Below are 43,973 nucleotides of genomic sequence, written 5' to 3'. Positions count from 1 at the left end.
CATTCCGCATTCCGCATTCCGCATTCCGCATTCCGCATTCCGCATTCCGCATTCCGCATTCCGCATTCCGCATTCCGCATTCCGCATTCCGCATTCCGCATTCCGCATTCCGCATTCCGCATTTCAGTAAGGCGAATCCACATCCCCCGCCGCCACGTAGACTGTTTTCAAGCGCGTATAGTGCTCGAACGCCCGCCGACTGTTCTCCTTGCCGATACCCGACTGCTTGAAACCGCCGAAGGGCATTTCCACCGGCGTCAGGTTGTAGTGATTGATCCACACTATGCCGGCATCCAGCCTGTCGGCGACCCGGTGCGCGCGCTGGATATCCCGGGTAAACACGCCACCGGCGAGTCCGAATTCGGTATTGTTGGCGCGCTCCAGTACCTCACCCTCTTCGCGGAAACTGAGCAGCGACAGCACCGGGCCGAAAATCTCTTCGCGTACTATGGTCATATCGTCGCGCAGGCCGTCGAATATCGTCGGCTGCACGAAGTTGCCACCCTCACAGCCGGGTACTTCCGCCCGGCCGCCACCGAGCAGCAGCTTGCCTCCCTCGGCCTTGCCCTTGTCGATATAGGCGAGCACATTCTGCAGATGCTCGGCGCTGATCAGCGGCCCCACATCCGTGTCCGGATCCAGCGGGTCGCCGACTTTCATCTTGCCCGCCCGCGCCACCAGCTTCTCGATAAATTTTTCCCTGATGGATTCCTGCACGAATACCCGCGTACTGTTGGTGCATATCTGCCCCTGGGTATAGAAGTTGCCGAGCAGGGCCGCGCCCACGGCGTTGTCCAGGTTGGCGTCGTCGAAAACGATCAGCGGCGACTTGCCACCCAGCTCCAGGGTGACGCCCTTGAGGGTATCGGCCGCCGCGCGCATCACCGCCTTGCCGGTGCCCACCTCACCGGTGAGCGACACCTTGGCGATGCGCGGGTGGGCCGTCAGCGCCTGGCCTGTCTCGGCAAAGCCCTGCACCACATTGAAAACGCCGTCCGGCAGTCCGGCGTCCTTGAACAGCTCCGCCAGGCGCAGCGCCGACAGCGGTGTCAGCTCCGCCGGCTTGAAGATCATCGCATTACCCGCCGCCAGTGCCGGTGCCGATTTCCACGCGGCTATCTGCACCGGATAGTTCCAGGCACCGATGCCGGCGCAGATGCCCAGTGGCTCCGGTCGGGTATAGAAGAAGCCGCCGGGCACCGGCTGGTATTCCCCCTGCAGGGAGGCCGCCTGGCCGGCGAAGAATTCCAGGCAGTCCGCCGCCGAGCCCACATCCGCTTCCGGCGTCTCGGCAATCGGCTTGCCGCCGTCGAGGGATTCCAGCCGCGCTATCTCGTCGCAGTGTTGGCGCAGCAGCTGCGCGGTGCGCAACAGCACGCGGCCGCGCTCGGCGCCACTCATGGCCGCCCACTCCCGCTGCCCCAGTTCGGCGGCCGCCACCGCCTTGTCCACGTCCTCGGCACCGGCCCTGGCCACGCGGCAGATAACCTCTCCGGTGGCCGGGTTCAGGGTATCGAAGAAGCTGTCGTCGCTGGCGGCGACATACTGGCCGCCGATCCAGAGCAGGCGGTCGTCCAACAGGGCCATGGTGCTCTCCTCAGAGTCCGGGTGAGAGCTACAAGTCTAGATGGCCGCAAACCCGCGAGGGCGCACCTTTCCACGCAATAGTGTGTCGCGACGCGCATTTCCTCCAGGGATAGGTGCATCCGCAAGGATTACTCCCACCAACAGGCTTTACAAAAAATAGCAGACTGGCTAACCTCTTTTTCACTTTTGGTCTTGCCAAATCAAAAACAGGTAGACCAAAAGCCCCGCAGTTTGGGATAGCAGTTCAGCGATGATGATCAGCCGGCTGTCCCTTTCCGGGGCACTCCCAGCCGAAGTGACTGATTATCGAATCTTTCAAACTCCAATAATAAATTCGGAAAGTCACATGAAAACCAAAACGAAAGTCCCGGCAGTGCTCGGCGCACTGCTCGGCGGTCTATTGAGCTCCACCTCTCTATCGGCGCAGCCGGTAGGCTACGCACCGCAAACCGGCGGCCCCCCGGGTGGCGCCGGGGGCCAGGTTATCTACGCCACCACCGGCACGGAGATTCACGCGGCACTGTGCAACCGCGCCTCCAGTGACACCCCCATCATCATTCACGTCGAAGGAACGATAAATCACGGCAATACCAGCAAGGTCTCTGGTGACAGCTGCAATACTGCCGACGACAAGATCGAGATCAAGGATGTCAGCAACATTTCGCTGATCGGTGTCGGCAGCGGCGCCCTCTTTGACGAACTGGGCATCCACCTGCGCAACGCTTCCAATATCATTTTGCAGAACCTGCACGTGCGCAATGTGAAGAAATCCGGCTCGCCCACTTCAAACGGCGGCGACGCCATCGGTATGGAGAGCAATGTCTTCAACGTGTGGGCGGACCACCTGACCCTGGAAGCCTCAGGCGGTGAGAGCGACGGCTACGATGCGCTCTTCGATATGAAGGCCACCACCAAGTACGTCACCCTCTCCTACAGCATTCTGACGGGCTCGGACCGCGGCGGACTGGTCGGCTCCAGCGACAGCGATGACACCAACGGGCCTGTGACCTATCACCACAATCTGTTCGACAACCTGAAGTCGCGGGTGCCGCTGCTGCGCCACGCTACGGCACACGCCTTCAACAACCACTACCGCGGTATCTGGGGTTCCGGCATGAACCCGCGCATCGGCGGCCGCATCCGCGCGGACAACAACTATTTCGAGAACTCCAAGGATGTGCTGGGCACCTTCTACACCAACGACATGGGTTACTGGCATGTGAACGGAAATATCTATTCCAATATCACCTGGACCGCGGACGACGACGACAACCATCCGGCGGGCCCGAACCCGGTGTCGACCACCTCCATCAGCATCCCCTACTCCTACCCGCTGGATGACGCCGGCTGTGTGCCGCAGATAGTGCTGGCCACCGCCGGTGCCAACAAAGGCCTGCTGGTCTCCGATGGCAACTGCCAGAGCCAGGGCGGTTCCTCGTCGGGCGGCTCTGGCAGTTCCGGCGGTGGCTCTTCGAGCAGTTCCAGCTCTTCCAGCAGCTCCTCGAGCAGCTCCGGCGGCGGTTCATCCTCCGGCGGTTCCGGCGGCGAACCCGGCGAACTGGGCCCCAACCTGGCCATCGGCGCCGGCTCCGACGGCAGCAGCAAAGGTGGTGGCAGCAGCTATGGCAATGTGCGCGACGGCGACCTGCAGAGCTACTGGCAGCCCGGTTCGTCCAGCGGCGAACGCATTTCGGTGAAGGACTTCGGCGGCAGCCTCAATACGGTGATCATCCGCGAGATCGGCAGCGCGGTGCAGAACTGGCGCCTGGTGAACCATGACAACGGCCAGGAGCTGGCCTCCGGTAACGGCATTGGCTCAGCCATGCAGATCCATATCGGCGACCAGAACATGGACAAGATCAACCTGATGATCGACAGCGCTTCCAGCGCGCCGCAGATCGCCGAGTTTGAAATCTACAATGCGACTGGCGGTGGCTCCTCTTCAGGCGGCTCCTCTTCCGGCGGTTCCAGCAGCTCCAGCAGTTCCGGCGGTTCCAGTGGCGGTGGCAGCGCCACCATCACCATTGAGGAAAATGCCAGCGGCTTCTGTAACGTGGACGGCGCGGTGGAGAGCGAGCACGCCGGCTACACCGGCAGCGGCTACGCCAACACCGACAACGCCTCCGGCGAGGGCGTGGATTGGGCGGTATCCGCACCCTCGGCCGGCGTCTATACCCTGCTGTGGCGCTTCGCCAACGGTACCAGCGACAGGCCGGCAAATGTGCTGGTAAACGGTGGCCAGGTGGCCAGTATCAATATGGACGGCACCGGCGCCTGGACCAGCTACGTCGACAGCGGCAGTGTCGAAGTGGGCCTGAACGCGGGCAGCAACCAGCTGCGCCTGCAGGCCACCGGCAGCGGCGGACTCGCCAATATCGACCACCTGGAAGTCACCGGCAGCAGCCCGCAGGCGGGCAGCTGTAACTGATCTATTTTCCCCATCCCCCCAGAATGCAGGCGCCCCTCGCGGGCGCCTGCCTTACCGGCAAAGACAAAATCGGACAACTCCATGAAAACCACAGCGAAAATTCCTGCGGCGTTCTGCGCACTGCTGGGAGGCCTGTTGATGTCCGCCTGGACATCGGCCCAGGAGCTGGGCACCAATCTGGCGCTCTCCGGCGGCGCCGACGGCAGCAGCAAGGCCAGCGGCTCCAGCTACGGCAATGTCATCGACGGCGATCTGCAGAGCTATTGGCAGCCGGGCTCCTCCAGTGGCGAGCGTGTTTCTGCAAAAAACTTTGGTAGCACTTTCAATACCGTGATAATTCGCGAGATCGGCAGCGCGGTGCAGAACTGGCGCCTGGTGAACCACGATAACGACGAAGAGCTGGCGTCCGGCAGTGGCATAGGCGCCGAAATGCAGGTCTATCTCGGTGATGTCTCTATGGACAAGATCGACCTGATGATCGACAGCGCCAACGGTGCGCCGCAGATCGCGGAATTTGAAATCTACAACGCGAGCGGCGGCGGCTCCTCCTCCAGCAGCTCTTCGTCCTCTTCTTCCTCTTCCGGTGGGTCCTCCGGGAGCGGCGCCAGCGGCACACTGACACTGCAGGAAAATGCGCCGGGCTTCTGTTCCGTCGACGGCGCCATCGAGAGCGAACACGCGGGTTATACCGGCAGCGGCTACGCCAATACCGATAACGAATCCGGCACCGCCATCGAGTGGTCCGTCGTTGTGCCTGAGGCCGGTCTCTACACACTGCAGTGGCGCTATGCCAACGGTTCCGGCGATCGCCCCGCGGATGTTGTTATCAACAGCGGCCAGGTGACAGGCGTAAGCATGGATGGCACCGGCGGCTGGACCAGTTACGCCAACAGCGACCAGGTAGTGGTGGGACTGAGCGCCGGGTACAACACCATCCGCCTGCAGGCTGGCGGCAGCTCCGGACTGGCGAATATCGACCGTATCGAAATTACCGGTATCGATCCCGTCACTGGCGACTGTGAAGGTGGCTCCGGCAGTTCCTCCAGTTCCAGCAGCAGTTCCTCAGGCGGTTCCTCTTCTGGTGGTTCCTCCTCTGGAGGCTCCAGCAGCAGCTCCTCTTCCAGCGGCGGCGCCTCCAGTTCCGGCTCGTCCGGCGGCAGCTCTTCAGGGGGCTCCAGCGGCGGCAGTAGCGGAGGAGAGATCAGCAACGCCTGCTACCTTCTCGCCACGGATCCGAACGTCAACTGGCGCGATTCCGCCGAGCTGGACAGCGACCAGGAAATCGTCGAGTGCCTGTCCAACACCCTGGGCCGCGCGGTGGGATACGGTGAAAATGCCCTCGGCGGCTACGACCCGGGCGGCAACAGCGTGTTGACGGTGATCACCAAGAACAATCCCCAGGGGCGCTCGGTGGAGCAGCAGATTCTCGATGCCATAACCGGCGATGGCCACAACTGGATAGTGTTCGACAAGTTCGACTTCGCCTCGGTTGGTGGAGAGGAAACCGAGGTCGCCATGTACCGCACCCACTGCGACAACGCGGACGTGCAGGCGGCCATCGGCGGCAGCGAGGCCCAGTGCATCAACTACCGGCAATGGTGCTCCGACAACGGCCACGGCTCCGGCCAGCCCTGCCTGGACGAGTTCTTCAACGAGCGCCTCAATGACAAGGATCTGCCGATCCGCAACCCGGTGATCGGTTCCAATACCACTATCGACGGGCGCCTGAGCAACGCCTACTTCCGCTTCAACGGTTTTGCCATCGGCAGGGACAGTTCCGGCCAACCGACACAGACCGCCAACAGCGTGATCATCACCCACCTGGATTTCCGCGGTGCGGGTCATACCGAGGACCACGGCCTGGATCCGGATATGCTGCGCTCCACCGGCGCCTCCCACGATATCTGGATTCACAAGAACAGCTTCGACACCACCGGCGATTCCGCCTTTGACGTGAAGGTGGGGGCCTACGACATCACCATGTCCTTCAACCGCCTGGTGAATGTGAAGCGCGCCTCCCTGCACGGGTCCAGTGACAGCCGCACCATCAACGAGCAGATCACCACCACCATGCACCACAACGCCTTCATCACCACCGACGACAGCTACTCGACATTGGGTAATACGCTGCGCCGGATACCGCTGATCCGCCGCGGTACCTCGCATATGTTCAACAACCTGTTTATGAACTATCGCAAGGACATTCTCAGTGTGCGCGTGGGTGCCAGTGTACTGTGGGAGGACAACGCCTTTCTGATCAATCGCGATCACCAGGAGAAGGACGATGCTGATCAGGCACTGGACGAACGAGCCGAGGAGCTGGCGCGGGATGTAGATGGCGGCAACTTCCGCGACGACGGCTCCCGACTGTGGTTCGCCGATGCCCAGTGCAACCTGGACCCGGCCTTCGCCCGCGAGATCTCCGACGCCTCCGGCAGTGTCGGCGACCTGAACCAGGACTACAGCCAGGCCTCGCGCGACACCATCCTGACCAACTGGCTGCCCGCCGGCCAGAACCTGGCGGACTATATCGCCGCCACCGCGGGCATAGGTGGCGCAATGCCGTTCAACTCGCCGCTGGCCAGCGATATCAACTATGTACTGGGCCTCGGCAAAGTGCCCTGCCAGTAAAGCCAGGCGCTAACCCTCTCTGATCGTTTTGGGCGCCCGCGGGCGCCCTTTTTTGTTTCACCACTGTCGAGCCGGCAAAAAGATGAAACTGGCGCCGACTTGACTGACCTTTCTGCAGAACCTTCATTACCAATTACATAAACTCATTGAATATGCCTAACCAATTTGTTTAGATTGCCTAGCCAATAATAAGTATACGCCGAGACTCTGGGTACTCGAGCTCGATAACAATAACTAGCGATGACGTAGAGAGGATGCGCCATGAAACCCTGGCCCAAGAGACCTTATGCCGGCACAGCGGTATCCCTATTCCTGTTTTCAAGCCTGAGTGTCCTGACCGCCTGCAGCGGCGGTGGCGCGGATTCCGGCAATGAGGGGGAAGTGATCACCACTCCACCCTCCAGCTCCTCTTCCGGTGGCAGCTCCGGCGGTTCCTCCTCCGGGGGCAGTTCAGGTGGTTCAAGCGGCGGGACCGGAGACGGCGGTCCGATCCTGAGCGAGAACTTCGGCGACAACACCTTCGTCAATATGGACCGCAACGACAATATCACGCTGTTCAGCCCGGACTACAAGGCGGTGGAAGCCAGGAACGGCGACGACTGGCCCTCTTACTACTACCCCACCTGCTGCTATTTCGACGACGCCTCAGCCGCTGGTGACGGTTACATCGATGACCTGGCCGATCGCCTGGGCCTGAAAAACGATAGCGGCAACCCCGCCCTCTTGATCCACAATGCACGCTTCGCCGTTGGCCAGACCAAACCGGACATCAGCGCCTCCGATCCCAAGGTCAATTCCACCACCTCCGACGACGTGGCCACCTGGGGCGAGCTGGACCTGAGCCAGGACTATCGCATTTCTTTCTGTGTGAAAGAGGCGGACGGCAGCGGCCTGGTGCAGATCTACGCGGACAACAACAGCACCGGCGAGGCCAATTCCTACCACGGCGGGGGCAGCCAGGGCTCGCGCATTTTCAATGTCAACGCCAGCCTGCTGGTTCCCGGCGAACGTGTGGAAGTGAATATCCCCGGCGATACTCTGGTGGCCGGCGAGCGCCTGGACGACAGGCCCTCACGAGTGGGCACCGCCAGCTCTTTCCTGCAGTTCCGCGCTGACAGCTCCGCCACAATCATCATCGACGACCTGCTGATCGAGCGCCAGAGCGAGAGCGGCCAGGCGGATCTGCCGGAGTGTAATGTCTTTACCCCGGCCAGCGCCCCCGACAAGCCCGAGGCGCCCGGTGTCTTTGCCGGCGACGGCCAGGTCAGCGTCAGCTGGAACGGCGTAGTGGGCGCCATCGAGTACCAGATCGCCTACGGCAGCGAGAATGACGTGGCTTCCGCGACTGTGGTGGAAGATGTCACGTCCCCACATGTCCTCAGCGAACTGGAAAACGACACCGAGTACTTCGTTTTCCTGCAGGTACGCAATGCCGTCGACTGGAGCGAGTGGAGCGACAGCGCCAGCGCGACCCCTGAAGCGCCGGTGGGTGACAGCTGTACCCCCACCACCCAGGTGGACACCAGCATTCCCTGGAGTGTCTACGATGGCTGCCTCTCCCCCGGGGATGCGGGTTCGCTGGTCTACGACACCTCCGTGCAGGGCACCTTCGACTTCGGTTCTTCCGATCCGTCGCTGTTCGCCGCCGTTACCAATGCCGAAGACGAAAAGCTGGGCACCGCCCTGCTGGATACCACCGCGGATGCCTCTTTCAAGAGCCGCGGCGAGTTCGATGGCATTTTCGCTGCCGGCTATCCCAAGCACCTCACCGCCATCGCGCGCATCAAGGCCGACAACCCGGCCCAGCGCGGCTTCGAAATCCAGACCTACTTCGGCGAGGCCGGCAAGCGCGTGAATATGCAGTTGCGCCCGGACCAGGGGTCGGAACAGGGGCGTATTCACCTGGAGAAATTCACCGACGGCAGCAGCGACGTCAAGGCCGAAGCACCGCTGCAGGACGGCGAATTCCATATCTTCCATATCGCCTTCACCATGACCGACGCCGACACTCTGACGGCCAGAGTTTACGTGGATGGCAACGATACGCCGGTGATCTACGAGACAAGCACCGGTCGTGACAGCGGCGGCGAAAACAAGCTGCGCGTCGGCGAGGATTCCAGCTCCGCCCATCTGGCGGAAGTGGACTGGATCATCTGGACCACTGACAGTGCTACCGCGGCCAAACGGCCCTCGGCGCTGGTCGATGCCTTGCCCGATGGCATTGGGGTACTGGGTGCCTATGGCACTGACGATGGCCTGATCCTCAGTGAAAACTTCGATGCCGCCACCGACGGCGATGGCGACAACAGCAGCCTGTTCACCGCCGGGTACAAGAGCATTTCAAGCGACTCAAGCAAGCCCTTCTTCAATGCCAACAACGGCGCCTCCCGCGTAGTGGTGAGCGGCGGCGCGCTAAGCTTCTACAACGCACGCTTCACCCTGGGCGACCCCACCGGCGGCGACAAAACCACAACCGCGGACGACACCTTAACCCGCGGCGATATCGACCTGAGCCAGCCCTACCGGATCAGCTTCGATGTCATCACCAACGACAATGCCGACGACGGCAGTGGAAAGTGCCAGCTCTACGTGGATAACGATGGCACCAGTTCCGGCAACTCCATCTGGGGCGGGGGATCGCAGGGGTTCCGATCCGCCGGGTTGCTCGAGGGGGGGGGGGGGGCCCCCCCGGCGATTCGAAGATCTTCGAATCGCCGGTTCTCGAGATGGCGGGCGGCGCACCCACCGGCACTGTGATCATCGAGAGCGATCCCGACCCCGAATCTGAAGACTATGTGGGTTCCACCACCTCCTTTATCCAGTTCCGCTGTGACAGCGGTGTGGAAGAGGCCACCCCCATAACCATCGACAACCTGGTCATCGAACGCCAGTAAGGGACCGGCGCGGTCGCTCGCGGCCGCGCCCAGAAAAATAAAGATGGGAGAAAAACGATGAATTACCACAGCAAAAAAATACTGTCCCTGGCCATAGCAGTTGCCAGTGCCCCGGTGTTTGCCCAGCAGGAAGGCGAACGGGACAGCGAATACGATGCGTCGATGGAAGAAGTCTATGTAGAGGGCGTGCGCAGCGCCGACCTCAATGCCCGCGCCGCGGAGAGAGACAAGGACAATTTCAGTTCCATCGTCACCCAGGACGACGCCGGCAACTTCTCCGACCAGAATGCGGCGGAATTGCTGCGGCGTATGCCCGGTGTAACGCTGCAAAAGAGTGAAGGCGAAGGCAAGTTCGTCTCCCTGCGCGGCCTCGGTCCCGGCATGGTAAGCGTGCGTATGGATGGCGGCATACTGGCCAATGCCGGTGGTGGCAGTGGCGGCAGTGACGACGAGAACCGGGCTTTTTCCCTCGACGGTCTTCCCACCGATGTACTGCAGTCTATCGAGATCAATAAATCCCTGACGCCGGATATGGATCTGGATGCCATCGGCGGCTCCATCAATGTAACGACCCTTTCCGCCCTGGATCGCGGCCGCGACACTTTCAAGCTGAGTGCGCAGAACTACTACCACGACCAGGCCGCGGAGAGTTCACCGAAAATTTCCCTGCAGGGAACCAATATCCTGCTGGATGAAAAACTGGGTATCGCCTACACCGGCTCCTGGGAAAGGCGCACCACCCAAGGCTATGAAACCCTGCACCACGAGACCACCCTGCCCAAGTATGTCACTTCCGGTGAAAACCGCATGCTGATTCCTTGGGAATTCCAGACCCGCCAGGAAAATGCCGAGCGCGAACGGGTGGCCGCACTCCTGAATCTGGAGTACCAGCCAGACGACAGCAGCCGCTACCGCCTGAAGCTCAATCACACCAGCTATTCCGACGAGGATATAGCGCTGCGGGAGTACTACCGCTTCAATTATGATTACGACGATGAAGGTATTCCTACCGAGCTGGATTATCTGGACAACGGCAATCAGATCCTCGGTGGTGGCAGTGTAGACCTGCAGCAACAGTTCTTTATCCAGGAGTCAGAGGTCACCACCAACACTCTCTCACTCGGCGGTGAAAACCGCCTTGGTAAAGGGTGGGAGGCAAAATATGAACTGGTATCGTCCCGCAGTGAGAATGAAAAGCCGGATGGACGCCGGGTGCAGTTCCGCCTCCGCGACCTGAATGCGCTGGGGCACTCCGGTGAAGACTTTGTCAACGGACAGATCATTTCCGGCCCACAGCTCGACGAACTTGCAGAGAGTGGCAGCATCGCTACCGGAGCCGTTTCCAACCCCAATGGATATCAGTACGGCAGCGTGGCCCAGCCAAATCTGATTTACGATAACTTGTTCCTGGAGGACAGCCTGCGCGAGGATGCGGTAGATCAGTTTTCTTTCGATTTGCGCAAGGATTTTGACGGAGTCCTGCTGAATTACGTCAAGACCGGGGTGAAAGTCCGCAAGCGGGAGCGCAGCTTCGACAAGAATCGCTCCAGCGTGAACAACCCCGCCGAGAAGAAAATCCTCGGCTGTGCCGGCGATAGCCTCTGCGAAGAACTGGTAGGCGAACGTCTGGGCACCTTCGAAACCTATATCCCGGAAAACAGTAACTTCGACCACGCCCTGATCACCCAGAGCGAAGCGGATCGCCTGATCGCCGCGACCCGAGCAATTGGTGACAATTACGATCCCGACGAACGGGAGGTGGAAAGCAACCGCCTGGACTACGACTTGAGCGAGGACACCGCTGCTGTCTACGCCATGGCGGAGTTCCAGGTACTGCCGGAGGCCACACTGATCGCCGGCGCCCGCTATGAAAGCACCAAATTCAGATCCACCGGCTATCTATCCATCCGCAACGACCGCAACGAGGACAGTTCCGCCCTGGATTCCTTCGATATCGGTCTGCCACTTGCAGATGCGGGAAATGACTACGGAAACTTCCTGCCGGCGCTGCACTACCGTCACGAGCTCTCAGACAAGCTGCTGGCGCGCGCGTCCCTCTGGACCAGCTTCAGCCGTCCGGATTTTGGCGACTCGCGCGCCTTCTTCGAGGTGAAGGATAGGGTCATCTTCTGCAATACGGATCCCGATTACGATCCGGCAGACTACGCGGGAAACACCCAGTGCGGCGACCAACCGGGCAGCATCATTCCCACCGGGGAAGATCTCGACTACCAGGCGCAGTACCTGGCCATGTCACCGGCCAACTCTGTGCGTATCGGCAACCCGTCCCTGGACCCGATGCGAGCCGCCAACCTGGACCTTTCCCTCAGTTACTACGGCGAGGACACTTTCCTCGAGGGTGCCCTCTTTTACAAGGCCATCGATGACTTTATCGTGGATGCCGCCGGAGTCGACATCAATATCTCTGAACTGGGCTTCCATGTGCCGGTGGAACAGGTGGATCTCTTCCACATAGATCCCAACCTCACCCTGACCAATGCCAGCACCTACCTCAACGGTGAAAGTGCCAAGGTCTACGGTGCCGAGCTCAGCTTCAGCCAGTATTTCGACGGCCGCTGGGAGAGCCATAACATCGGCCGCTGGCTGGACAATATTTTCATTCAATCCAATCTCACCGTGCAGCGCAGTGACGGCAAGGTGGGCGACACAGTGCGCGTCAGCACAATCCAGCTTCCGGAGCAGGCCGACATGGCTGCCAACCTGACCCTCGGCTGGGAGAATGACACATTTTCGCTGCGGCTGATCGCAAACTACACCAGTGAAATCCTCAAGCGGATCGGTAGCTGTACCGCCTCGGATATCGAGAAGGATGCGGCGCTCGGATTTGCCCAGAACTGTAACGACTGGGCAGACGTCTACCAGGACGAAGCGGTTGCCTTTGATATCAAGGCCAACTACCGAGTGGCAGATGGAATCAATCTGTACCTGGATGCCATCAACATCACTGACAGTGTCGACCAGTATTACTTCTCCGGCAATCGGGATTCCGGCGGCCCCATATTGTTCAACGTGGAGCAGTACGGACCCGGCTACCAACTGGGCCTGACCGTCGATTTTTAACTCAGCAGTTCCATGCGCATCATCATGCCCTAGCTTGTTGCCCCGCTCCGCGGGGCTTTTTTCCCCTCTTACGCCCAAGCCGGCACTGTTGAGGATTCTTTATGACGTACAGCCCCCGCTTTCTGGCTGCCCTCTTCTGCTCTGCCCTGCTGTCTGCCTGTGGCGGAGGTGGTTCCAGTGAGACCATTCCGCCGCTCAGTGACAGTGGATCTTTCGGATCTTCCTCGTCGAGCTCGTCGTCCTCCAGCTCGTCGTCTTCCGGCGGCTCTTCTTCCAGTGGATCTTCTTCGAGTGGAAGTTCCGGCGCCTCCGGCGGTGCTGTCTCCATCAGCGAGGCCTGCCGCACCCTGGCCACAGTTCCCAATGTCAATTGGCGGGATTCCACGGAACTGGATAGCGACCAGGAGATAGTCCAGTGCCTGTCGCAGACTTTGGGCCACGCCGTCGGTTATGGCGAAGCGGCACTGGGCGGCTACGATCCGGACGGCGGCAGTGTGCTGACCGTAATCGTCGAGCCGACCAGCGACGCCGACGGGCGCAGCGTGGAACGACAGATACTCGATGCCATAGCCGGTGGCGAACACAACTGGATCGTCTTTGACAAGTTCGACTTCGCCGCAGAAACCGAAGTCGCCCTGTACCGCAACTACTGTGACAGGTCCGCAGTACAGAACGCTATCGATGGCAGCGAAGCCCAGTGCATCGACTACCACCAGTGGTGCGCGGACAAGGGTATCGAGGCCGGACAGGCCTGCCTGGAGGAATTCTTCAATGTGCGTCTGAACCTGGACGGCCTGCCGATCGGCAACCCGGTGATCGGCGCCAACAAGACCCTGGACGGTCGCCTCAGCAACGCCTACTTCCGCTTCAACGGCTTTTCCATCGGCACCGACAGCGACGCTTCCGATAATGTGATTCTCACTCACCTGGATTTCCGCGGCGCCGGCCACACCGAGGACCACGAACTGGATCCGGACATGATCCGAGCCACCGGCGGCTCCCGGGACCTCTGGATTCACAAAAACCGCTTCGATCTCACCGGCGACTCCGCCTTCGACGTCAAGCGCGGTGCCCACCACATCACCATGTCCTTCAACCGCCTGATGGATGTGAAGCGCGCGAGCCTGCACGGTTCCAGCGATGACCGCACCGAAAACGCGAATATCCGCACCACCATGCACCACAATGCATTTGTCACCCGTGACCAACGCTACGACAGCTTCGGCAGCACCGGCCGCCGGGTACCGCTGATTCGCCGCGGCAGCTCGCATATGTTCAACAACCTGTTTATGAACTACCGCAGGGACGTGCTCAGTGTGCGCGTCGGCGCCAGTGTGCTGTGGCAGGACAATCTATTCCTGGTCAACACGGAGCACGGTGAAACCCTGGACTATTTGCAAGCCAATCTGGCTCGCGATATCGATGGTGGCAGTTTCGCCGCCGAGGGTTCACTGGTGATGCTGGCCGACGCCGACTGCAACCTGGATACCTCCGTATCGGCGGAGATCAGCAGCGCATCCGGCACAGTTGCCGACCTGTCCACGGACTACTCCCAGGAATCCCGCGATACCATCGGTGCGCAGAAGGTCAGCGCCGGCCAGGAGCTGGCGGACTACATCAGTGCCGCGGCGGGACCGGATGGTGAAATGCCGTTCAACTCGCCGCTGGCCAACAACCAGGCCTATGTGCTGGCTCTGGGCAAGGTCTCCTGCCAGTAAGCTCCCCGCCGTTCCTACAAGGGCAAAATCATTGAGGTGAAATAATGAGAAAATGGCTCTGCATACTGCCACTGTTTATATCAGCCGCCAGTTACGCCGAAACCGTTTATATGGCCGGCGACTCGACCATGGCCATCAAGGAGATCAAGGACTACCCGGAAACCGGCTGGGGCGTCCCCTTCGCAGTCTTCTTCGATGACAGGGTTATGGTGGACAACCGGGCCAGAAACGGCCGCAGCACCCGCACCTTTATCGAGGAGGGTCGCTGGCAAGATATTGAAGCGGCACTGCAACCGGGCGACTTCGTGATCATCCAGTTCGGCCACAATGACGAATCGGAAGAGAAGGCGGACCGCTACACCAAGCCGGAAGCGTACAAGGCCAATCTCAGCCGCTTTATCCGCGAGACCCGCGCCAAGGGCGCCAGGCCGCTGTTGCTGACGCCGGTCACCCGGCGCTATTTCGACGACTCGGGCGAGATAGAACACACTCACCCCTATGCGCCTCTGGCCAGGCAAGTGGCCGCAGCGGAAAAGGTGGACTTTATCGATATGGAGCTCATCTCCCGCGAATACTTCCAGTCACTGGGCGACAGGGACTCCGCGCTGCGCTTTATGCACATTCCGCCGGATACCCACCCCAGCTATCCGCGGGGTGTGCGCGACGATACCCACTTCAATCAGCTGGGCGCGCGGGAAGTTGCGCAGCTGGTACTGAAGGAACTGAAGAAAATGGAGCATCCACTGGTGCAGAAGCTGCGCCAGCCGGACCCCAAGCACCTGGCCCTGGAATACTGACGTTGCTCTTGTAGGAGCGGCCCTTGGCCGCGATCGGTATTCCAGTAAACTCCCGAGACTGATCGCGGCCACCGGCGGATGGCCGCCCCGCCGCTCCTACAGGGCGACATGAGTAGACTAAATGCGATATCTGATTTTTTCGACCCTGGCACTGTTTTTCCATTCCGTCAGCGCCGCGCCCGACTTCCAGGCGGTTGTCGATAGCAGCGGTGGCGAAGCGAGTTACCGCACCATTGGCGCCGCGCTGGCAGCTGCGCCGGCTGCCTCGGAGAAGCCGTATGTGATCTATATCCGCAACGGGCACTACAGGGAAAAACTGACGGTAAACAGATCCAACATCGCCCTGATCGGTGAATCGCAGAAAAGCACCCTGATTACTTACGGCGCCTTCGCCGGCCAGAAGATGCCGGGATCAGACGAAACCTGGGGCACCTTCCACTCCGCCACCCTGACGGTACTGGCACCTGATTTCAGTGCGGGAAATCTCACCATAGAGAACAGCTTCGATTTTCTCGCCAACGACGCTCTGGACAGGGACCATCCACGGAAGATCGGCGGTACCCAGGCGGTGGCCCTGGCTCTCGACGGCGGCAGCGATCGCGTCGCTTTTCGCAATGTCCGGATTTCCGGTTTCCAGGACACCCTCTATGCAAATACCGGTCGCAGCTATTTTGTCGACAGCATCATTGAGGGCAATGTGGATTTTATCTTCGACGCAGGCACTGCGCTGTTCGAAAACAGCGATATCGTCAACCGTCGACGCGCCGGAGGCAGGATGCCCAGCGGCTATATCACAGCGCCCAGCACCAATATCGACAGCCCCTACGGCTTTGTATTCCTGCGCTGCCAGCTGCGGAGGGAGGATGGTGTGCCCGCCCAGTCGGTGCCCCTGGGGCGGCCCTGGCACCCGACCACCGACTTTGACGACGGTCGCTACGCGGATCCGGACGCGATTGGTGCCAGCGTATTTATCGACACTTATATGGACGATCATATCAGCCGCGAAGGCTGGACCTCGATGCGCGGTACCGCTCGCGACGGCACCAAGAGTATGGTTTTCACACCGGAAAGCGCCCGCTTTTTCGAATACCTGAGTCGCGGTCCCGGCGCCGCCGTCAATGCGGCACGGCGACAGTTGAGTACGGAGGAGGCGATGCACTACGCACGGGACAAGGTGCTTCGCGGCTGGATACCGCCATTCGCGGACCCTTGAATACTGCCTATACCGGGGCCAGCATCGGTTGGCCGCGCTTGCACAACTGGATCGCCAGCCCCCAGGGGTCCCGCATCATCACCAGGTGTGAGCCGTCCTCCAGCCGCACTTCTTCCACAAAATCGGCACCGGCCTTTTCCAGTCTGGCTCTGTCAGAATCCGGAGTTTCGCTGACAAAGGCCAGGTGCAACAACAGGGGATCCATTGCGCTGTAGGACGGGACCTGGTCTGCGGGGTTGTTGTATATCTCTATCATCACCGCACCACTGGAATCGGCGAGGAAATGGGTAAATGGCGCCCTGTGCAGACGGCGCGCCACGCGCATTCCAAAATGCTGCTCATACCAGGCGGCCACCGCCATGGGGTCACTCACGTTGAATGCGAAGTGCTCGATTTTCATTGCTTTCCTCTTCACTCCAGTTCGACGGCCAGCTGTTCCAGCCAGGGCTCCACTGCTTTGGGAATCGATAGCGGCCGGTAACTGGGCTCGCTGGCCGGGTAGCCACCCACCTCTTCCTGACTGTCGATAATCCGCCCGCGGCGATTGGCGATATCCCAGATAATCCGGCGATCGACAAGATCCCGGTCTTTCGGCCGCGCACCCGCGTGCGCCAGCAGGTGTTTCTCAACTGCCACTGCCGGCAGCGGCTCCAGACCAGGGGGCCATACCGGTCTCTCTTTCAGCAGATTGATCACGCCCTGGGTGATGGGAACCGGCTCGCCGTCCAGATCGAACGCCCGATTGTCCTCCAGATAGGCATCGCCCTGATGGGCGATCAGGGCGAGATCACTGTTGGAGTCGCGACCGTATAAGAGCAGATTGCCCACCGCCGACACGCGGGCATTGCGCGGTCGGAACCTGGCATCCCGCCACTCGTTGGCCTGGTAGCGCAACTGAATGGCGAAGTTGTCCGCGTTGTAGATCAGATTGTTCACCACCGCCCCGGTAGTGTGGGCCTTGAAATAGGGATTGCGTTCCGCATTGTGCGCGAACAGGTTGCCGATGATTGCCACCTCTCCGGCGAAGTCGTGCACCAGTAGTCCCTTGGAGTGCCGCCCTTTTTTGTGACTGGAAAAATCCAGGGCCTCGGCGATGATGGAATTGCTGATGGTCACCTTGCGCGCAGTGTGCGCAGGCCCAAGAGTGCGCGGCCCCGAAATGGACATATTTTCGTCCACCGCCCAGCTGACGGAACAGTGATCGATATGCACCCGGTAGGCATCGGCGCCAGAAACGCTGATACCATCCGGCGCCCAGCCGCTGCGCGGTGCCTGGCCGGCATCGCCGGGGCGCACGCGGATATGCTGCACGCGCACATCGTGTGTGCGGATCGACAGGCCGCCGCGGATCAGGGTAATACCCGGTGACGGTGCCGTCTGCCCGGCGATTGTCACAAAGGGTTCGGTCAGGGCCAGGCTCGATCGTTGAAGGTCAATGACACCGCCCACTTCGAAGACCACCACCCGCGCGCCCTTTTCCTGCAGCGCCGCGCGCAGGGAACCGGGCCCGTCGGCATTCAGGTTACTGACCCTGACAATACGTCCATCCAGACCACCGCGTGTATCCAGGCCAAAGCCCGACAGCTCCTGGAGGTCAAGTGGTACCGCGACCGCGCGGGAAAATGCCAACAGCAACAACCACAAACAACACCGGCGACACCTGTTCATGGCAACCTGCCTCCCTAAGCGCTATCGATGGATTCAGTCGATAAGCCCCAGCGCGCGCGGCAGGTATTCGCTGATCGCCGGCACATAGGTGACCAGTATCAACACCAGGAACATCATCGCGTACATCGGCAGCAGCGGTTTTATAAGGCTGGTGATGGAGGTCTTGGCAATACTGGCGCCGACGAACAGCACGCTGCCCACCGGCGGAGTGCACAGGCCTATGCACAGGTTCAGGATCATCACTATGCCAAACTGCAGCGGCGACATGCCAAGCTCGGTCACCACCGGCAGGAAAATCGGGGTGAATATCAGTACTGCCGGGGTCATATCCATAAAGGCACCCACGGCCAGTAATATCAGGTTGATGGTCAGCAGTATCAGCAGCGGATTTTCGCTGATGGTGATCAGCGCCTGGCTGATGGTCTGCGGGATATTCTCGTAGGACAGAATCCAGGACATGGCCGAGGAGGCGGCGATCAGGAACATCACTATCGCCGTAGTCTCTACCGCCTTGACGAAAATGCCCGGCAACTGGTGCACCTTCACCTCGCGGTGAATCAGTACCGACAGCAACAGTGAATAGAGCACCGCGATGGCGCTGGCCTCAGTCGCGGTAAATATGCCGCTGATGATGCCACCGATCACCAGTACCACCAAGAAGAGACTCGGGATGGCATCCAGGGTTGTCGCCAGGGCTTCGCGCCAGGGTGTCACTTCACCCACCGGGTAGCCCTTGGCCTTGGCCCAGATGCCGCACACCATCATCAGGCCCAGGGCCAGGATCAACCCCGGCAGGTAGCCGGCGATAAACAGTGCGGCGATGGACACGCCCCCGCTCGCCAGCGAGAAAATAATCAGGATATTGCTCGGCGGAATCAGCAGGCCGGTAGTGGAGGATGCGACGGTAACGGCGGTATTGAAACTTTTGTCGTAGCCTTCTTTGTTCATCGACGGAATCATGAAACCGCCGATGGCTGAAGTGGCCGCCACTGCGGATCCGGAGATGGAACCGAACAGGGTGCAACTGATGATGTTCACAAATGCCAGGCCACCGGGCAGCATGCCCACGAGTACCCGCGCGAAGGCGATAATACGCCGCGCAATACCACCGCTGCCCATCAGCAGACCGGAAAGGATAAAGAAGGGAATCGCCAGCAGCGCAAAGCTGTCGATACCGCTGGCCATACGCTGGGCCATGGTAATCAATGCCGGCAACGGATCTATGGTGACCAGCATGGTCAGCAGTGTGGCCACGCCAATACTGATGGAAATGGGCACATTGAGCGCGAGCAGGACCAGGAAGCTGATCAGCAGTACGGCGATAGAAATTTCCATGATGGTCTCCTGTTACCTAGCCCCGGGCGGACGCCAGTTCCGCAGACTGCTCCACAACGTCTCGCCCGGCGCTGCCCCCAAACACCAACTGCAGCAGTTGGTCGATACAGAACAGGCAGATGAGCCCCCCAGACAGCGGAATCACGCTGTAGACATAGCCCATCGGTACATTCAGCGCGGCGGAGAGCTGGTTGAGTTCGAAGGTCAGCAGTACCAGCTGGACACCGCCAAATACCATCACCGATGCGGCAAAGGCGAAACACAGGCAGATGGTCAGCAGTCGGACCTTGATACGCAGCTTTTCCGGCAGTGCATTGGTCAGCAGGTCGATGCCCAGGTGGGAATGCCTGCGATAGGCATAGGCCGCGCCGAGAATACCGATCCACACCAACAGATAGCGGGCCAGTTCTTCTGTATAGGAGCTGGGGCTCATGGGCAGGAAGCGGGTGAGTATCTGCCAGGTCACATCCAGCACCATCAGCGCCAACAGACTGCCCAGCAGCAGTTCCAGCAGCCGGTCTATTCTTTGCATTAGCATCTCTGCGTTACCTTCTTGTATTTATCGGGTTTCGCCTTGGTTTTTCTGTAGGAGCGGCGGGGCATTTTTTTAACTTTTATTGAACCCGGGCTATCTGCGCCAGCAGTTCACCCACGTCGGTGCCTTCGAAACTCGCGTGCAGTGGCTGCACCGCATCGATAAACGGTTGCTTGTCGGGATAGATCACCTGCACGCCTGCCGCCTCCACTGCCGCCAGCGATTCGCGCGTGGACTCCTGCCACAGGGTGCGCTGGTAGGCGACCGCCTCCTCCACCGCCTGCTGCAGCCAGGCCTGTTGCCGGCGGTCGAGTTTTTTCCACACCTCGGTGCTGATCAACAACATATCCGGCACATAGGTGTGTTCGTCGAGGGTGTAGTACTTGGAGACTTCGTAGTGCTTGGATAGATAGAAACTGGGCGGATTGTTTTCCGCCCCCTCGACCACCCCCTGTTGCAGGGCCGTGTAGAGTTCGCCCCAGCTGACCGGTGTCGCCGCGCCGCCGAGGGTGTTGACCATCTTGATGGCGGTCTGGCTGTTCTGCACGCGGATCTTGAGACCGTTCAGGTCCGCCGGTGTGTGGATGGGCCTGTCGTTGACGTAAAAGCTGCGACTGCCGGCGTCGAAGTAACCGAGGCCGCGCAGGCGCGCGCGCTCACCGGCCACCAGCAGTTCCCGGCCTATGTCGCTCTGCAGGACTTTCCAGAAATGGTCTGAATCGCGGAAAACATAGGGCAGGTTGAAGACTTTCAGTTCCGGCACAAAGCCCTCCATGGGACTGGCGGAGACCTTGGTCATCGCCAGGCTGCCGATCTGCAGCAACTCGATCAGCTCGCGCTCGCTGCCCAGCTGGCCGCCGGGATAGATATCGATACGCATGCTGTCGCCGGACAGCACCCGCAGTCGCCGGTCCATAAACTCCATGGCCCGGTGCACCGAGTGCTGCTGGTCCAGTGTGTGGGCCAGCTTCAACGCCGTCTGCGACGGCTTGAAGCCGCAGCTGCCGATCAAAAGCAGCAGCGCCATAACCGCCACCTTGAGGGGCAGTGTTCTCTTCTTCATCTTCTCTACCTGCTCTCTATTATTATCGCTACAGGCTTATTGTCGGCCGGCTTGTCGCCGGTTCGGCAGACCAAATTGGTCTTACCATTCTATCCGCAGTGGTCGCGGGGTGCAATGCCACAGCGGCAGTCTTCAGGCGCGCACCAGGCGCGGTGCGGTACTGGCGACCTGCAGGCAGAACTGGGCCGCCGGAATAATCGCACCGCGGTGACGGATAACCGCGGCGGCACAGCGGTTGCCGGCACACACCGCCGACTCCGGCTCGGCGCCCTGCAGGCGCGCAGCCAGGTAGCCAGCGTTGAAGGCATCGCCGGCGCCGGTGGTGTCGACCACATCCGCCACCGGGGGAACGTCAATGGCGCTCAGCTCGCCATCGTATTGCAGCAACACCGAGTCCGCGCCGCGCTTCAGCACCAGCTCGGCCAGCCGGTAGCGCCCGTTGCGATCCAGGCAGCGGCCCGCGTTGCGGTCGCCCCAGAGCGACTGCTCGTCCTCGAAGGTCAGCAGGGCGATATCCGTCTGCGGCAGGAAGGCGGTCAGCGTCGCGCGCGCGGCGTCACGGGACTGCCACAGCCGCGACCGATAGTTGCTGTCGAAAGCGACGCGACCGCCCTGGCCGCGGAACGCCACCAGGAAAGCTAGTAAGTGCTCACGAGCCTCGGGAGCCATGATAGCCAGGGTGATACCGGAGAGATACAGGTAGTCCATCGGCAGCAGGCAGGACCTAAGGCGCGCCCGCGCTTCAGAATCGGCAAACAGCTCCCGCGCCGGCGACTCACCGCGCCAGTATGTGAAGTGGCGTTCGCCATCGGCGCTGTTCTGAATCGCGTAGAGACCCGGGCAGCGTCCCGGCAGCTGCTCTATGGCCGAGGTCTCTATGCCCTCCCCGCGCATCCGCTGCAGTATCTGCTCGCTGAAGGGATCGTCGCCCAACAGGGTTACATAGCTGACCTGGACGCCGCTGCGCGCCATATAGACCGCGGTGTTGTAGGTATCGCCAGCATAGGACTGCGCCATCAGTGCAGTTCCTGCCCCCTGAACACTGTGTGGCGCCAACTCGACCATGACTTCCCCCAGGGCGGCAATTTTCACACGTCTCTCCTTATTCTGAACCCAGACCGTTGGATTTAGGCCTTACCATAAACGGTTGACCGGTATAACCAATTTTTGGCACCATGGCAACTCCAGTTCCATTGCTGGGTTTCTCCACGCCTGATGCGGCCGGCCCTGCCTGCCGGGGAGTAATGCCGCATACGCCCCCCGCCCCGACTGGGGCAGGGCCTTTTTCGGCGCGGCTTTTTATCGGAAGCCGCGGGATAGACCCGGGAGGACCTACTTACCGGACATTACCGCGTTAAGCTTAGAAGACGGATTCCATAAGAAGAGCAACTCCTATGACACGCCCTCTGCTACTGCACCCAGATCGCCTGTTTCCATCCGACTCCAGCAGTCGGGATATTGCGCGCAAGCTCTACGAGAGCGTCAAAGACCTGCCGATCATCAGCCCGCACGGGCACACGGACCCGGCCTGGTTTGCGGACAACCAGCCGTTCGGCAACCCGGCCGATCTGCTGATCAAACCGGACCACTATGTCTTCCGCATGCTCTACAGCCAGGGCGTGTCCCTGGAAAGCCTCGGCATTCCCGGCCGCGAAGGCACGCCAGCGGAGACGGACCCACGCGCCATCTGGCAGCGTCTCGCCGAAAACTATCACCTCTTCCGCGGTACGCCATCGCGCATGTGGCTGGACACCGTGTTCCACGATGTATTCGAGCTGGATGTCGCCCTGGACGGCCGCACCGCCGAGCGCTACTACGAGCGTATCGACAGCATGCTGAAAAAGCCGGAATTCCTGCCGCGCGCGCTGTTCGAGCGCTTCAATATCGAAGTGATTGCCACCACCGAGTCGCCGCTGGACGATCTGCACCACCACCAGAAAATTCTCGACAGTGGCTGGAGCGGGCGCGTGATAACCGCCTATCGCCCCGACCCGGTGCTGGACCCGGACTACGAGGGCTTCGCCAACAACCTGAGCAGGCTGGCGGAAATGACCGGTGAGGATACCGGCAGTTACGCCGGTTACCTGGCAGCGCTGCGCAATCGCCGCGAATTCTTCAGGCGCATGGGGGCCACTTCCACCGACCACGGCCACCCGACAGCCAACACCGCCAACCTGAGCCGCGCCGACGCGGAAGCGCTGTTCGGGCGCGTGCGCCACGGCAGCGCCAATGCCGCGGACGCGGAACTTTTCCGCGGCCAGATGCTGACAGAGATGGCGCGCATGAGCCTCGACGACGGGCTGGTGATGCAGATACATCCCGGCTCCGTGCGCAATCACAACCCACTGCTCTTCCAGCGCTACGGTCGCGACAAGGGTGCGGATATTCCGTCGCGCACGGATTATGTACACGCATTGCGCCCGCTGCTGGAAGCGGTGGGCAACGAACCGGAACTGACCATCATCCTGTTCACTCTCGACGAAACCAGCTACAGCCGCGAACTGGCACCGCTGGCCGGGCATTACCCGGCGCTGAAACTGGGCCCGTCCTGGTGGTTCCACGACAGCCCCGAAGGTATGCGCCGCTTCCGCGAGCAGGTGACGGAAACTGCCGGCTTCTACAACACCGTCGGCTTCAACGACGATACCCGCGCTTTCCTGTCCATTCCCGCCCGTCACGATGTGGCGCGACGCATGGACTGTGGCTTCCTCGCCCAGCTGGTGGCCGATCACCGCCTGCAGGAGGACGAGGCCTTTGAGCTGGCACACGACCTGAGTTATGCGCTGGCGAAGCGGGCCTACAAGCTCTAGAAAAAGCGAAAATGGCGGATTGTGCTGCAGGAGCGGCCCATGGCCGCGATCGAAGCAGTAGGAAACCCCGGAAATCGATCGCGGCCGCCGGCTGCTCCTACAAGGGGACTTGGGGAAAGCCTATGAGCGAGAAAATACTGAACAAGAAGACGCTGGAGCTGTTGCCGGACACGGTAACAGTGCCGGCCTACGACCGCAGTGAAGTCACGACCGGTATCGTGCATCTGGGTATCGGCGCCTTCCACCGCGCCCACCAGGCCTGGTACACGGAGCAGGTGCTGGAGCGCGGCGCGCGCGACTGGGGCATAGTCGCCGCCAGCCTGCGCTCGCCGACGGTGCGCGACCAGCTGGCGCCCCAGGATCACCTCTACTCGCTGGTCGAAAAGAGCAACGCCGGGGAAGAGGTGCGAGTGATCGGCTGTGTGCGGGAGGTGCTTGTCGCGCCGGAAAACCCGCGCGCGCTGCTGGATGCCATGACGGCGGAAGAGATTCGCATTGTCTCGCTGACCATTACTGAGAAAGGCTACTGCCACGACCCCGCCAGTGGCGAATTGAATTTCGACCACCCGGATATCCGGCACGACCTCGCCAATCCACATTCGCCCAGGAGCGCGCTGGGATTTATTGTCTATGCGCTGCAACGGCGTAAAGAGAGGGGCCTGCCCGGATTCACACTGCTCTCCTGCGACAACCTCCCCGCCAATGGCAAACTGCTTGAGCGGGTAGTGTTTGCTCTGGCCAGCCGGGTGGATCCGCAACTGGCGGAATGGATGCACGGGAATACTCGCTGCCCCAGTACCATGATCGATCGAATTGTTCCGGCCACTACGGATGCAGACCGCGACCGCCTGGAAGGGATTCTCGGTGTGCGCGACAACGCCGCGGTGATGGCCGAACCTTTCAGCCAATGGGTTATCCAGGACAGTTTCCTGCGCGGCCACCCGGACTGGGGCAGCGTCGGTGCCACATTCGTGGAAGATGTAGAAGCCTACGAACTGATCAAGCTGCGCCTGCTGAACGGCTGCCACTCCATGCTCGCCTACAGCGGCTATCTGGCCGGCTTCGAGACGATTGCCGATGTGATGGCCGAACCGGCCTTCGCCGCATTGGCGCGGCAGTTTCTCGCCAACGAAGCCAGTGACTCCGTTGCAGCCCCGGCGGAATTCGACCTGGAAGAATACCAGCGGCAACTGCTGGAACGTTTCTCCAACCGCGCCCTGCGCCACCGCACCTGGCAGATCGCGATGGACGGCTCGCAGAAAATTCCCCAGCGCTGGCTAGGCACACTGCGCCACCAGCTGCAAAGCGGCGGTTCCATCGATCTGCTGACCTTCGCGCTGGCGTGCTGGATCCGCTATGTCTCCGCGGTGGACGATGCCGGTAATGCCATCGAGGTGTCCGATCCGCTGGCACGACAGCTGAAATCCATTTGCGACAGCTGCGGCGACAATACGTACGAGCTGGCCACGGCATTCCTGCAGTTTGCGCCGGTATTCGGCGACGATCTGCAGCACAGCCAGCGGTTGCACAGCGCACTCACTGCCTGGCTGGCATCGCTTAAAGAGCAAGGTGTCCTGCCGGCACTGCAAACCAGGCTGGAAGAGAGCCTCGCCTGAAAATAAATGCAGGAGGGGCGGGGTGGACGGCCGCCTCGCTGCGCTTACAGTTCTGTTTCTCCGGCCCGCGATTACCTGGCTTATTCGTTGGATGGTTTGCCAATGGTCGCCAGAATACCGCCGTCCACATAGACGATCTGGCCGGTGACAAAATTACTGGCATCGCTGGCGAGGAATATTGCGGTTCCCTGCAGGTCTTCCGGATTACCCCAGCGGCCGGCCGGCGTGCGGCTGATGATAAAGTCGTTGAAGGGATGGCCGTCGACACGGATGGGCGCTGTCTGGCTGGTGGCAAAATAGCCCGGCCCTATGCCGTTGACCTGGATATTGTGTCCGGCCCACTCGGTGGCCATATTGCGGGTCAACATTTTCAGCCCGCCCTTGGCCGCGGCGTAGGCACCAACACTGTTGCGGCCGAGTTCACTCATCATGGAGCAGATATTGATGACCTTGCCGGCACCGCGCTCGATCATGCGCCGCACCACCGGGCGACTCATGGTGAAAACGCCGGTCAGATCTGTATCGATCACCTGCTTCCACTCGGATAGCTCCATCTCCAGCAGGGGTACCCGCTTGATGATACCGGCATTGTTCACCAGTATATCGATGGGTGCGACTTCGCTTTCAATCTGTCCCACGGCATCGGCTACCTGTGCTTCGTCGGTGACGTCGAACAGGTAGCCGTGAGCGTCGAAGCCTTTTTCCTGCAGCTGCGCCACGGCACTGTCGAGCTTTTCCCGGGAGGAGTGCCCACTGATGACCAGCCTGGCGCCGGCCTTGCCGAGTCCCTCCGCCATGGACATACCGAGACCGTGGGTGGCACCGGTGACCAGTGCCACCCTGCCGCTCAGATCGAAAAGTGCACTCATATAGTAGAACCTCTAAGTCCGAATTTGTGCCTTGAAACTCCCGAATTCGTCATCCCGGGCTCGACCCGGGATCCAGCCTCAGTCGTGGGGACGCTGGCCTTCGCCGCAATGACGACATAAGAATCAGCGCAGCTGGTGCGGCTGCACGTGATCCATATCTGCATAGTCCAGGTTCTCCCCGGCCATACCCCAGATAAAGGTGTAGTTGCTGGTGCCGACACCCGAGTGCAGGGACCAGGTGGGCGAGATCACCGCCTGCTCGTTGTGCAGGAAGATATGCCGCGTTTCATCGGGCGGACCCATAAAGTGGCAGACCGTCTGCCCCTCCGGCACATTGAAATACATATAGGCTTCCATACGACGGCTGTGGGTGTGTGCCGGCATGGTGTTCCAGACGCTGCCCGGCGCCAGCTCGGTCATGCCCATCTGCAGCTGGCAGGTTTCGATCACATCCTTGACCAGCAACTGGCGAATGACGCGCTGGTTGCAGGTTTCCCCGGAGCCCAGCTCCAGTACATTGGCATCGTTCTGTCCCACCTTCCTGGTCGGGTAGGCGTGATGTGCCGGTGTGGAATTCAGGTAGAACTTGGCCGGGTTGGCACTGTCGCTACTGGAAATTTTCACTTCGCGGGAACCGCGCCCCACATAAATGGCTTCCTTGTGATCGATATCGAACAGGGTTCCGTCGACTTCCACTTTTCCCGCACCGCCGATATTGATCAGTCCCAGCTCGCGCCGCTCGAGAAAGTATTCCGCGCGCAGTGCATCCACACTTTCGAGCAAAACAGTTTCTTTCACCGGCATAATACCGCCCACGATCATGCGATCGACGTGGGTATAGGTCAGGCGCACCGTATCCGCCTCAAAAAGCGTCGGCACCAGAAATTCCCCGCGCAGCCGCTCGGTGCCGTAGCCCGCATAGTCGCGCGGGTTGTGCGCGTAGCGCTCTTCGTATTTGGTGGTCATCTATCGGTCCTCTTATCCTGGCCCTGCCCTAGCCCTGACTTTTCAGTAGCTTGTACATCTCCACGCCGGAAGTAATAAACGGCGCAGTACCCTTGGGATCGTCGTCGTAGATCGGCTCGCTCATGTAGTACTCGTAACTGCCGTCGCGGCCAAAGCCGAGGCCGGCGACCTGGCACATATCGGTAATGCTGATGGTGCCGTCGGCGTGGACCTGCACAAACTCGTCGAGCAGCCCCTGGTAGGCCTTTTTCGCGGTTTCCAGATAGCGTTCCCTGGGCAGGTAGCCCTGGTTCAGCGCCTTGGCAAAGAAATAGGTGAACATGGTACTGGCGGTGGATTCGCGGTAGTTGGCGCGCTCGCCGGGCATATCGATCACCTGCCACCAGGTGCCGGTGTCCGGATCCTGGTATTTTTCGATCACCGCTGCGATATCGGTGATCATCTTCTGCAGGTACTCGCGCTCCTCGATGTTTTCCTGGGGAATAAAATCCAGCACATCCACCAGCGCCATGGCCAGCCAGCCCATACCGCGTGCCCAGTGGTAGCCGGAAAGGCCGGTTTCCCTGTCCGCCCAGACCTGCTGGCGCCGTTCATCCCAGGCGTGGTAGAAGAGCCCCGTGTCCGGGTCTTTCAGTATCTCGTTGACCAGTTTGAACTCGGCCAGGAGCTCATCCACCTTGGGATCTTCGTGCATCAACTGTTCGTAATGCGCCAGGAAAGGAATACCCATGTAGACGCCGTCGAGCCAAACCTGGTTTGGATAGATTTTCTTGTGCCAGAAGGCGCCGGCGGAAGTGCGCGGGTGCTGCTCGAGCTGCGCATAGAGATGATCCGCGGCTATTCTGTAGTTCTGCTTCTCATTGCGTTCATACATTCGCAGCAGCATGGTGCCGGCTCGCACACTGTCGATATTGTATTTTTCCTGCACATAGCCATTGATACTCCCATCATCGTTGACGAAGGAGCCCATCACCGCTTCTACCGCCTCCGCATAGCGTGCGTCCGGGGCCACCAGGTTCAGCTCGTCATAGGCCTGCATCACCATGCCGGTGGTGTATTCAAAATAGGAGGGGCGCTTGCGGATCTGGTCGAAGCCGCCAAAGGCGTAATCCAGGGTCTTGCGTTGGAGTTCGGAATCCGCAAGGCGCCTGCTCCAGTCCAGTGCCACATCGGCGGTCAGCGGTCGCTCGGTTTGCGCACGGCTGGCCGCGGTGCTCAGGCGCTGGCGCAGGGGCATGGTGAGCTTTTCCGCCTCCCGCTTGAGGAAAGCTTCAAAGCCGGCCTTGTCGGTGATGGGGCCGTGGCGGCTCTCCCCCTCGTTGGCCCAGGCGGCGACAAAATAATATTGAATTTCCCTGTCGGCGGGTTTCAGGATCGCGACCCGGTTGTGGTCGTCACTGGCCAACTCCCTGATCGCCTTGCGCTTAACCAGCAGGCCCAGGCCGAGGTTGGCGCCGTCCAGGCTCTGGGCACCATAGGTACCGATATAGGTATAGGCGTGCCCGGTGATATCCATATCCCCGACAATCAGGTCAGTGCCGGCATGATCGACAATACCCGCAACCAGGTTGTCCAGCTCCTCGCTGGTTTTAGCGTTCACTTCCACCAGGCGGCTGCCAGCGTGCATGGACAGCACGGCAGTCAGGTCGGTCTGCCGGCCTTCCACCGGCTGCCACCCACGGTATTGAATTTTGAAGGCGGAGTAGAGGTCTCCGTTATCGGAGATATCCACCTGCCAGTCTTTGACATCGCTTACACGTCGTGTCTGCTCCCCATCCCAGTAGCCGTAGCCGCCGACGCCCAGTGAACTGCCCACCTTCAGAATATCCATGCCCCAGTCGGCGGCTTCATGATAGGAATCGAATCCGTCCTGACCGACTCCCTGCAGCACCGGTTCGCGGACCTTCTTGCCGAATATATCGAAGCCGTTGCGCCAGTCGAGATAGACGCGGTAGCCGACCAGGTCGGACTCGACACCCGGACCTTCATAGCGAATAAAGTAGGAGTGATCTGTATGCTCAGCCGGCACATCGAGGGTGCTGACATTCCGGAAGCTGCCGCCCTGGTATTCTCGCTCTACCCATTCTCCGCCGACTTTGTGCGATATCTCTGCCTGTGTGCGTTTTATGGCATTCGTTGCCGCCGCATCCGTTTGCTCGATGCGCAGCACCAGCACTTCATCTACGGCCACATCGACAGTAAACAGAATGCCGTCTTTGCTTCCGTCGGCATCTTTGTCGATGGCCTGTACCGGCAACTGCTCTTCGTGATTCCAAACCGCAATCGGTGCGGAAAATTCTGGCTGTAAACCGAGCTCGTAATAGCTGAGATATACCGCCTCATCCAGGCGCGGGAAGTCTGACGGGTTGGAAAGCTCCAGCCTGGCTAATGCGCCCGAAACTGCCCTCTCAGTGACAGCGTCACTATTTTTGGCTGCTACCTGCTCGGATCCGTCCCCACAGCCAGTTAGGAGTGCCGCGCTACCGGCCAGGGCCAGAGCTGTGAGGCGGGAATTGTAATTTCGCTTGGCAGACAGTTTCACAGAAGCCTCCACAATCTCGCTTTTTATTCTGTCATATCAAAAACGGCCGGGTACGACAGCGAATCCTTGCACCGGTATCTCCACCGACAGATCCCTGCACCCGGCCGCTGTACTCAGCCCTGAATCACTCGGTCAGAACTTGTACTGAGTGCCGATGTAGTACTGGCGACCATAGGTATGGTCCACGCTGATGCGGCCCGCACTGTCGAGCATCTGGCGATTGGGTTCATCGGTCAGGTTGATACCTTCGAAGCTCACTTTCCAGTTATCGTTGAGGTGATAGCTGGCAACGAAGTCAATATTGCTGGTGCCTTCGGTGTACTCAACATCGTTTCCGTCGCGACCCTGTCCCTGCGGCCGGGTGTTGTAGTCATCCCGCGCAGCGTATGAGAGGCGGGCACTGAAGTCCTCATTCTCATAGTAAACAGTGGCGTTGTAGGAGTTTTTGGATTGGTTGTTCAGCGGGCCATAATTCGGCTCCTCTTCGGTACCGTGGTTCATCTCCGAATCTACATAGGTGTAGTTCAGGATCAGGCCGTAGTTATCGAAGAACAGCTGTTGGTACTGCAACTCGAAACCGGAAATTTCACCACCGTCACCATTGAAATTGCGCGATATTGACCAATCGCTATTCTCATCGAAGGTGCCCTCGTCGCGCAGCACTGAGGTATCAAAACCGGTTGCAGACCAGGGTTGATTCTCAAAAGTCTGCTTTCTGATAAAGGTCTCGACATCCTTGTAGAAGTAAGCGGCGGCGAATACTGCATCGTCACTGAAGTACCACTCGTAGGAGAGGTCATAGGCCCGGGCGCGGAAGGGATCCAGATTCGGGTTTCCGTACTCGACATCGCCGGTGAACTGGGAAATTTCACCGCCGGGGGTCAGGTCACCCAGCGCCGGGCGCGCCATGACATCGGCTACGGAGAAACGCATGACCATATCTTCGCGCACGTCCATGGCCAGGTTCAGGGAGGGCAGTGTATCGGTGTACTCATTGTCCACTACCACCTGCACCAGGTCGCCGTTCAGGTCTGTGAGGCCGGTGGATTCCACTTCGGTGGTCACATGGCGAACGCCGAAGTTACCGCGCAGCGGCAGACCGGCAATTTCGCTCCAGCTCAACTGCACGTATACACCGGAATCTTCCTCCCTGACATTGCGGATATCCTGGGCGCGGGGTGCCATGCTGCCGGCGACATCGGCTGCATAAGTCGACAGCGTCGAGCCTACATCCGGCGAGAACCAGGTGATGCCATTCATACTGGTGCTGCGGCCCTGCAGGCTGGTAGCTGAGATACCACTGAACTTGGGTCCAGCGCGATTCTCTTCCACATCGAACTCGAAGCTTTTGCTGGAGATGCCGCCCTTCAGGCTCATCCGGTCGTTCAGGTCGAACTCCAGGTTCAGTGCCACGGTATCAAAACTGTTGTCCACGGTATTCGGACGGTGACGCAGCTCGACAAAATCAAAGTTTGCCGGATTCGATGTATCAAAATCGGCAAAGTCTATGCTGCCCTTGGCCGTGGTGGCGTTGTAGGTAAATTCATTCTGAACGTCGATTGCATCCACAATGGCAGTGGTCTGCATCGGGTTGCTGAAGTTTGATTCGGATGCGCCCCAGAGTACGTCGCCGCGCAGGCGATCGGTGAAGTCGTGGGAAGCGCGGATGGAAAACTGGTCGAACTTGGTTTCCAGTTCGTCGTAACGATGTTCGACACGCAGATCATAGTTGTCGACGGTCATGGAGGTGATGGTTTTTCCATCAGCGGACAGGGCGTAGTCGGTGACATCGAACTCCGGGTAGTTGCCGCCGTCTTTCAAACTGACGGAAACGTATTCCTCATCGCGCGTGGCGTCGAAACGGGAGGTCAGGTAGTCGACCAGAATTTCGGTTCTGTCTGTCGGCTGCCATTGCAGTGTGCCGGTGAAACCCTGGCGCTCCTGCTCGTGCGTGAACTTGCCATAGCGAGGAATGCGCGGAAAAAAGCCCTCATTCAGGGTAGCCAGTTCCGCCTGGTCGGCACAGGCGGAGCAATTGGCTATCTCCTCTTTCGTCGTCCAACGCACGCTAGAAAAGCCCTGCTCCAGGGTATTGCGCGTTGACTGGGAGTAAGTGGCCAACCAGCCGAGGGTGCCCGCATCGTTCTTACCGGCAATCAGGAAAGAGGTGCGCGGGTCGACTTCTTCCGAAGCGTCGTTGTAACCCAGCTGCGCATTGGCGGCGAAAGTGAAATCCTCGGCCATATCCAGCGGGCGGCCGGTGTTCAGGTCAACGGTGGCACCCAGCGAGCCCTCGTCCAGATCGGCAGAAGAAGTCTTGTGCACGGTCAGGTTGGAAAACAGCTCTGAGGCAAAGGTATTGAAATCGAAGGCGCGGCTGCGGTTGGCGCCATCGGATGAGTCGGCACCACCGGTGGTGGAGACAGCCTCCAGGCCATTGATGCGCACGCGGGTAAACTGCGCACCCAGGCCGCGCACGGATATATTGCGGCCCTCACCGGCGTCGCGGGTAATGGCGACCCCCGGAATCCGCTGCAGCGATTCCGCCAGGTTCAGGTCGGGGAAATCTGCAATGTCCTCGGCCAGGATGGCGTCCTTGCTGCCTACCGCGTGGCGCTTCTGGTCGAGGGCTTTGGAAAGACTGTCGCGGTAGCTGGCGGTTACTTCTATTTCTTCCAGTACCTCACCGCTTTGCGCCTGTGCCAGAGCCGGTACCGCGATGACGGTCATGGCCAGGGCAAGTGGTTTGAGTTGGAACGTCTTCATGACTCTCATCTCCGCTTCTCTCATTATTTTTGGTTGCCGGTTTATTTTGGTAATCCGGTCGGTAATACCACTTATTGTTAAAGCAGACGGATAATCTCATACGGATGACCACTTAGCAACACAATGGCTGACCAATTTATGCGTATTGTTGATTCACAGGTCGACCAGTGGAATTTGACGCCAGATGGCGCTTTGCAGTGGCTCAGCCGGGGCGGAACTCCTCCCCATTGATGGTCACGCCACTGGCGGTCAGGCCGATTACCTCTTCGATAATGCCCAGCGTGGCCGCACTCCGTATACGGCTGCGGGTGATATGCAGACCGCGGATCGGTGCGCGGGCGAAGCCGCGAATATGGAAGGCGCGCTCGGCCTGCTCGCAGTGCAGGTTATCGACGAAGATGTCGTACACCTGCGGGTCGAAACGCCCACTGTCCCCCTCTTCGTAGAAGAAGTTGATCACTATGACGTCCTTCACCTGGCCGATGCGGATGTTGCGCACATGGATATTGTGGATCTCGCCGCCGCGCATGGCGTTGGTCTTGATGCGCAGCCCCCGCTCCAGGTTGGGACTGCTCATCACGCAGTTCTCCAGGAACACATTGCGCACGCCACCGGAGATCTCGCTGCCCAGTACCAGGCCGCCGTGACCATCGCGCATGCGGCAGTTGCGGATCACGATATTCTCGCTGGGCCTGGCCAGGCGGCGGCCGTCGGCATTGCGACCGGATTTGATCGCGATACAGTCATCGCCGTTGTCGAACAGGCAGTCCTCGATCAGTACATTGCGACAGGACTCGGGGTCGCAGCCGTCGGAGTTGGGACCGTGGCTGCGCGCGGTGACGCCGCGCACGGTAACACCATCGCACAGCACCGGGTGCATGACCCAGAAGGGGGAATTCTCCAGGGTCACGCCCTCGATCAGCACATTGCGGCACTCGTAGAACTGCAGCAGCGGCGGGCGCAGATAACTGCCGTCGGCGTAGACCCGCTCGGCCACCGGCACCCCCATTTCCGCGTCATCGAACAGCGCCTTGCGCGCGGCGTGCTGGTTGGGCTCTTCATTGGCGCTCTGTGCGCACTTGGTATTCTTGCCTTTCCAGGGCCACCAGGTGTCGCAGTCGGCACCGCCGTCGATGCGCCCCCTGCCGGTGAGTGCGACATTGTCACAGCCGTGGGCGTAGATCAGCGGCGAATAGCCCATCAGCTCCATGCCCTCCCAGCGGGTCTTCACCGCCGGCAGGTAGCGCTCCGGCTCCGGAATGAATGAGAGCAGGGCACCTTCCCGCAGGTGCAGTTCGGTGTTGGAGCCCAGGTGTATTGGACCGCTGCGGTAGCTGCCCGGCGGCAGCACTACGCGGCCACCACCGGCCTCGCGACAGGCCGCCAGCGCCGCGGCGATGGCACCGCTATCGTCGGCGCGACCGTCTCCACTGGCGCCGTAATCGCGCACATCGAAGTCGCGCGCGGGAATACGCGGGCTCTGGATCGCATCGAGAATCTCCGGCACCGCGCGCCAGGGACCACTGTAGTCCTGTTGCGGGGGCCGGCTCATGGCACTGGTTAGCGCTGGAATGGCGGCAAGCGCCAGGGAAGACTGCAGGAAACTGCGCCTGGTAAAACTCATGGTTGCGCTCCCTTGAAATTATTGTATTTGCTTGGGTTTGGGCCCGGGAAAATTGGAAAGACCGAAACCAAGGAGTGAGGCTAGTCTGTCATACCAATTATTGGGAGGCAACAGCTGCGCCAGGCTGCCGGATGTGGGCGGGCAAGGGGAGATAGAGGGCAATAGGGAGGAATATGGTGTCCGGCGGCCCGCCGCTGGGTAGGGACCGCCGGCCGGAGAGGTTATCAGGGCAGTGCGAAACGCTCGCGGGCGGCACTGACCTGGCGGCGCGCGGCCTCCAGCGCCTCCGCCTCAGTGGCGTCCAGCAACTGCTGTACCACCCGCTGCAGATGGTCGCGCATGGCCCCGCGCGCGGCGTCGGCATCGCGCTGCTTGATCGCATTGAGAATCCTGAGGTGTTCCTCGATACGCGGTTTGGAGCCGACCTGGCGCACCTTTTCCAGGATGCGCGCGGATACCGTGGAACTGTTGCGCAGCTGCCATAAGTGCTCACACACGGAGACCACGGCGTCATTGTGCGTGCCGCGGGCGATGTGCAGGTGGAACTTCTCGTCCGCCACCTCCGCCTTCGACTCGGTGGCGTTCTCGGCAATCATTTCCTGCAGAATCTCTTCCAGCTCGGCGATTTCCTCATCGCTCATCTGGCGGGCGGCCAGGCCGGCAGCCTCGCCCTCAAACATGATGCGCGCCTGCAGTATCTCGAAGGGCCCGATATCGGAATCGGTAGCCGCGAAGGATCCGGCCTCGGCGTCCACCACATAGACACCGGAACCACCCTTCACCTCCACACAGCCGGCGATTTCCAGGGCGATGATCGCCTCGCGCACCGTGGGTCGGCTGACCTCGAAACGCTCGGCCAGCTTGCGTTCCGCCGGCAGGCGGGTGCCGGGCGGATAGTCGCCTGCGGCGATGGCGGCGGCCAGCTGTTCGGCCACCTGTTGATACAGTCGCGCACCCTGCATGCAGTGTGTCTCCAATTGGTCATAAAGAGGCTGTGGCGCAGTTTAGCAGATGGGGCTAAACCGCAACAACAGCTTATCTGCCGATACAGCCTTACCAAAATCAACGATAATCTGGATTGCGGCCTTACCAATATAGTGCTAGATTGCAACCAATCAAAGAAAACCGTCGATAGAAAAAGAAATCTGGCCCTTGGCGATAGCACATCTTGCAGACCGCCAAGCCGGTGCGGAGTCAGTAAACAGATGGACCTTATTCATATTCACAGAGCGGACAACGTAGCCCTGAGCCGCGCCCAGCTGCCCGCCGGCAGCCTGGTGAACTGGCGCGGTGAGCTGCTGGAGCTGGTGACCGATGTACCCGCCATGCACAAGGTCGCGGTCTGCCCCATCGCACGCGGTGAAGCTGTACTCAAGTACGGCCAGGCGATCGGCTTTGCCAGCGCCGATATCGCCGCCGGCGAGCATGTGCACGAGCACAACATGACTGCCGGTGCGCACAGGCCGGACTACGCCTTCTGCAGCAAGGTTCCGGCTATCGACTATATAGAGACGTCCGCGCGGGCCAGTTTTCAGGGCTACCGCCGCGCCAACGGCAGAGCCGGCACCCGCAACTTCCTCGCCATAGTTTCCACGGTCAACTGCTCGGTAACCGTTTCCCGCGCCATAGCGGCACACTTTGCCAACAGCGGTGTGCTGCGCGATTTCCCCAACGTGGATGGCATAGTGGCCCTGGGCCACGACAGCGGCTGCGGCATGTCTACCTGCGACGAGGGCTACCGCACCCTGATGCGCACCCTGCACGGCTATATCGGCCACCCGAATTTTGCCGGTGTGCTGCTGATCGGTCTCGGCTGCGAGGCCATGCAGGTGAACAGCCTGTTGCGCGATTGCGGCCTGGAGACAGGCCCCCTGTTCCAGGCGCTCACAATCCAGGGCTCCGGCGGCACCCGCGCCGCAGTGCAGGCCGGCGTGGACAAGCTCACCGAGATGCTGCCCAGCGCCAATGCCTGCCAGCGGGAGGCAATTCCCGCGTCGGAACTGACGCTGGCGGTGCAGTGCGGCGGCAGCGACGCCTATTCGGGAATGACGGCCAACTCGGCCCTGGGCGCCGCAGCTGATTTACTGGTGCGCCACGGCGGCACTGTGATCTATTCGGAGACGCCGGAAATCTACGGCGCAGAACATCTGCTGACCCGCCGTGCGGTGGCGCCGGAGGTGGCGCAGAAGCTGGTGGACAGAATCCGCTGGTGGGAGCACTACACGGAGATCAACGGCGTTGCCCTGAATAACAATCCCTCGCCCGGCAACAAGGCCGGCGGGCTGACGACCATCGCGGAGAAATCCCTCGGCGCCCAAGCCAAGGGCGGTACCAGTGCGCTGCAGGACGTCTACCTGTATGCAGAACAGGTGCGCAGCAAAGGGTTGGTATTTATGGACAGCCCCGGTTTCGATCCGGTGTCGGTCACCGGGCAGATAGCTTCCGGGGCCAATGTGGTCTGCTTTACCACCGGGCGCGGCTCCGCCTTCGGTTCCAAGCCGGTGCCCTGCATCAAGCTGGCGAGCAACTCAGCGCTGTTCCGGCGTATGCGCGAGGATATGGATATCGACTGTGGCGGCATTGTCGACGGGGACTACTCGGTGGACGAGTGCGGCGAGATGATTTTCCAGCGCATACTCGCCATCGCCTCCGGCGAGAAGAGCGCCAGCGAAAGGCTCGACTATGGCGACAACGAGTTTGCCCCCTGGCGGATAGGCGCGGTTATCTAAGCGAGCGCCTCTTCCGGCAGGCCGCTGCGACTTTGGATCAATTTCTTCGCCTGCATAAAATCCCGCGGGCTGTTGACCGCATCCGCGGCGATCACGCGGCCGGCTTTCAGGTAGTAGAGGCAGAAGCTGCGACTTTCCCGGTCACCCTTGACCACCACTTCGTCATACCCCTGGGACAGGCCCGCGATCTGCAGTTTGATATCGTACTGATCCGACCAGAACCAGGGCAGGCTGTTGTAGGGCTGCAGTTTGCCGCACAGTGTCTTGGCCGCGATCTTGGCCTGCTCGGTGGCATTGGGCACGGATTCCAGGCGCAGGCGCCGGTCATAGTGGGCATTGTAGTGATAGGTGCAGTCGCCGATGGCAACTATGCCTTCGTCGCTGGTGCGGCAATAGTCGTCCACCACTATGCCGTTGTCGTATTCCAGCCCGCAGTCCCGCGCCAGTTCGCCATTGACCTCCACCCCCACGCCGACAATTACCAGGTCCGCCGGCAGCAGTTCACCACCATTGGTACGCACCGCATTGACGCGGCCGTTGGTGCCGACAAATTCCGCCAGGCCGGTGCCCTCGAGAATGGTCGCACCCTCCTCCCGGTGCAGGCGGCGGAAAAATTCCGACAGCTGCGGCGAAGTGACCCTTTGTAGTATGCGCTCCGCGGCTTCGACAACCGTAACCTGCAGGCCAGCTTTGCGCAGTGATGCCGCCGTCTCCAGGCCGATATAACCGCCGCCGACGATTACTGCATTTTTTGTGCCCGCCAGCTCGCCGCGAATGCGCTCCACATCCACAGCGCTGCGCAGATAGTGGATGCCGTTCAGCGCGGCGCCGGGTAGACAGTCCAGCCGGCGCGGCCGCGTGCCGGTGGCCAGGCACAGTCTGTCGTAATCCAGTGCCTCACCCTTGTTCGTCGACACGGTTTTCCGCTCGCGGTCGATGGCGCTGACGCGGGTGTTCAGCAGCAGCTCGACATGGTGTTTCTGGTAGAAGGTCTCGGGGCGGATGAACAGCTGCTGTTGCGTCATCTCGCCACCCAGATAGCCCTTGGACAGCGGCGGACGCTGGTAGGGCAGCGAAGGCTCATCGCCGATCAGCAATATTTCCCCGTCCCAGCCCCCGCTCCGCAGCGAGGCTACCATTTGCGCGGCGGCGTGACCGGCGCCGACGATAATGCAGCGTTGTGACATCTTTACACCTGTATCGGAATTTATTGGCTCTAGGTTTGCACCCTGGTTGAAGGCAAGCTCTCATTCGCTCGTCATACCGGCGCAGGCCGGTATCTAGTGGGCCATGCGGGAAGTTCGGTAACAAAGGAGCACAGCCAAAGCGTTCAGATCAAGGCGAGAAAGCGCAGGAATAGCAGCGTTATTTCAAGCTTTCTCAACGCAGAGCTGGGCGCTTTGGCGACGCGAACTGTTACACAACTTTCCGCATGGCCCACTAGTGTGGTGGCACCTGGATTCCGGCCTTCGCCGGAATGACGATTGTTTGGGTAGGGCTATGTGGAAATCTTTTCCAGTATTTTTTCCACTCGCTGCGGGTATCTTTCCCGAAGCATCTCCGGCTGGGGTATCAGCCAGAATTCACCCGCATCTATGCCGGCAAAGGCGCGCCTGGCCAGTTCCGCCGGGGAAATGCCATCGGCGTCCAGGTGCTGCTGCAACTGCTGCACGAATCCGCTGACCGCCGGATGGTAACTGCCGCGTCCGAGGGGGCTCTTGAAGATTTCGCTGGTCACCGGACCCGGGCAGAGCACCGACACCTGGATCGGCAGCTGTAACAGCGCCATCTCCGCATGCAGGCTCTCACTGAAAGCAACCACCGCAAACTTGGATACCGAGTAGGGTGCCATCAACGGGCTGGCCAGCAGACCACCGATGGAGGCGGTATTGACGATAAAGGCCCGTTCACCCTGCTCTTTCATACGCGGCACAAAGGCGCGGGCTCCATTGATCACGCCATTGATATTGATATCCAGTGCGCGCTGGAATTGCTGCGGATCTATCTCCCAGGAAAAGCCCGCGGCCATAATGCCGGCGTTGTTGAACAGCAGGTCCACGCGGCCGAAGCGCGCATAGGCCTCTTCCGCCAGATGCTCCACCGCATCGACGTCGCTGACATCCGCAACGACGATCAGCACCTCTGTGTCCAGAGACTGCGCGACACTTTCCAGCGCCTCGCCGTTGATATCCGCCAGCACCAGTTTCATACCCAGGCCGGCGGTGTGTTCTGCCAGGCCGCGGCCGATGCCGCTGGCCGCGCCGGTAACCACCGCGACTTTTTTTTGCCAATCCATATTCCGATCAAGCGACATCTACCGCCTCCGCTTTTTTGTCAATGGGCGCCGCAGCGCTCTGCGCAGCCGCACTGGCGACACTGCGCGCGGCGCGGCGGCCGGAGAAAACGCAGTCCGCCAGTGACAGGCCACTGATATAGGAATGGGAACAGATACCCACCGCATTGCGCCCGGCCGCGTACAGACCGCCGATCGCCCCACCCTTTTCGTCCAGCACGGCACCGCTGTCCTCGTCCACCACCAGGCCGCCGAGGGTGATCGCCGGGCAGGGGACGCGGGTGTTGTGCACGGAAATATCGATGGCGTAATAGGGGCCAGGACCCAGCGGCTGCAGATACTGCTCCGCCTTGCCAAGGAAGTCGCGGCCGGCGGCGGCGCCGGTGTTGTAGCTGTCCAGTGTGTGCTTCAGCGCGGCACTGTCGAAACCGCAGCGCTGCGCCAGGGAGGCCGGGTCACCGGCGCGGCTGGAGGACGCGTGCAGGAAGAGACGCGCCGGCAACCACTGGTGCCAGGGCATCTTTCCCGGACGCGCCTCCGCCCTGGCCTCGCGCATCAGCTTTTCATCCAGGATCAGGAAGGCGCGCCCGCCAGCCTCCGTTACCCGGTCGGCGGTGGTGGCCCCGTAGAGATCCTCGTTGCAGATACGCTGGCCGCGGCCGTCCACGACCAGGCCCTTCAGCAGACAGTCCGGCGGGGCAAAAAATCTCCAGGCGGAGATCCTGTGCATATGCTCCACAGTGCCACCGACACTGGCGCCCAACGCGATGCCGGAGCCGTTGCAATCCTCCCCCAGCGGGCGGATGTTGATATAGGCCGGCGCATACTGCTGCAGCAGCCGGCGCTGGAAAATAAAACCGCCAGCGGCGAGGATTACACCCCTGCTGACTCGCAGTCGCTGGATGCTGCCGCGCTTCCTCAGCCAATGCACCAGCCGCCGCACTGCGCTGCCGATGCGCGGTTCCAGCACGACAAAGCGGTTGGCAAAGCGGTTGAGTATCCGCATCAATTTGCGAACCGCGCGATTTCGCGGTGCCTGTAAATATTCCAACCCCAGCACATGGCCGCGTCTGTCGAGAATCAGTCGCGACACTTCACAGTGGTTTTCCACGCGGATATTGCCGCGTCCCTGCACGGCCCGGTGCAGGCAGTCAAAGAGCACGCGGCCGGTAAAATGCTCGCCCCTGACCCTGTGTCCGCGCCGCACCGGCTGCGCCAAGTCCCGGTAGGGCGCGCAGAGTTCGTTGCCGGAATAGTAGAGAAAGTAGCCCTCGGGCGGATAGGAGGTCTTTTTATCGTAGGCGGTGCCGTCGAAGGGCACTCCGCAATGCTGCAGCCAATCCAGGTTGGCAATACTGTCGCTACAGAAGCGCCGCAGTGTCTGTTCGGAAACCACGCCCCCGGTTTCGCGCTTCAGGTATTCCAGCATATTTTCCACGCTGTCGTTCTCACCGGCGCGGCGCTGGAACTCGGTGCCACCGCCGGCATAGACGACACCGCCGGACAGGGCACTGGCGCCGCCACCGTCCAACCGGTCCAGCACCCTGACATCGGCACCCTGCTCCGCCGCCTCCAGTGCGGCACAGGCGCCGGCCGCGCCGTAGCCGACAACGGCGATATCGGTTTCGCCGTGCCAGTCGATGGCGTCGGCACTGTCGATACGCAGCGGCGCCGCCACCTGGGCGCGCAGCAATTCAGCGTTCACCCGGCGAACTCCACCGCGACGCCCTCTGCGGTCTGCAGCTTCCACCGTGCATCCGCCAGTCTATTGGCGGCACGGTAACCGAAGGTCATGGCCGGCCCCAGGGTGGAACCTGCACCGGGATAGCTGCTGCCCATCACCGACGCGGCGCAATTGCCGATTGCGTAGAGGCCTTCGATAACCTCCCCGCCCTTGCGCAGCACGCGCGCGTCCACGTCGGTGAGCAGGCCGCCCTTGGTACCCAGGTCACCGGCGTAGACCGGCACACCGTAAAAGGGCGCCTTGTCGAGCGGTGCCAGGCAGGGATTCGGTTTCTGGTTCTTGTCGCCGTAGTAGCGGTCGTGCAGGTTGCCGCCGCGCTTGAAGCGAATATCTTCACCAGCACGGGCGCACTGGTTGAATTCCACCAGGGTCTGTTCCAGCCCCTGCGGATTGATATCGAGCTCCCGCGCCAGCTCTGCGGCCGTCTGCGCCTTCTGGTAGAAACCGCTCTGCAGTGCCTTGGGCAGTTTCTTATCCGGCATAAATTCCGCCTGTATCATGGGGCCGAAAATAAACTTCTGCCGATAACGGTTATCGAAGATCGCGTAGGCCACTGGACTGTTAGCGCCGTAGGCGTTGGGGCCATAGTCCTGGTAGGGCGCCGCTTCATTGGCGAAGCGCTTGCCATCGGCGTTGACGAAAATCAGACCGGGCAGGGATTTCTCGATAAACAGTATGCGCGCCACCGATTCGCTGTCGACGCGCACCGAGGGGCCCCACCAGGCGTGCTGCATCAGGTCAACGGCGGCGCCCAGTTGCTGGCCCGCGCGTATTGCGTCACCGGTGTTGTTCGGATTGCCGGCGCTCCAGCGGGTGGACGACGGTTGCGGCAGGTATTGATCGCGCATGGCCTGGTTGTGTTCGAAGCCGCCGGCGGCGAGGATTACGCCGCGTTTTGCGCGCAGCGTGGAGGTGCACCCGTCGCGGTTGACGCCGATGCCGCTGCAGCGGCCATCCGAATAAATCAGTTCCTGCAGGCTGCAGTTCAGCCACAGCGGAATTTCCCGCTCCAGCAACGAGTGACGCAGGCGGCCGATCAGCGCGTTGCCGAGTACCAGGCGGCGGTCGCGCTTACCGCGCAATCTCTGGGGAATATCCAGCCAGTACTTCGCCATGCGCTTCAGCATCAGGCCCAGCCAACCGCTCTCCTTGCTGAAGATCTGTCGCCCCTCGGCCATGGTCAGTGCGTAGCGACCCAGCGCGAGTTCCTGGATATGCTGCTCGCGCAGGTTTTCGAATTCGTCCCCCAGTTTGCGCCCGTCGTAGGGGTCCGGATCCAGGGTGCGGCCGCCGCTCTTGCCGCCGGGCCTGTCCGGGTAGTAATCGCAGTAGGTGTCCTGGGGCGTGTAGCTGACCCGTGTCTCGCTCTCCAGGTAGGCGAGCATTTCCGGGCCGGTGCGCAGATAGGCTTGAACCCGCTCGTCACTGACACAGGGCTCCACCAGGCCGCGCATATACTGGAAGGCCTCGTCGCAGGAATCGGCCACCGCAGAAGGTTTGCCGTGGTTTGGTATCCAGATGCCACCGCCGGACATGGCGGAGCTGCCGCCGTAGCGATCGCTCTTCTCGATCACCAGTACCGACAGGCCCAGGTCGTGGGCGCGCAGCGCCGCCGTCATACCTCCGGCACCGGATCCCACCACGATTACATCGAATTCTGTCTGCCCGTCTTCGCTCGCCATGGTGCACCTGCAGTTTGGGAATTATTGTTTTCGATGGCTATGTTCCCCCGCTGGTGGTGGAGGCTCATCGTCCATGCGGACGATAGGTGGGCATAGGGTGCGTCTTAGAATTTGAAGGAACCTGGCGGCGTCTGTGGCGACCCTGCTGCTGGCGGCTTTTTGCGGGACACGGGCTAGGCACCCCCCCTAAATACATCCCTATAGGCTTGTCGGCGAAGCCCCTCTCGCCAACAGCCCCGCAAAAAGCCTCCACCCGCAGGATCTTCGCATTGCGCCCCTTGCCTACTAATAACGACAGGACAGCGCTATGGCATCACAACTACACCCCAGTATTCAGGCATTTCTCGCCGGCTTCGCCGACACACCCCTGCCCCCGGTCAGCGCCATGGACGCGGCCGCCATGCGCCAGATCTTCGACAACCCGCTGCCAGTGGAGCCGGTGCAGATCGGCGAGAGCCGGGATATCCAGGTACCCGGTGCCGAGGGTCCGCTGGACGCGCGCCTCTACCTGCCCGAATCCGCAGCCTCTGAACGGCTGACTCTTTTCTTCCACGGCGGCGGCTTCGTGATGGGCACGCTGGACACCCACGACAGCCTGTGCCGTCACCTATGCCGGGAGCTGGACAGCGCGGTCATGTCAGTGGCCTATCGACTGGCCCCGGAACACCCCTACCCGGCCGCGCCGGAGGACTGCTATGCGGCAGTGCAATGGGCGGCGGAGAATCGCGCTGTATTTGCCGCGGCGGATGCGCAGCTGCTGCTGGCCGGCGACAGTGCCGGTGCCTGCCTGTGCGCCTCGGTGAGCCTGTTGGCGCGCGAGCGCGGCGGCGCCGATATTGATGCGCAGCTGCTTTTCTACCCGACGGCCAATATTCCGGGCGACAGCGACAGCTACAGGCAGCTCGGCGGCGGCGAGTATTTTCTAAGCCGGGAGATGATGGAGTTTTACTGGCGCCATTACTTGGGTGATTCACAGGCCGCCGATGGCTTTGCTACTCCCCTCTCCTGTGAAGATCTGGGCAATCTTCCGCAGATGCATATTGTTGTGGCCGAGTTCGATCCGTTGCGGGATGAGGGCAATGCCTATGCCAGGCGGCTGGAAGCGGCCGGCAACCGGGTTCACGTGCAGCAGGCGAATGGGATGATTCACGGATTTATGTCGATGCCTGGCGTGGATGTCGAGATTAGGGAAATCCTGCAGCGGATTGCCAAAGAACTCGCGTAGGATGGGCAAAGCGAAGCGTGCCCATCAAATAGCCTATGATAGGCAGGCCGCTAATGCATTCGTCATACCGGAGCAGGCCGGTATCCAGTTTTGAGGCACCTGGATTACGGCCTGCGCCGGAATGGCGAAGCTAAACTGTAGGAGGGGGACCAGGTCC

Annotated in this window: 29 protein-coding genes; 12 read left to right on the top strand and 17 right to left on the bottom strand. The window is 60.9% G+C overall.

Features of this window, described 5'->3' with window-relative positions; genetic code table 11:
* Positions 1-123 precede the first annotated feature (123 nt).
* Positions 124-1,587 (bottom strand): betaine-aldehyde dehydrogenase, encoded by a 1,464-nt coding sequence (gene betB / locus IG627_RS14995; RefSeq protein ID WP_193193194.1) that lies wholly within the window; start codon positions 1,585-1,587, stop codon positions 124-126.
* A gap of 346 nt (positions 1,588-1,933) precedes the next feature.
* On the opposite strand from betB, the gene IG627_RS14990 reads away from it, so the two are divergent.
* The 8 genes from IG627_RS14990 to IG627_RS14955 all read left to right on the top strand — a co-directional run bounded on the left by IG627_RS14990 (position 1,934) and on the right by IG627_RS14955 (position 16,349).
* Positions 1,934-4,015 carry a pectate lyase family protein gene (locus tag IG627_RS14990; protein WP_193193193.1) on the top strand — a complete coding sequence of 694 codons (2,082 nt, stop codon included), beginning with the start codon at positions 1,934-1,936 and terminating at the stop codon, positions 4,013-4,015.
* 81 nt (positions 4,016-4,096) lie between these two features.
* Positions 4,097-6,646 carry a pectate lyase family protein gene (locus tag IG627_RS14985; RefSeq protein ID WP_226865203.1) on the top strand — a complete coding sequence of 850 codons (2,550 nt, stop codon included), beginning with the start codon at positions 4,097-4,099 and terminating at the stop codon, positions 6,644-6,646.
* 261 nt (positions 6,647-6,907) lie between these two features.
* Positions 6,908-9,403: a fibronectin type III domain-containing protein gene (locus tag IG627_RS14980; RefSeq protein WP_193193192.1), complete on the top strand. Its 2,496-nt coding sequence runs from the start codon at positions 6,908-6,910 to the stop codon at positions 9,401-9,403.
* The gene (locus IG627_RS14975) at positions 9,373-9,540 is read left to right on the top strand and encodes a hypothetical protein (protein WP_193193191.1); all 168 of its coding nucleotides are present in this window, start codon (positions 9,373-9,375) and stop codon (positions 9,538-9,540) included. The genes IG627_RS14980 and IG627_RS14975 overlap by 31 nt, the downstream gene beginning before the upstream one ends.
* A 57-nt stretch (positions 9,541-9,597) precedes the next feature.
* Complete coding sequence (locus tag IG627_RS14970) at positions 9,598-12,621, top strand: TonB-dependent receptor (protein ID WP_193193190.1); 3,024 nt, start codon at positions 9,598-9,600, stop codon at positions 12,619-12,621.
* Between the two features lie 101 nt (positions 12,622-12,722).
* Complete coding sequence (locus tag IG627_RS14965) at positions 12,723-14,339, top strand: pectate lyase family protein (protein WP_193193189.1); 1,617 nt, start codon at positions 12,723-12,725, stop codon at positions 14,337-14,339.
* A gap of 44 nt (positions 14,340-14,383) precedes the next feature.
* Positions 14,384-15,136, top strand: coding sequence for a rhamnogalacturonan acetylesterase (locus IG627_RS14960; protein WP_193193188.1), 753 nt, complete (start codon positions 14,384-14,386; stop codon positions 15,134-15,136).
* Between the two features lie 121 nt (positions 15,137-15,257).
* On the top strand, positions 15,258-16,349 hold the full coding sequence (locus IG627_RS14955) for a pectinesterase family protein (RefSeq protein ID WP_193193187.1): 1,092 nt from the start codon (positions 15,258-15,260) through the stop codon (positions 16,347-16,349).
* 7 nt (positions 16,350-16,356) lie between these two features.
* Here IG627_RS14955 and IG627_RS14950 read toward each other — a convergent pair whose 3' ends face one another.
* The 6 genes from IG627_RS14950 to IG627_RS14925 all read right to left on the bottom strand — a co-directional run bounded on the left by IG627_RS14950 (position 16,357) and on the right by IG627_RS14925 (position 22,042).
* Positions 16,357-16,749: a VOC family protein gene (locus tag IG627_RS14950; protein WP_193193186.1), complete on the bottom strand. Its 393-nt coding sequence runs from the start codon at positions 16,747-16,749 to the stop codon at positions 16,357-16,359.
* An 11-nt stretch (positions 16,750-16,760) separates the two neighbouring features.
* Positions 16,761-18,017 carry a pectate lyase family protein gene (locus IG627_RS14945; protein ID WP_193193185.1) on the bottom strand — a complete coding sequence of 419 codons (1,257 nt, stop codon included), beginning with the start codon at positions 18,015-18,017 and terminating at the stop codon, positions 16,761-16,763.
* A gap of 33 nt (positions 18,018-18,050) precedes the next feature.
* On the bottom strand, positions 18,051-19,352 hold the full coding sequence (locus IG627_RS14940; RefSeq protein WP_193193184.1) for a TRAP transporter large permease: 1,302 nt from the start codon (positions 19,350-19,352) through the stop codon (positions 18,051-18,053).
* 16 nt (positions 19,353-19,368) lie between these two features.
* Complete coding sequence (locus tag IG627_RS14935) at positions 19,369-19,884, bottom strand: TRAP transporter small permease (protein ID WP_193193183.1); 516 nt, start codon at positions 19,882-19,884, stop codon at positions 19,369-19,371.
* Positions 19,885-19,966: 82 nt separating this feature from the next.
* Positions 19,967-20,950, bottom strand: a complete 984-nt coding sequence (locus tag IG627_RS14930) for a TRAP transporter substrate-binding protein (RefSeq protein ID WP_193193182.1) — start codon at positions 20,948-20,950, stop codon at positions 19,967-19,969.
* A gap of 132 nt (positions 20,951-21,082) precedes the next feature.
* Positions 21,083-22,042 carry a sugar kinase gene (locus IG627_RS14925; protein ID WP_193193181.1) on the bottom strand — a complete coding sequence of 320 codons (960 nt, stop codon included), beginning with the start codon at positions 22,040-22,042 and terminating at the stop codon, positions 21,083-21,085.
* Positions 22,043-22,344: 302 nt separating this feature from the next.
* On the opposite strand from IG627_RS14925, the gene uxaC reads away from it, so the two are divergent.
* The gene (gene uxaC / locus IG627_RS14920; protein WP_193193180.1) at positions 22,345-23,760 is read left to right on the top strand and encodes a glucuronate isomerase; all 1,416 of its coding nucleotides are present in this window, start codon (positions 22,345-22,347) and stop codon (positions 23,758-23,760) included.
* Between the two features lie 122 nt (positions 23,761-23,882).
* A complete protein-coding gene (locus IG627_RS14915) occupies positions 23,883-25,376 on the top strand; it encodes a mannitol dehydrogenase family protein (protein WP_193193179.1) in 1,494 nt (497 codons plus the stop codon).
* 80 nt (positions 25,377-25,456) lie between these two features.
* Here IG627_RS14915 and IG627_RS14910 read toward each other — a convergent pair whose 3' ends face one another.
* The 6 genes from IG627_RS14910 to IG627_RS14885 form a co-directional block, all read right to left on the bottom strand.
* Positions 25,457-26,245, bottom strand: a complete 789-nt coding sequence (locus tag IG627_RS14910) for a gluconate 5-dehydrogenase (RefSeq protein ID WP_193193178.1) — start codon at positions 26,243-26,245, stop codon at positions 25,457-25,459.
* Between the two features lie 123 nt (positions 26,246-26,368).
* Positions 26,369-27,211 (bottom strand): 5-dehydro-4-deoxy-D-glucuronate isomerase, encoded by an 843-nt coding sequence (gene kduI, locus IG627_RS14905; RefSeq protein ID WP_193193177.1) that lies wholly within the window; start codon positions 27,209-27,211, stop codon positions 26,369-26,371.
* A 28-nt stretch (positions 27,212-27,239) separates the two neighbouring features.
* On the bottom strand, positions 27,240-29,753 hold the full coding sequence (locus IG627_RS14900; RefSeq protein WP_319024580.1) for a glycoside hydrolase family 88 protein: 2,514 nt from the start codon (positions 29,751-29,753) through the stop codon (positions 27,240-27,242).
* Positions 29,754-29,885: 132 nt separating this feature from the next.
* The gene (locus IG627_RS14895) at positions 29,886-32,519 is read right to left on the bottom strand and encodes a TonB-dependent receptor (protein WP_193193176.1); all 2,634 of its coding nucleotides are present in this window, start codon (positions 32,517-32,519) and stop codon (positions 29,886-29,888) included.
* 202 nt (positions 32,520-32,721) lie between these two features.
* The gene (locus IG627_RS14890; RefSeq protein WP_193193175.1) at positions 32,722-34,143 is read right to left on the bottom strand and encodes a glycoside hydrolase family 28 protein; all 1,422 of its coding nucleotides are present in this window, start codon (positions 34,141-34,143) and stop codon (positions 32,722-32,724) included.
* Between the two features lie 224 nt (positions 34,144-34,367).
* The gene (locus tag IG627_RS14885; RefSeq protein WP_193193174.1) at positions 34,368-35,105 is read right to left on the bottom strand and encodes a FadR/GntR family transcriptional regulator; all 738 of its coding nucleotides are present in this window, start codon (positions 35,103-35,105) and stop codon (positions 34,368-34,370) included.
* Positions 35,106-35,348: 243 nt separating this feature from the next.
* Here IG627_RS14885 and IG627_RS14880 point away from each other — a divergent pair, with 243 nt between their 5' ends.
* A complete protein-coding gene (locus IG627_RS14880; protein WP_193193173.1) occupies positions 35,349-36,872 on the top strand; it encodes a UxaA family hydrolase in 1,524 nt (507 codons plus the stop codon).
* On the opposite strand, the gene IG627_RS14875 is transcribed toward IG627_RS14880, so the two are convergent.
* From IG627_RS14875 to IG627_RS14860, 4 genes are all read right to left on the bottom strand, one after another.
* Entirely contained in the window at positions 36,869-38,059 is a 1,191-nt protein-coding gene (locus tag IG627_RS14875) for an NAD(P)/FAD-dependent oxidoreductase (protein ID WP_193193172.1), read from the bottom strand. The two genes, IG627_RS14880 and IG627_RS14875, sit on opposite strands and share 4 nt — an antisense overlap.
* Before the next feature lie 311 nt (positions 38,060-38,370).
* On the bottom strand, positions 38,371-39,186 hold the full coding sequence (locus IG627_RS14870) for an SDR family NAD(P)-dependent oxidoreductase (RefSeq protein WP_226865201.1): 816 nt from the start codon (positions 39,184-39,186) through the stop codon (positions 38,371-38,373).
* On the bottom strand, positions 39,176-40,870 hold the full coding sequence (locus IG627_RS14865) for an FAD-binding protein (protein ID WP_193193171.1): 1,695 nt from the start codon (positions 40,868-40,870) through the stop codon (positions 39,176-39,178). Before IG627_RS14865 ends, IG627_RS14870 begins: the two co-directional genes overlap by 11 nt.
* The gene (locus IG627_RS14860) at positions 40,867-42,591 is read right to left on the bottom strand and encodes an FAD-dependent oxidoreductase (protein ID WP_193193170.1); all 1,725 of its coding nucleotides are present in this window, start codon (positions 42,589-42,591) and stop codon (positions 40,867-40,869) included. The genes IG627_RS14865 and IG627_RS14860 overlap by 4 nt, the downstream gene beginning before the upstream one ends.
* 307 nt (positions 42,592-42,898) lie before the next feature.
* On the opposite strand from IG627_RS14860, the gene IG627_RS14855 reads away from it, so the two are divergent.
* Positions 42,899-43,816 (top strand): alpha/beta hydrolase, encoded by a 918-nt coding sequence (locus IG627_RS14855; RefSeq protein ID WP_193193169.1) that lies wholly within the window; start codon positions 42,899-42,901, stop codon positions 43,814-43,816.
* Positions 43,817-43,973: the final 157 nt, after the last annotated feature.

Source organism: Microbulbifer taiwanensis (genome assembly GCF_014904815.1).
Taxonomy (GTDB): Bacteria; Pseudomonadota; Gammaproteobacteria; order Pseudomonadales; family Cellvibrionaceae; genus Microbulbifer; species Microbulbifer taiwanensis.
The sequence above is the reverse complement of the archived record's forward strand: the minus strand, read 5'-3'. Positions and strand labels throughout refer to the sequence as shown.

Excerpts from the sequence above, each read along its gene's own strand:
- IG627_RS14950 (WP_193193186.1), bottom strand. The coding sequence starts at position 16,749 with ATGAAAATCGAGCACTTCGCATTCAACGTGAGTGACCCCATGGCGGTG.
- IG627_RS14955 (WP_193193187.1), top strand. The coding sequence starts at position 15,258 with ATGCGATATCTGATTTTTTCGACCCTGGCACTGTTTTTCCATTCCGTC.
- IG627_RS14855 (WP_193193169.1), top strand. The coding sequence starts at position 42,899 with ATGGCATCACAACTACACCCCAGTATTCAGGCATTTCTCGCCGGCTTC.
- IG627_RS14890 (WP_193193175.1), bottom strand. The coding sequence starts at position 34,143 with ATGAGTTTTACCAGGCGCAGTTTCCTGCAGTCTTCCCTGGCGCTTGCC.
- IG627_RS14940 (WP_193193184.1), bottom strand. The coding sequence starts at position 19,352 with ATGGAAATTTCTATCGCCGTACTGCTGATCAGCTTCCTGGTCCTGCTC.
- IG627_RS14870 (WP_226865201.1), bottom strand. The coding sequence starts at position 39,186 with ATGTCGCTTGATCGGAATATGGATTGGCAAAAAAAAGTCGCGGTGGTT.
- IG627_RS14885 (WP_193193174.1), bottom strand. The coding sequence starts at position 35,105 with ATGCAGGGTGCGCGACTGTATCAACAGGTGGCCGAACAGCTGGCCGCC.
- IG627_RS14980 (WP_193193192.1), top strand. The coding sequence starts at position 6,908 with ATGAAACCCTGGCCCAAGAGACCTTATGCCGGCACAGCGGTATCCCTA.
- IG627_RS14965 (WP_193193189.1), top strand. The coding sequence starts at position 12,723 with ATGACGTACAGCCCCCGCTTTCTGGCTGCCCTCTTCTGCTCTGCCCTG.
- kduI (WP_193193177.1), bottom strand. The coding sequence starts at position 27,211 with ATGACCACCAAATACGAAGAGCGCTACGCGCACAACCCGCGCGACTAT.
- IG627_RS14975 (WP_193193191.1), top strand. The coding sequence starts at position 9,373 with ATGGCGGGCGGCGCACCCACCGGCACTGTGATCATCGAGAGCGATCCC.
- IG627_RS14945 (WP_193193185.1), bottom strand. The coding sequence starts at position 18,017 with ATGAACAGGTGTCGCCGGTGTTGTTTGTGGTTGTTGCTGTTGGCATTT.
- IG627_RS14910 (WP_193193178.1), bottom strand. The coding sequence starts at position 26,245 with ATGAGTGCACTTTTCGATCTGAGCGGCAGGGTGGCACTGGTCACCGGT.
- IG627_RS14985 (WP_226865203.1), top strand. The coding sequence starts at position 4,097 with ATGAAAACCACAGCGAAAATTCCTGCGGCGTTCTGCGCACTGCTGGGA.
- IG627_RS14935 (WP_193193183.1), bottom strand. The coding sequence starts at position 19,884 with ATGCAAAGAATAGACCGGCTGCTGGAACTGCTGCTGGGCAGTCTGTTG.
- IG627_RS14970 (WP_193193190.1), top strand. The coding sequence starts at position 9,598 with ATGAATTACCACAGCAAAAAAATACTGTCCCTGGCCATAGCAGTTGCC.
- IG627_RS14915 (WP_193193179.1), top strand. The coding sequence starts at position 23,883 with ATGAGCGAGAAAATACTGAACAAGAAGACGCTGGAGCTGTTGCCGGAC.
- IG627_RS14860 (WP_193193170.1), bottom strand. The coding sequence starts at position 42,591 with ATGGCGAGCGAAGACGGGCAGACAGAATTCGATGTAATCGTGGTGGGA.
- uxaC (WP_193193180.1), top strand. The coding sequence starts at position 22,345 with ATGACACGCCCTCTGCTACTGCACCCAGATCGCCTGTTTCCATCCGAC.
- IG627_RS14990 (WP_193193193.1), top strand. The coding sequence starts at position 1,934 with ATGAAAACCAAAACGAAAGTCCCGGCAGTGCTCGGCGCACTGCTCGGC.
- IG627_RS14930 (WP_193193182.1), bottom strand. The coding sequence starts at position 20,950 with ATGAAGAAGAGAACACTGCCCCTCAAGGTGGCGGTTATGGCGCTGCTG.
- IG627_RS14895 (WP_193193176.1), bottom strand. The coding sequence starts at position 32,519 with ATGAAGACGTTCCAACTCAAACCACTTGCCCTGGCCATGACCGTCATC.
- IG627_RS14880 (WP_193193173.1), top strand. The coding sequence starts at position 35,349 with ATGGACCTTATTCATATTCACAGAGCGGACAACGTAGCCCTGAGCCGC.
- IG627_RS14875 (WP_193193172.1), bottom strand. The coding sequence starts at position 38,059 with ATGTCACAACGCTGCATTATCGTCGGCGCCGGTCACGCCGCCGCGCAA.
- IG627_RS14960 (WP_193193188.1), top strand. The coding sequence starts at position 14,384 with ATGAGAAAATGGCTCTGCATACTGCCACTGTTTATATCAGCCGCCAGT.
- betB (WP_193193194.1), bottom strand. The coding sequence starts at position 1,587 with ATGGCCCTGTTGGACGACCGCCTGCTCTGGATCGGCGGCCAGTATGTC.